Source organism: Mycobacterium sp. NGS58 (assembly GCF_059812385.1).
Genome location: NZ_JCALCO010000003.1, coordinates 283,631 through 339,588 on the forward strand (window position 1 = coordinate 283,631; position 55,958 = coordinate 339,588).

Consider the following 55,958-nt stretch of genomic DNA (forward strand, 5'->3'; position numbering starts at 1 on the left):
CTGCGCCCAGGCAAGCGGACCGTCGACAGCTCACCCACGAGCCCGCGAGAGCAGCTGCCTTGACCTGAAGGAGGAAACATTGGATCGCGAAACCTACCGGCGGGGGCTCCAAATCCGCTCCGAGGTGCTGGGCGAGGAATACGTCAACCGCGCATTGGCCAACGCGGATGACTTCACCGGGCCCCTGCAGGATCTCGTCACCGAGTACTGCTGGGGTGCGGTGTGGGGCCGTGAGGAATTGCCACGTAAGACCCGCAGCATGCTCAACTTGGCGATGATCTCGGTGCTCAACCGGCCCAACGAATTGCGCACACATGTCAAGGCGGCGCTGACCAACGGTGTCACCCGCGAGGAAATTCGCGAGGTCTTTCTCCAGGTCGCCATCTACGCAGGTGTGCCGGCCGCCGTCGACAGCTTTCGGATCGCGAATGATGCTTTCGCCGAACTGGATCGGGACCGTGGCGATCGCTAGCGCGGCGGAGCCGGGTGCAGCGAATCGCCACCATTCAGATAAGGAGGGCGCCGTGCAGGTCGGATTCATCGGGCTGGGAAACATGGGCTTTCCCATGGCGTGCCGCCTGATTCAGGGAAAGCACGATATCGTCGCCTTCGATACGCGCAGCGAGGCCATCGACCGCCTGGTCGCCCTCGGGGCACGCCCGGCGTCATCGCCCACAGAGGTCGCCGATCGCGCCGCAACGGTGCTGGCCAGCCTGCCCACCCCGGGCGCCTCCCTTGAGGTGGCGACCGGTGCGGCGGGTGTGATCGAAGGCGCGCGGGTGCAGCGCTATCTCGATTTGTCCACTGTCGGTAGCCAAATGACGGTGCAGATCCACGACCTGCTGGCCCAGCGCAACATCGTGGCGATGGACAGCCCAGTCAGCGGTGGTGTCAGCGGGGCCGAGAACGGGAAGCTGGCGATTATGGTGTCCGGTCCGCGCGGCGAATTCGAAGCCGTGCGAACGCTGCTCGAAGCTTTGGGCCGGCCGGTGTATGTCGGCGACAAGCCCGGTTCGGCGCAGACGATGAAGCTGGCGAACAACATCTTGGCGGCGAACGTTTTGACCGCGACCGCGGAAGTCGTCGTGATGGGCGTCAAGGCCGGCCTCGACCCGGCGGTGATGATCGAGGTGCTCAACGCGGGATCAGGTGCGACTAGTGCAAGCCGCGACAAATTCCCCCGGGCGATCCTGCCGCGCACCTTCGACTATGGCTTCACGACCGGGCTGATGCTCAAAGACGTGCGTCTATACCTCGACGAAGCGAGGGCGCTTGGCGTGCCTGCCGAAGTCGCCGAGACGATCGGCCGCCTGTGGGAGGTGCTCGCCGACGCTGAGGGGCCCGACTCCGATTTCACGACGGTGATCAAACCGTTCGAGCGGGCGGCCGGCGTCACGGTAGGCGACGATCCAGAGTACCCGTAGGAGTGCGGAGAATGGTATTATCCGGAAAGAAGAACCGGACTTGTCCAAAGGCTCGCAAAACGCTCGCTACCAGCGATTATGAGTAAACGAAATGCTTACCGGAAACCCATTGATGGACCGCTTAATAAAATGTTAGATTGGCTATCATATGACCTCGCACGGTGGGCTCCGGCCGCCGGCGCCGAAGGGTGGCCCTCGTGATCACACACGCTGACGGAACCAGTACACCGTTGATCGACGCGAGCGTGCACATCTTCTTCCCGTCCAATAAGGCGCTGCGGAAGACCCTGCGCGAGCCGTTCAAGAGCCGCGGCTTCCCCGACTACGAGATGGACTGGTACGGCGCCCCCGGCGGTGAGTACGCGCCCAACACCGAGGGCCCCGACCGCCAGTACCCCGGTTCGGATCCGGATTTCGTTGCCAATGAACTGTTTTCGAAGCGCGGGGTCGATGTCGCGGTCCTGCATCCGATGGCGCGCGGCATCATGCCGGACCGGCACCTGGGCAGCGCGCTGCACGCCGCGCACAACGAGATGATGGTGTCGAACTGGCTGGAGTCGAGCCAGTTCGGTGAACGGTTCCGCGGCACCATCCGGGTCAACCCCGACGACATCCCGGGCGCGCTGCGTGAGATCGAGAGATGGCGGGCGCATCCGCGGGTGGTCCAGATCGGCGTGCCACTGCAATCCCGCGAGCTCTACGGAAAACCGCAGTTCTGGCCCATTTGGGAGGCTGCCGTCGACGCCGGGCTTCCCGTCGCCGCGCACATCGAGGTCGGGTCTGGCATCGCGTTTCCGCCGACCCCGAACGGGAACACCCGTACCTACGAGCAGTACGTCAGCTTCATGGCGCTGAACTACCTGTATCACCAGATGAACATGATCGCCGAGGGAGTTTTCGAGCGGTTCGACGGCCTCAAGTTCGTATGGGGCGATGGCGCCGCCGACTTCATCACGCCGTTCATCTGGCGTATGGACACGTTCGGCCGGCCGCACCTCGAGCAGACACCATGGGCCCCGCGGATTCCCAGCGACTACCTGCCCGGTCACGTGTATTTCGTTCAGGGCAGTCTCGATGGGCCCGGCGATGTCGAATTCGCCGGCGAATGGTTCGGCTTCACCGGCAAAGACGACATGGTGATGTTCGGCTCGAGCTATCCACACTGGCAGTGCGGTGATGTCACGAAGTTGCCCAGCGCGTTATCCGCCGAGCAGCGCGAGAAGCTGTGCTGGCGCAACGCGGCGCAGCTCTACGGCATAGACATTCCCGCCGAGGTGGGCGCACAGTAGAAATATCGCGAAGACTGAGGAGAACCAGATGACGTTGACCCATTCGCAGGAGCGGGTTCCCGCTACCGAGCGCATAGCCGTCCGCTGCGTCGACTCGGATGTTCACCCGGCCCCGAAGCGCGGCGAGCTGCTCCCGTACATCCCCGAGCCGTGGCGCAGCAAGTACTTCCTCACTCGCTCCGTCGGCGAGCAGATCTACTACGACGCGCCGGACTACGCGCACTCCTACGCGATGCGCGTGGACTCCTTCCCTCCCAATGGCGAGTTCCCCTGCAGCGACCCGGATTTGGCGTTCCGGCAGCTGATCATGGAGGCAGGCTCCGATATCGCGATCCTGGAGCCGGCGGCCTACCCGGCGCGCCTAACCGAAGCGCAGCATGCGATGTCTGCCGCGTTGAACGACTGGCAGGCCAATCACTGGCTGGACAGCCACAACAACTGGCACGAGCGGTGGCGCGGTTCGATCTGCATCGCGATCGAGGAACCGGAAGAGTCGGTGCGCGAGATCGAACGCTGGGCGGGACACCCCTTTATGGCGCAGATTCTGATCAAGGCCGAGCCACGCCCGTCGTGGGGCCACCCGAAGTACGACCCGATCTGGGCGGCCGCAGCCAAGCACGACATCACCGTGAGCTGCCACCTGTCGCGCAGCCAGTTCGATGAGCTGCCGATCCCACCGGTGGGCTTACCCAGCTACAACCACGACTTCATGGTGACCTACTCCCTGCTGGCGGCCAACCAGGTGATGAGCCTGATCTTCGACGGTGTCTTCGATCGGTTCCCCACGCTGCGGATCGTGTTCGTCGAGCACGCGTTCAGCTGGATCCTTCCGCTGATGTGGCGCATGGACGCGATCTATGACGCACGCAAGTCGTGGCTCGACATCAAGCGCAAGCCGTCCGAGTACGTCAAGGACCACATCAAGTTCACCACCCAGCCGCTGGACTATCCGGAAGACAAGACCCAACTGACCCGCGCGCTGGAATGGATGGAGTGCGAGAAGATTCTGCTCTTCTCCTCGGATTACCCGCACTGGACGTTCGACGACCCGCGCTGGTTGGTCAAGCACCTGCCCAAGTACGCCCGCGACGCGGTCATGTACAAGAACGGCATCGCGACCTATCACCTGCCCGAGACCGTTCCGGTCCTCGAGGGTCAGACTCGGGTGCTTTGAGTTGACAGAAGAAACCAAACGGCCCGAGCCACGTCTCGCCCAGGGCCGTGAGCACGTCGTCGCCACCGTAGACGAAATCCCGCCGGGCACACACAAACTGGTACCGATCGGGCGGCACGGCGTCGGCGTCTATAACGTCAACGGCACCTTCTACGCCATCGCGAACTACTGCCCCCACCAAGGCGGACCGCTGTGCTCGGGACGAGCGCGGGGGCGCACGATCGTCGACGAGACCGCGCCGGGCGACTCCGTCATGGTGCGCGACCTGGAGTACATCTACTGTCCCTGGCACCAATGGGGTTTCGAACTGGCGACCGGCACCACCGCGGTCAAGCCCGAATGGAGTATCCGCACCTACCCGGTGCGCGTCGTCGGCAACGACGTTTTGGTTCAGGCCTAGCAACAGGAGAATCGAGTGCCTGCTATCGAGATCAACGGGGGAAATGTCGTCTACGAAATCCTCGGTGACTCCGGCGATCTCATTGCCCTGACGCCGGGCGGCCGATTCAGCAAGGAGATCCCCGGCCTGCGTCCGCTGGCCGACGCCCTGGCCGCGGGCGGCTATCGGGTGCTGCTGTGGGACCGGCCCAACTGCGGCGCCTCCGACGTGCAATTCTACGGGCAGAGCGAGTCCCATATGCGCGCCGAAACGCTGCACAAGCTGGTGACCGGCCTGGGCTTCGAGCGATGCATTCTGGCCGGAGGATCCGGCGGGGCAAGGGATTCCATGCTGACCACGATGCTCTACCCCGAGATGGTCACCAAGCTCGTGGTGTGGAACATCGTCGGCGGTACCTACGGCACCTTCGTGCTGGGCGCCTTCTACATCATTCCCAGCATCCTCGCGGTGCGTGGCACCGGCATGGACGGCGTGGTGAAGGTCCCCGAATGGCGTGAGCGCATCGAGGAGAACCCGAACAACAAGCAACGGTTCCTCGACTTCGACAAAGACGAGTTCCTCAAGTTGATGCTGCGCTGGCTCAACGCCTTCGTCTCCAAACCGGGACAGACCATTCCGGGCGTCGAGGACGAGATGTTCGACCGGATCAAGGTTCCTACGTTGATCATTCGCGGTGGCGAGAACGACATGGATCACCCGAAGCGGACGTCGCTGGAAGTCAGCTGCCTGATCAAGGGATCGAAGCTCATCGATCCGCCCTGGCCCGAGGATGCCTGGGAGCGGGCATCCGAAGACCGCGCGGCCGGCCGGGTGCAGCATTTCAACATGTTCGACACCTGGGTGCAGGCGGCGCCCGCGATTATCGAATTCCTGGGCACGTAATGGCGCGAAACGGTGATCACCGAGTGTGGATGTGGACCTCACAATTGAGCGAAGCCTCCAGAGCCGTGTGCACACGGCTTTCCGGAATCCGTTCGAGGTCGGACTCTCGCAGCGTGACGTGCACGATGTCGAATCCGTCATCGCCGGGCGTGCGCTCGATGTCACCGGTCAGCCCGAACGCGGACAGCACCCCGTGCGCGTCGTCGTCGGTGCCCCGGCTGACAAAGGTGATCACACCCGGGACAGGCCCAGCGCTGAACACTTTGGCGCACAACTCGATCGCTGTCCTCTTGGCCGTGTCGCCATCTTCGGCCGCGATGAGCAGCTCAACCTCGCGGCGACTTGCCGGCAGGGACGCGAGGTCGTTCTCGACTACGCCGGCGCCGGCCTCGGCCGCAACCTCGAGGAGAGCCGCCATGCCATCACGTAGTTGCGCAGGCGTGAGCACGCTGTCCGGGTCGACGTTGACACGCACCACCGCAGTTCGCATGCGGGCAAGCCTAACTAAGGCGATGGTGGGCAAGCTGTGAACACCACCGAATCCACCAACGTCACCACCGCCAGCGCACCCGGGTGCACGCCACGGCTGTTGAGTGAACGGACCGGTCGGGAAGATCTGGCGGCCTATCGGAAGCTCGGCGGCTACCGCCCGCTTGCCGACCCCGACGAATTCCTAACCGAAATCGATTCCAGTGGGCTGGTCGGGCGCGGCGGTGCGGCGTTTCCGTTGGCGGTGAAGCTGCGGGCGGTGCGCGACAACGGACCCTTGATGGGTGTCCCCGTCGTCGTCGCGAATGGCGAAGAGGGAGAACCGGCTTCGGTCAAGGACCGCTGGCTGCTACGAAATCGCCCTCACCTGGTCTTGGACGGACTGCGACTCGCTGCGACGATCGTTGCCGCCGACCGCGCCTACATCTACGTGTCCGACCAGGAGTCGGCGCACAGCGTCGAAACCGCGCTCGGCGAGTTAAATCCCGACGCGCTCGGCGTCACGATCGACATGCTGACTGTGCAGCCGGGCTACGTGGCCGGTGAGGAGACCGCCGCGGTTCGTGCCATCAACGGCGGCCCGGCCAAGCCGACGGATAAGCCGCCGCGCCCCTTCGAGGCGGGAGTAGATGACCGGCCCACATTGGTGAGCAACGTCGAGACCTTGGCGAACCTGCCCTACCTGCAAAGTCACGGCTCTTCCGAATATCGGTCGCAAGGCACGACGCTATCGCCGGGCACCTTCCTGGCCACCATCACCGGAGGTGGTAAACCGCCGGTCCTTTACGAACTACCACACGGCTTAGCGTTCACCGAATTGCTTGCCGTGCACGGTGTTGCGGCTGACAATGTGCGCGGGGCGTTGATGGGTGGCTACTTCGCCGGTCTGCTCAACCGCTCTGTGTTGGAGACGACCCTGGACCACGAGACGATGCGTCGTGTCGGCAGCGGGCTGGGCTGCGGCGCGATCTCGGTCATCACCGACGACTGTCCCGTTGCGGTGGCGGCTTCGGTGCTCGCGTACTTCGACCGTGAAAATGCCGGGCAGTGCGGATCGTGTTTCAACGGGACGGCGGCGATGGCCGCGGCCGCCGGGGCGCTGCGCGACGGCGCTGCGACGACAGAAGACGTTGAACGGTTGCGCCGTTGGTCGGTGCTGCTGCGTGGACGCGGCGCGTGCGCGACGCTGGATGCGGCTACCAACGTCGCCGCCAGCCTGCTCGATCAGTTCCCCGACGAAGTCAGTGCGCATCTCGACGGCACGTGTTCGGACTGCGCGCGCGGTGCGTTCCGCGCGGACCGTCCCTACGAAGCGGAACCTGTGAGGCAAGCATGAAAATCCGTCTGGACCGCACCGTTTGCGACGGCTTCGGCATCTGCGCCAAACACGCACCGGGGTACTTCTCGCTGGATGATTGGGGATACGCATCCCTGATCGGGGACGGCACGGTGGCGGAGTCGGACCGCGACGCCGTCATGCGGGCGCTGCTCGACTGCCCCGTGCACGCCATTACCGAAATCGGTCAGCGCACCAACCGTGCTTCCCAGCCCCCGCTTGCCGACACCGAGGATCCGGCCGAACACCTCAAAACCGAAGAGAACGAGGCGGAGTGGGGATTCACCCGCTGAGCCGTCTCACAAACTGGGACACAGGGACGACAGGAACTCCCGAGTTCGCCGCCGCGATTCGGTCCGCTCGCGGATGTCCTTGCCCAGCGGCACGATTCGCACCGCGAGGTCGGTGACGCCCGCGTCGCGATACCGATTCAGCCGATCCAGGACCGCCGCCTCGTCGCCAACCGCCATGGTGTCGCCGACGTCTTGGGCATCGCCGTGCTGCAGCAGCCGCATGTAGTTCGGCGAGAAGTCCGCGTGACCGAGCACCTCGCTGGCGTAGCCGCGAGCATCCTCCGTCTCGTCGTTCGAGCAGAGTGCGACGGGAACCCCGGCGACGATCCGTGGCGCGGGACGACCGGCCCGGTCGGCCGCCGCAGTGATGCGCGGGACGACGTGGTCTCCAATCGCCCGCTCGTCCGCCATCCAGAGAATGGTGCCGCCGGACCGCTCGCCGGCTAATTGCAGCATTGTCGGGCCGAGCGCCGCCATCAAGACCGGCATCTCGAACCCGTCCGTGACATCGACCGGGGAATGGACGCAATAGTTTTCGTTGTCGACGTCGACGTTCCCCGGTCCGGCGAAGGCCGCGACGAGCACGTCGAGGTAGTCAGCCATCAAGCGGGCCGGGCGATCGTAGGGCAATCCCAGTTGAGAGTTGACGATCCAATGATGCGAGGGCCCGATGCCGAGCGTGAACCGTCCGCCGCACACGACCTGGGTGGTCAAAGCCTGTTGCGCCATGATCATCGGATGGCGAGTCTGAATGGGAACGACGGCCGTTCCAATCTCTATACGATCGGTGGCCTGCCCGATCAGGGCTACGGCGGTCATCGCGTCGAGGTAGCCCGGGACCTGGGGCATCCAAAACGCCGCGAAGCCATCGCTTTCGGCGGTGACTCCATCGTCTATCAACCCGGCAAACCGTTCGGCGCGCGAGCGCTCCTTGTCGGAACCAACCATCAGGCCGATGCGCACGCGACCCCTTCCCTATGGCACATACCGATCCCACTCGTACGGAACGACGGCGAAAAAGGGTGCGGCGAAGAGGGGTTCAATGTCCGACTCGGCCCAGCGGGCCTTGAGCACCGAGCGCAGCCGCTGCGCGGTGGCGATCGGGTCGTCATCGAGGAAGCAGTAGGTGATCGTCTGATCCTCTGGTGCACTGGCCAAGCCGGCGTCGACCCGAAGCGATAAGGCGGACCAGGCACCAGCGACGCCGTCAACCTCCAACAGCGGGTTCGGCGATGCGGATCCGCGCTCGACCAACACGAACGCGCCCCGGACGGGCAGCCAGGGCAGGACGTCCGACCCAAGCTTGGCGCGTGGCGCGGCCGCCTTGCGTTGCACCTCATACACGCCGCGCTCCACCGGCGGCAGCAGCGGGAGTTTGCGGCCGGCATTCCCCAAAGCCGTTGACAGCTCGTTGAAATCCTGCAGTCCCGTGGGGTCGGTGAAGAAGTACGTCATCACGTGGTCGACGGTGTCCAGAGGCCCGTCGTTGATCGCGCGGGCGGAGCGACAGGCCGGCGTGGACGCCAGGCGCAAGGATGCTCGCACCGCGGCCAGCCGGTGTTGCTCGGGCCGGTGGTCCAGGCTGTGCCAGCGCAGGTACTCGGCATCCTTGCCGTCGGGGTGGCGGGTCGCCATCGAGACGAACAGCGTGGTGATCTCACCACTGCCGGTCGAAAGGATCTCGGTGACCTCATCCGACGGCGTGCCGGGAAGATGCATGGACTTGGTCCTCACGCTCTCGTCGGATCACGCTGGGGCAGCTGAATTTCGGGGTGGCGGGCCGCGATCATCCGGCGAAATCCCTCTCGCCACGGCACCTTCGTGCGCCCGAGGACGTCGTGCATGTGCGTGACGTCGGGCCATAGCGGGGTGTGCGCCTGGTCTGTGTAATCGAAGATCGGCTCGACACCGACCAACTCACCCATGAACGCGCAATACTCTTCGGCGCTGACCGTCTCGCTACCGGCCCAGTTCACCACTACGGGTGGTGTTGCCGCGACTTCCAAGGCGCGGATTCCTAACTCCACGTAGTCGTCTTCATAGATGGGGTTGTAATTGTTCGGCTTGTCCGGATGCAATCGAATGGGCCTGCGCGCCAATATCGCATCGAGCCGATCCGCGGGTGCACCGCCGTGGGGGCCATACGTCGAACAGATCCGGATGATCGTGAGGGGCACCTGGTATTGCTTGGCGATCCAGGTGCACACCGCCTCGGCGGCAACTTTGGAGAAGCTGTAGTTCGCCCGCAACGGCGCCCCCGGCGGATCACTCTCGGTCAGCGGTCGGTGACCCTGGTAGGCATAGATCGAGCCGGTCGAGCAGAATACGAAACCCTTTGCGACGCGACAGTGATACAACAATTCGCCGGACGCCTGTGCGTTTGTTTCCACGCAATGCTGCCAGTCGCCGGCACCGGGATCCACGGCCGCGTGGAAAACATAGGTGAAATCGTCCGGGATAGCTGAGAAGTCGCAGACGCCGACGTCCAGTGCCATGGGTCTGATCCCGGCGTCCACGAGTTTTTGCCGGGCCGCGGGATCTTTCAGGCGAGCGGCGCCCCACACCTCGTTTCCCGCTGCCGCCAGCGCACGCGCGATTGGAAACGCGATCTTGCCGGTGGCCCCGGTGATCAAGATCTTCTCTGCGTCGAGCAACCAGCCCTCCGAATGTTAAGTACTTGATACCGCGGTTGCGAGCATAACTCCCCGCCGAACGGAAATGCCACGCCCGACCGGAATCGGCGTTGTGCCGTGCCCGAATGATTTTTCTGTGGTCGTGGCGGTATCGACGGAATAAGCTGAGACCACCCGACGTGGGGATGGCGCCAAGGGGAGGCCCATCATGAGGTCGTGTTTTAGTCGTCTGACCGCTGTCGTTGCGGTCGCCTTCGTGCCGATGGCGGTCACGGTGATCGCCACGCCGGGAATCAGCTCGGCGGAGTGCGATCCCAACATGTCGTGGAACTTGGCGACGTGGGAGTGCAAGCCGCTGCCGGCGATGCCGGACTGGTACACCACTCCTCCGGCGTACGCGCCGCCGTTTGCGGCGCAGGATGTGCCACCACCCCCTCCGCCGCGGCCGTGGTGGTCACCGAACGAACCGATGTGGAATGCCGGTTTTCACCAATGGGGTACCTATTTCACCGGCACCTGGGTGCCGTACTGACGGCTGGCATCGCACTCACGCGACACGCAGCACCAGCACGCCCCATATGCCATCTGGATCGCGCCTGCCTACAGTGATAACGTAATTCTCCAATTTGCATAATGGCCCTACCGGGCCGGCCGTGCGATCCCGGAGGTGACGTGTCAGCAGCACCGGGCCGCCCGCTGCCCCTGATCACGCAGGACAACGAATTCTTCTGGACCTCGGGCGCCGACGGGAAACTGCGGTTGCAGGAATGCAAGGCCTGTAAATCACTGATCCATCCGCCGGCGCCGGTATGTCGCTACTGCCGCTCACTCGATGTGGGCGTCCAAGCGGTGTCCGGGAGGGCGACGATCGCCGGATTCACCATCAACGAACGCTTCAGCCTGCCGGGGCTTGCGGCGCCGTACGTGATCGCCCAGGTGGCGGTTGCCGAGGACCCCCGCGTGCGGCTGACCACCAACATCGTGGACTGCGACTTCGGCGAGCTCGAACTCGGTCAACAGGTCGAGGTCGTCTTCGAGCAGGTCGAGGACGTCTGGTTTCCGCTTTTTCGGCCCATCCCTGACGCCGAGCCCGGTCAACTGCCGGTCGACGAGGTCGCGCCCGAGCGGTTCGGCGAACACGTCAGGCCGATGCTCACGACGGAAAAGTTCGAAGACAAGGTCGCGTTGACGGGGATCGGCATGTCACCGATCGGACGCCGATTGATGCAGGTACCGCTGGCGCTGACGGTGCAGGCGTGCGAAGCGGCCATCGCCGACGCCGGCCTGACCTACGCCGACATCGACGGCCTGTCCACCTACCCCGGCGCGATCAATGTGGCGGGAATGGGCGAGGGGGGCACCACCGCCCTCGAGGCCGCGTTGGGCATCCGGCCGACATGGCACAACGGCGCGATGGAAACGTTCGGCCCGGGTGGTTCCGTGATCGCCGCGATGCTGGCGGTCGCGGGTGGGCTGGCGCGGCACGTGCTGTGCTTCCGGACGGTGTGGGAAGCCACCCATGGCGAGCTCATGAGGCAGGGCAAGAACGCCCCGGCCCATGGATCAGCGGGCCGAATGTCGGGCTGGCAGATGCCATTCGGCGCGACGTCGGCGGCACACACCCTGGCGATGAACGCGCAGCGGCACTTTCACCGCTACGGCACCACCAAGGAAACGCTGGGCTGGATCGCGCTGAACCAGCGTGCAAACGCCGAACTCAACCCGACCGCCATCTACCGGTCACCGATGACCATGGACGACTACCTCCACGCGCGGCCCATCACCACGCCCTTCGGGCTCTACGACTGCGACGTGCCCTGCGATGGCGCGATCGCCGTCATCGTCTCGGCCGTCGACGCCGCCCGTGACCTGGCCAAGCCGCCCGTGTTGGTGGAAGCAGTGGGAACGCAGATCATCGAGCGAATCGACTGGGATCAAAGCACTCTCACGCACGAGCCGCAGGTGCTGGGCCAGGCGGCGCACGTGTGGACGCGTACCTCGCTAAGGCCGGCGGACGTCGACGTCGCCGAGTTGTATGACGGGTTCACCATGAACTGCCTGTCTTGGATCGAAGCGCTGGGATTCTGCGGAATCGGTGAGGCCAGGGATTTCCTGGACGGCGGCAAGAACATCGCGCGTGACGGGCAGCTGCCGCTCAACACGCACGGTGGTCAGCTTTCGCACGGCCGCACCCACGGCATGGGCCTGTTGCATGAGGCCGTCACACAGCTGCGTGGCGAGGCCGGTGACCGCCAAGTCGCAGACGCCCGCGTCGGCGCCGTCAGCAGCGGCGGACTGACTCCCAGCGGCGTGATCCTGCTGCGGACCGACACATGAGGCGAGCATGAGTACCGCTCCCCGGGCTCGGCTCGTCATCGTGGACGGTGTGCCGATGTCAGCGATCGTCGCCGAAGCTGACGATCCTAAAGCAGTCATCGTGGCGATCCACGGCGGCGGCACCACCGCCGTCTATTTCGACTGCCCTGGCCACCCGTCGTATTCGCTGTTAAGGACCGGTGCGGCAGCGGGATTCACCGTGGTGGCGATCGACCGGCCGGGCTATGGCGGCTCGGCGCCCTATCCCGAAGCGATGGTCTCAGGGGAACAGCGCGTCAACCTGGCTTACGGTGCTGTCGATCGTATCCTTGGCGAACGACCGCGTGGCGCAGGCATATTCGTGTGGGGCCATTCGGGCGGTTGCGAACTGACGATGCGGATGGCGGCCGATGAGCGCGGCGACAATCTGATCGGCATCGAGCTGGCGGGCACCGGCAGGCACTATCACCCCGCGGCCAAGGAGATCCTCAAAATGGCAACCCGCGAACGACGCCCGTCGGGCATGCGCGGGTTGCTGTGGAGCCCGGAGGAGCTGTACCCACCCGAGGTCCTCGGCGGCGCGACAGTATCACCGTCGGCGCCGTCGTATGAGGATCAAATGGTTTCGGATTGGGCACGCAAGACCTTTCCGACGTTGGCGCCCGCCGTGCGGGTGCCGGTGCATTTCAGCATCGCTGAACACGAAAAGGTCTGGCAGGCTGATGATTCGGCGGTCGAGGAAATCACCGCGATGTTCTCCGCCGCGCCGCGTTTCACCCTGCACAGGCAAGTCGGTTCGGGGCACAACATCAGCGTCGGGCACGCCGCCGCGGACTATCACGCGCAGGTTCTCTCGTTCGTCGACGAGTGCGTTGGCGCGCGTCGGTCGGAGGAAGAGGCTGCCGGATGAGAGTCGGATTCATCGGGCTGGGCAGTCAGGGCGGGCCCATGGCGCGTCGGATCGTTGAAGGCGGCTACCCCACCACGTTGTGGGCGCGCAGGCCAGAGGTTCTCGAGGCATTCGCCGACACCCCGGCCGAGATCGCAGACACTCCGGCCGAACTCGCCGCGGCCACCGACCTGGTCTGCCTCTGCGTGGTCGGCGACTCCGACATCGACGAACTCGCCGGCGACAACGGATTGTTGTCGGCGATGAAGCCCGGCAGCGTGATCGCCGTGCACAGCACGGTGCACCCCAAAACATGCCGAGATCTCGCGGCGAAGGCTGCCGCTCGGGGGGTTTCGGTCATCGATGCGCCGGTGAGCGGAGGGGGTGGGGCGGCGGCCGAGGGCCGTCTGCTGGTGATGGCGGGCGGTGACACCGACGTCGTCGAGCGGTGCCGTCCGGTCTTCGAAACCTATGCCGATCCCGTCGTTCACCTCGGCGAGTTGGGCTCGGGACAGACCACAAAGCTACTCAACAACTTGTTGTTCACCGCCAACCTGGCGACGGCGGCCACCGCCCTGTCACTGGCCGAGGCGCTGGGCGTCGACCCGGCCCGCCTCACCGAGGTGGTGTCGCGCAGCAGTGGCAACAGCTTCGCGCTCAACGCCCTCGGCGGTATCGGTGGACTCGATCGGCTGGCCGGTGTGGCAGGAGGTCTGCTGCGGAAGGATGTCCGGCTGGTGGTCGACCTTGCCGACGGCGCCGGGGCAAACGGCGGTGCCGTACTCGATGCGGCCGATGCGGCGCTGGCCCTGATGGATCATCCCCGATGAGAGTTGAAGAGGGTTTGAAATGCCAGCGTTTTGGTCTTTCCGGTTCGTCACGAAGGTATTACCGTTAGCGTTACAGTCAGGGACTCCGCTGTAAAGGTTTCAGCCCGACCTCGCCGCTGAGGAGGATGCAGTGACAAAACCGAAGGTCGTCTTCGATCCGTACTCCGAGGACTACTTCAACAATCCGTTCGACACCTATCGGCGGATGCGTGAGGAAACGCCACTGTATTACGACGAGAAGGAGGACTTTTACGCCCTGACCCGCCATGAAGACGTGGCGGCCGCGTTCAAGGACTTCGAGACGTACTCGTCGGCGCGCGGCTGCGACCTGGCGATGGTGCGCCGGGGCATCTCTCCCGAGCAGAAGTCGATCATCTTCATGGATCCGCCGGAGCACCGCCATATGCGCAGCCTGCTCAATAAGGCGTTCACTCCGCGGGCGATTCAATCTCAACGCGAGACGATCATCGAGGTGATCGACAAGTACCTGGGCGCCGTCGATTCGGACAACTTCGACGTCGTACAGGACTTCTCCGGGCCATTTCCGGTGGAGGTCATCACCCGGATGGCCGGCGTGCCGGAGGAATACCGCCAACAGGTTCGCCACTGGATCGACACGAGCCTTTCGCACGAACCGGGCCAGATAGAAATCAGCGAAGCCGGCATGCAGGCCAACATCGACACCGCGATGTACTACTTCAGCCTGGTGCAGGAGCGGCGTCAGGAACCGCAAGAAGACATGATCAGCCGGCTGATCGCGGCCGAGATCCCGGGCGAAAACGGCGAGCTCCGCAAGCTCGACGACATCGAGATCTGCGGATTCGCAACCCTTCTGGGAGGCGCGGGCGCCGAGACCGTCACCAAGCTGATGGGCAACGCGGCGGTCATCTTCGCCAACCACCCCGACCAGTGGCAGAAGCTGCAGGAGGACCGGGACAAGATTCCCGGCGCCGTCGAGGAGCTGCTGCGCTACGAGGGACCGGTGCAGTACAACGTCCGCTACACCCTCAAGGAGGCCCACGTCAGCGGCGGCGTGATCCCGGCGGGCAAACCCGTATTCCTCTGCGGCGCGGCGGCCAACCGCGACCCGGAGGCCTTCACCGACGCCGACATATTCGACATCGAGCGTGACCAGACCGAGGCGCAGCACCTCGGCCTCGGGTATGGCATTCACAGCTGCCTCGGCGCAGCGCTGGCCCGCCTGGAAAGCAGGATCGCGCTGGAAAAACTGCTCGACTTCATGCCGCGCTACGAAGTGGACTGGGCGGGCTGCAAACGGGTAAACATGCAAAACGTGGCGGGCTGGAAGAACGTGCCCGTCAAGGTGCTTCGGTAAGGGGCCGCGGTGACGAAGAAAATCGAAGTCGATTGGGGACTTTGCGAGAGCAACGGCGTCTGTATGGGAATCAACCCCGACATATTCGAGCTCGGCGACGACGACATGCTTACGGTCCACCAAGAAGAAGTCACTCCGGAGAACGAGGCGGACGTGCGCGAGGCCGTCCGTCAATGCCCACGGCAGGCCATCTCCATCGTCGGAGAGTAGCGGTCAGAATCCGGAGAGGATGACCGCGTTGCATTCGGCCGCGGCCTGCCGCAGTTTCGCCGCTTTCTGGTAGCCCTCGGACTCGTACCAGGCCCGAGCGGCATCGACCGACTCGAATTCCAGTACGACGGTCTGGTCGCCGTGCCAGTCGCCTTCGATGACCTTGGGTGCTGTGTCCACCGCAAGGATGGTGGCACCGCTCATCGCCGATCCGGCAGCTTGGGCGTACGCCTTCATGCCCTCCGGGTCTTTGATGGCCTCGGTGAGGATGACATAGCCCTTCGCCATACGAATCTCCCTACTCGCCGGTGTGTTTCGTTACTTCTCGCTGATCGCCTGTTCGGGACAGCATTGGATTGCCTCCTGAGCCGCCGCTTCCAATTCCGTGGGAACGTCGGAATCGATGGCCTCGGCGTAGCCGTCGTCGGTCAGGCTGAACACGTCGGGGCACAAAGTGAGACACATGCCGTGTCCGCGGCACTTCTGGTCGTCTACCCACACTTTCATGCCAGCGTGAACTCCAGGTGCAATTCGGTCAGGCCGCGCAGGATGTAGGTCGGAACATATTGGTAGCGGCGGTCATTCGCCGGTCCGTGGACGCTCTCGTCGATCCTGATGTCCGTCGTGCGGTCGAGCAACCGCTCGATCGCCACCCGGGTCTCAGCGCGGGCCAGCGGCGCGCCGGGGCAGCTGTGGATGCCTCGCCCGAACGAGATGTGCTGGCGCGCATTCTTGCGGGCCGGATCGAAGGTGGACGGGTCTTCGAACCGGCGCGGATCCCGGTTGGCGGCCGCCTGCACGATCATCACGGTGCTGCCCGCGGGCAGGTCGACCCCGCCGACATTGGCCGGCCTGCGGTTCATCCGGAAGTCGCCCTTGACGGGACTTTCGTAGCGCAGCGACTCTTCGATGAAGTTCGGAATCAGGCTGCGGTCCTTGCGTAACTGCGCCTGGATGTCGGGGCGCTCCCCCAATGTCTGCAGGGACGCACCCAGCAGCCGCACCGTGGTCTCCTGGCCCGCGGAGAAGACGTTGCTGGCGACCCGGGCAACGTCCTCGACCTCGGGGGTGGAACCGTCGGGGTACGCGGCGGTCGCCAGGCCGGTGAGCACGTCGTCGCGGGGCGCGCCGCGGCGGTCCCGGACATAGTCGGAAAACAGGCCGTAGAGAAATTCCAGGGGGCTATGGGCCAGGGATCCCTTGGTGCCCCCGACGCCGCCACCCGCGTGCTCGGCGATGCCCTTGACGAACTTGTCGCGATCCTCCAGCGGCACGCCCAGCAGGTCGGCGATGACCAAGAGCGTGAACGGGCTCGCGAAGCCCTTGATGAATTCGCCGTGCCCTGGCGCGAGAAAGTCGTCGAGCGCCTGGTCGGCCAGCACCCACATGGCGTCCTCGTTCTCCTTGAGGCGCTTGGGAGTGATCAGCCGCATCATCAGGGAACGGTGGTTGGTGTGGGTCGGCGGATCGAGCGTGGGCAGCTGGTCGCTGAAGGGCAGCTCATCGCGATGTTCCTCGATCAGCTCGCTGATGTCACCGTCTTGCAGACCCTCGAGGCTTACCGGGAAACCCGGGAACGGGCCGGTTACCGAGATGCACGACGACCACGTCTCGGCGTCGTTGAGCACAGCGCACGCCTCGTCCCAACCAGTGATCATGGTGACGCCGTGATGGCTTTCCCGGGTGACCGGGCAGCGCTCGCGCAGCGCCTCGTAAAAGGGGTACGGGTCCTCGATGAGCTCGGTGCCGCGGAAGAAGTCCAACTCGGAGGATTCGTTCGCCATCTCCTGCTCCTTGAATCTCGGCTAGTGAGAACGTGCCTCTCGCGGATGAATATTACATTTTCACACGGCACGGTAGGCGTCAACGACGGGACCCCCTTGCCCGACGGCAAGGCGCGTGAGGAATCGCGGGGGCTGCGCCGTTCCTGCAGCTCCGGCTAGCTGGCGGGAACCAGATCGGCGGCGACCGAAGGCCAAGCCAGCAGCCCGCTCCGGAAGGTCTCCACGTGACCGATTGACGCATGCGGCGCAGCCGCTGCCGTCAGGGCTTGAGCCTTGAACGTCTGCGCGGCCGTGCTCAGCTGGTGTTGCACCAGGCCGACGCTGTCGTCGAGTTCGGGTGGCCAGTTCTCTCCCCAGAGCGTGACCTCGGTGACGCCGTGGTCGAGGGCCTGCAGCACGCCTTGGCGCACCCGTTCGTCGCAGCCGAAAAGGTCCGCCGCCGCCGCCAGGGCCTGCGGCCGGGGACGTGATTGCACCGTCGCCAGCGCGTCTTCGAGGTCGAGTACCTGCGCGCCGATGATCTGCAGCGGCCGGTCGTCGGGATGGTCGGCGACCAGCACGGTGACATCCCAACCCGCCATCGAACGGTCGAAAATCCAACCGCCGGCGAACCTCACCACGTCGATGACGGTGGCGGCGACGACGTCCAGCCGGTACCTCATATCGCCTCGGGCTTCTTCGAAGGCGCGAAATCCCGCGCCAGGGTCTCGGCGTACTCCTTGAACGCCTCGGCTAGCGGGATCGAAGGATCGAGTAACCATGTGGTTTCCATTCCGTGGACGAAGGCGAGGATTTCTACTGCCTTGACGGCGGGGTCTATGTCGTCGCGGTACCGGCCGTCGGCCTGACCGCAACGGATGAGATCGGCGACGATATCGGTCGCGGCCCGGTACCTGGACAGCATGCGGTCGTGCAGCGGGGCCTCGGGAAGGATGTTCTCGACCAGCAGCACCGTGAACGTGCCCACCAGTTCGGGCGCCCGATGAATGCGGTCCGCGACCGCGGCGATCTGGTCGAACAGGTCGCCGGTCCGGTCGGCGTGGGTGTCGTCGTCGAGGTCGCGGGCATCGAGCACGGCGTGCAACAGCTGCTCTTTCGATTCGAAGTGATGCAGCAGCCCCGCGGGGGTGACGCCGGCCTCGCCGGCGATCTGGGCAAGTGTCGTGCTGCGCCACCCATTGCGGGTGAGCAGGCGTTGCGCGACGTCGAGGATCCGTTGCTTGCGGTCCTCGCCCTTGGCGAGAAGCGTGTCGTATCGCCGTGCGACGGGCACCGCAACCCCCTCAAACCACGCTGTATCGACCCGGGGAAAACTAACCTAGTGAACAAACAGTAGGTTAGTTTGCGGGCTGTGACAAGGGTCACGCGGTGCACAGTTTTTGTGTGCGGCAGGCCGCCGCTAGCTCACCAGCTCCACCAGTGTGGCGTTGGCGGTCCCGCCGCCCTCGCACATGGTTTGCAACCCGTAGCGGATGCCCTGGTCGCGCATGTGATGGGCCATGCGTGTCATCAGCACCGCTCCGGAGGCGCCCAGCGGATGTCCCAGCGCGATGGCGCCACCCAGCGGATTCGTCCGTGTCGGGTCCGCCCCGGTCTCCGCCAGCCACGCCAGCGGCACGGGGGCAAAAGCCTCATTGACCTCGAAGACGCCCACCTCGGACAGCGCGACGCCGGCCTTGCTCAGCACCTTCTCGGTCGCCGAAATGGGGCCGGTGAGCATCAACACGGGATCCGCTCCGGTGACCGCGCCGGCCAGGTACCGCACGATCGGGGTCAGGCCCAGCTCGACGGCCATCTCGGCGGTCGTCACCAGCAGCGCCGCGGCGCCATCGGAGATCTGTGAGGAGTTACCCGCGTGAATCACGCCGTCCTCGGCAAAGGCCGGCTTGAGCGTGCCCAGCTTCTCGACGGTGCTGCCGCGCCGCACGCCCTCGTCGGCGGTGAGCACGTTGTGGTCGGCTCCGTCGACGAACACCGGCACGATCTGCTCGGTGAATGCGCCGCCATCCTGGGCCGCGGCGGCCCGCTCGTGGGATTCGACGGAGAACTCGTCGAGCCGGGTGCGCGAGAATCCCCACTTCTTGGCGATCATCTCCGCCGACAGTCCCTGGTTGAAGGAGAAATCGTCATAGCGGGCAAGGACTTTCGGGCCATAGGGCATTCCGATTGCCCGGGCCGAACCGAGCGGAACGCGGCTCATGACCTCGACTCCGCCGGCCACGACGACATCCTGCTGGCCTGACATCACCGCCTGCACGGCGAAATCCAGCGCCTGCTGGCTGGACCCGCAGGCGCGATTGACGGTGGTCCCGGGAATCGTCTCCGGCCAACCGGCGGCCAGGACCGCGTAACGGCCGATGTTGCTGGACTGGTCGCCCACCTGGGACACACAGCCCCAGATCACGTCATCGATGATGTCTGGACCGATGCCGGTGCGTTCGATGAGCTCGGTCAGCACGACTGCGGACAGGTCGGCGGCATGCATGCCGGACAGCGCGCCGTTGCGCTTCCCCACCGGCGTACGCACGGCCTCGACGATGACTGTTTCGCGCATATCTTTGCCCAACCTCTCAATCGCCGAGCGTGCACTGGTTGCGAAAAAACCGCAAAAATCTCGCCGTCAGTGCACGTTCGATGACAAACAACTACCTAGTAGCTTTTCGGCAACTTCAGGACGTTGGCTCCCAGGAAGTTCAAGATCATCTCCTGGCTGACCGGCGCGATCTTCATCAGCCGGGCCTCGCGGAAGTACCGCGTGATGTGGTACTCCTCGGCGTAACCCATGCCGCCGTGGGTTTGCAGCGCCCGGTCCGCAGCGGCAAAGCCGGCATCGGCGCAGAGGTACTTGGCCGTATTGGCCTCGCGCCCACAGGGTTTGCCGTTGTCGTACAGCCAGGTGGCCTTGCGCAGCATCAGTTCGGCGGCATCGAGCCGGGCCAGTGAATCGGCGAGCGGAAACTGCAACCCCTGGTTCATTCCGATGGGCCGGCCGAAGACCTCGCGCTCGTTGCCGTACTTCACCGCCTTATCCAGCGCCACCCGGCCGATGCCGAGAGCCTCTGCCGCGATGAGCATCCGCTCCGGGTTGAGGCCGTCGAGAATGTACTGAAAGCCCTTGCCCTCCTCGCCGATTCGATCCTCGACCGGCACCTCGAGATTGTCGATGAACAACTCGTTGGAGCTGACCGCGTTGCGGCCCATCTTGCGGATCGGGCGGACGTCGACCCGGCTGCGGTCGAGGTCGGTGATGAACAGCGTCATCCCGTCGGTCTTCTTGGTGACCTCGTCGTAGCTTTGCGTCCGGGTGAGCAACAGGATCTTGTCGGACTCCATCGCCTTGGAGATCCAGACCTTGCGACCGTTGACGATGTAGCGGTCGCCGTCACGCTTGGCGAACGTGGTGATCCGCGAAGTGTCAAGCCCGGCACCGGGTTCGGTGACGCCGAAGCAGACGTGGACCTCGCCGGTCGCCACGGCGGGCAACGTTCGGGCTTTGAGTTCCTCGGAACCGTGCACCACGACCGGCTGCATGCCGAAGATGGACAGGTGGATCGAGCTGGCGGCGTTCATGGCGCCACCCGATTTGGCGACCTCCTCGAGCAGGATCGTCGCTTCGGTGATGCCGAGACCGTGGCCGCCGTATTCGGTGGGGATCGTCATTCCCAACCAGCCGCCATCGGCTATGGCGCGGTAGAACTCGGTCGGGAATTCGTGGGCCTGGTCTTTTTCCATCCAGTACTGGTCGTCGAATTTCCCCGCCAGCTCCGCCACCGACCGACGGATCAGTTCCTGGTCATCGGTCAGCTCAAAGTTCATTCCAGCGCCGGGCACCGCTCAGTCTCCTTCGATCGAAAGGCACCGGCTTTCAGTGCTGGCCCGCGCCGCCCGGCTTCGCCGCGCTTGCGACCGCCACGGGCGCACTTGCATTCCGGCGTGTGGCTTCTAGTCCTTGTTGCCGCTAAGTGCTTTCGCGTTGGCCGCGAAATCGGCAAAGGACGAGCCGCCTCGGCTGTCCTTATCGTGGCCCGCCGCCTTGATGGACACGTCGTGCCCCTCGGCGGCCTTGCGAAGCGCACCGACGGTGGCCTGTTCGCGTGAAATGTGCGTGAAGGGGTCGAACGAGTACCACCGCATGGCGTTCTCGTAGGTCATCTTATTGATCTCGTCGTCGGGAACGTTGTTGATGGACAACACATCCCAGAGCTCTTCCGGTGCGCCCGGCCACATCGAGTCGCTGTGCGGGTAGTCGGCCTCCCAGCAGATGTTGTCGATGCCGATCATGTTGCGCAGCGCCACACCGACCTTGTCGCTGATGAAGCAGGTCAGGAAGTGGTCGCGGAACACGTCGGACGGCAACTTGTCGCCGAAGTTCTGATGCGTCCAGGTGGAGTGCATTTCGTAGGTGCGGTCGGCGCGCTCCAGGAAGTAGGGGATCCACCCCGTGCCGCCCTCGGACAGGGCGATCTTGAGGTCGGGGTACTTCTTGATCGGTGCCGACCACAGCAGGTCCGCCGCGGCCTGCACGATGTTCATCGGCTGCAGCGTGATCATCACGTCCATCGGCGCATCGGGCGCGGTGATCGCCAGCCGGCCCGAGGACCCGATGTGGACGTTCATCACGGTGTTGGTGTCGCACAACGCTTCCCACAACGGGTTCCAGTACTCGTTGTGGAAGCTCGGGTAGCCCATCGCGGCCGGGTTTTCGGTGAAGGTCAGTGCGTGCACGCCCTTCTTGGCTACCCGGCGCACCTCGGCGGCGCACGCCTCGGCGTCCCAGATCACCGGGATCGCCATCGGGATGAATCGCGCCGGGTACGCCCCGCACCACTCGTCGATGTGCCAGTCGTTGTAGGCCTGCACCAGCGCGATGGAGAAGTCGTGGTCGTCGGTGACGAACAGCCGCCCGGCAAAGCCCGGGAACGACGGGAAGCAGATCGAAGCGAGGATGCCACCGGCGTTCATGTCTTTGACGCGTTCGTCGACGTTGTAACAACCCGGCCGGATCTCGTCGAGCCCCGTCGGCTCGATGCCGTACTCCTCCTTGGGCCGGCCCGCGACCGCGTTCAACGCCACGTTCGGGATGACCGTGTCGCGGAACTTCCACATGTCCGAGCCGTCGTCGTTGTGCACCAGTCGAGGTGCGTCGTCCTGGTACTTCTTCGACAGGTGGTTCTTGAACATGTCGGGTGGCTCGACGGTGTGGTCGTCGACGCTGATCAGCATCATGTCTTCTTTGTTCATGAGCTTCCCTTCCATCGGATCCATCGGATCGATTACAGCCTCGGCGAATCGCTGTCCCGTGCCAAGATCACTAAAATGAAAACTATCTTCTCGCCAGACGAGAATCAACATTCATACGCTGCTGCCGCCGTCCATAGCAGCCTGACCAGCGACCCAGTGATCGGGCGAATGTCCCACCGCCAAGCGGCGACGCAGTGAGGTAGACCCCCGCGTGACATCCCAGTTCGGCGCGCCGGCTCACGTCTTGGCCGTCTGGCCGACCCGAGTGAGCCGTGTGGCTCTGACCGGCGTCCGCTCGGCACGTCGGCATTGACCGGGCGCACGTTTCGTGCCAGTCTGTTAGTTGCAAATGAGAATCTAATTCTCTTTCACCGAGAGGACATTGCCGATGCGGTTGCAGCCGCTCCCCGCTGATCAGTGGGACGAGGCCACCCAGCAGGCACTCTCGGCGATGCGTGGAGCGGACACCAACAATGCGCTGTCCACGCTGGCTCACCACCCGGCGCTCGCCAAGGCGTTTCTTCGATTCAATGTCCACCTGTTGACGACGTCGACGCTGCCGCCCCGCATCCGCGAGCTGGCCATCCTGCGGGTGGCCCATCGACGCCAGTGCGCGTACGAGTGGTCACACCACGTCAGGATGGCCAAGGACCAGGGGATCACCGACGAACAGATCGCGGCGGTGCGGCGATTCGGCGATGGCAGCGCGGAGGACCTCGACGCCTTCGACCGCGCGGTGATCACCGGCGTGGATGAACTCGAAGAGAAGTCGGAGCTGTCCGACAGGACTTGGGCGGCGCTGGGCGAGTGCCTCAACGACCAGCAGCGCATGGATTTCGTCTTCACGGTCGGCTGCTACGCCCTGCTGGCCATGGCCTTCAACACTTTTGGCATCCAGCTCGAACACGCCGAACAGCACTGAATAAGAGGAGTAAGAACGTTGCCGCACTTCCCCAAGCCAGCCGCCGGCAGCTGGACAGAAAACTACCCCGACCTCGGGACCGCGCCGGTTGACTACACCGACTCGATCGACCCGGCGTTCTTCGAAGCCGAACGCGACGCGGTCTTCCGGAAGACCTGGCTGAACGTCGGCCGGGTCGAACGTCTCCCCCGCACCGGCAGCTACTTCACCCGAGAACTGCCGGCGGCCGGCAAGGGCACGTCGGTGATCATCACCAAGACCAAGGAAGGGTCGGTCAAGGCGTACCACAACGTCTGCCGTCACCGCGGAAACAAGTTGGTGTGGAACGACTTTCCCCACGAGGAGACCTCCGGCACCTGCCGGCAATTCACCTGCAAGTACCACGCTTGGCGCTACAGCCTCGACGGTGACCTGACCTTCGTCCAACAGGAAGAGGAGTTCTTCGACCTGGACAAAAGCAACTTCGGCCTGGCACCCGTCCGGTGCGAGGTGTGGGAGGGTTTCATCTTCATCAACTTCGACGACAACGCCGCGCCGCTGATCGACTACCTCGGGCCGCTGGCCAAGAGCATCGAGGGCTACCCGTTCGGCGAGATGACGGAGACCTACTCCTACCGGGCCGAGGTGGGCAGCAACTGGAAGCTGTTCATCGACGCGTTCGTCGAGTTCTACCACGCGCCGATCCTGCACCAGGGGCAGTACACCAAGGAAGAAGCCGCCAAGATCCAGAAGTTCGGCTACGAGGCGCTGCACTACGAGTTGGCCGGACCGCACAACCTGCAGTCGACCTGGGGCGGTCAGGCACCGCCGCCGGACATGTCCATGGTCAAACCGATGGACCAGGTGTTGCGCAGCGGTTTGTTCGGCCCGTGGGACAAGCCGGAGATCATCGAAAAGCTCGAGCTGCCACCGGGAGTCAACGTGAAGAGGGTGCCGCAGTGGGGCATCGACTCGTGGCTCTTTTACCCGAACTTCATGTTGCTGATCTGGGAGCCGGGCTGGTTCCTGACCTATCACTACTGGCCTACCGCTGTCGACAAGCACATCTTCGAGTCGACGCTGTATTTCGTTCCGCCGCGCAACGCGCGGGAACGGCTGGCCCAGGAGTTGGCCGCGGTGACGTTCAAGGAGTACGCGCTGCAGGACGCCAACACGCTGGAAGCGACTCAGACCATGATCGGCACCCGTGCGGTCAAGGAGTTCCTGCTCTGCGACCAGGAAGTGTTGATCCGTCATCTGCACAAGACGACCGCTGACTATGTGAAGGAGCACCAGCGCAATGGCGTTACCGTCTGAATTCGCGGCCCTGGAGCCCTATTTGGATTGGGATCTGGCCACCGAACCCGAGCGCTACGCCAAACGGCTGGCCTCGACGATGCCCGAGATGCAGGCCTTCTACGACGTGGCGTTTCCGAAGCTCAACGCTGTCATCGAATACGTCGACAAGTTCCCGCTGGACGAGCTGCCCGACGACGCAAAGACTTTGATGCACATGATGCAGTCACTGGTCATGGTGTCGTTCCCCATCGAGGCGTGGAAACAACCGCGCGTCCCCGACAGCGGCGCGGCGTGGGTTGAAGTAATACGGGAACCGGTGATCTAAGCGGTGCTGACGCTCAAGGCCGCAGGGCTGCTCGACGTCGACGCGGGTGAGATCCTTCGCCCGGGCATTCTGACGATCGAGGACGATCGGATCGTGGGCGTCGGGGATTCGGGCCCGACGGGCCCAGAAGACACTGTCATCGACCTCGGCGACCAGATTCTGCTGCCGGGCCTGATGGACATGGAGGTCAACCTCCTGATGGGCGGACGCGGCGAGACGCCGGGACTGTCCCAGGTGCAGGACGACCCGCCGACTCGGGTGCTGCGCGCGGTCGGCAACGCCAGGCGCACGCTGCGCGCCGGTTTCACCACCGTGCGCAACCTGGGCCTGTTCGTAAAGACCGGCGGCTACCTGCTCGACGTCGCCCTTGGCAAGGCCATCGACGCGGGGTGGATCGACGGGCCCCGCATCGTCCCGGCCGGCCACGCCATCACGCCCACCGGTGGACACTTGGACCCGACGATGTTCGCCGCGTTCATGCCGGGTGCGCTCGAGCTCACGGTCGAAGAGGGCATCGCCAACGGGGTCGACGAGATCCGCAAGGCGGTGCGCTACCAGATCAAGCACGGCGCCGAGCTGATCAAGGTGTGCGTTTCCGGCGGCGTCATGTCGTTGACCGGCGAGGCTGGGGCGCAACATTATTCGGACGAGGAATTGCGCGCGATCGTCGATGAGGCGCACCGGCGCGGGCTGCGCGTCGCCGCGCACACCCACGGAGCCGAAGCGGTCAAGCACGCGGTGGCGTGCGGGATCGACTGCATCGAACACGGCTTCCTGATGGACGACGAGGCCATCCAGATGCTGGTCGACAACGACCGGTTCCTGGTGACCACCCGCAGGCTCGCCCAGGCGATGGACGTCTCCCGTGCTCCGAAGGCATTGCAGGACAAGGCCGCCGAGATGTTTCCGAAGGCGGAAACATCGATCAAAGCCGCCTACGAGGCCGGGGTGAAGATCGCGGTCGGCACCGACGCTCCGGCCATCCCACACGGCAAGAACGCCGACGAGCTCGTCACGCTGGTGGAGTGGGGCATGCCGCCGCTGGCGGTGCTGAGAGCGGCGACCATCACCGCGGCCGAGCTCATCAACTCGACCGACCGAGGCCGCCTCGCGCCGGGACAGCTCGCCGATATCATCGCAGTACCCGGAAACCCGTTGGAAGACATCACCGTTACCCGAAACGTCAGCTTCGTCATGAAAGGCGGCAAGGTCTATGTCGACGCCCGATCAGTCTAAGAGCGGCCCAACCCGAACTGACGATCTCGTCGAGATTCAGCAGCTGCTGGGCCGCTACGCGGTCACCATCACCCAGGAGGACATCGAGGGACTCGTCGCCGTCTTCACGCCCGACGGTACCTACAGCGCCTTCGGCGAGACCTACAGCCTGAGCCGATTCCCGGAACTGGTGGCCGCGGCCCCAAAGGGCTTGTTTCTCACCGGAACCGCGGTGGTGGACCTGGACGGGGATGCGGCCAGCGGCACCCAGCCACTGTGCTTCATCGATCACGCCACCCACGACATGCGGATCGGCTACTACCGCGACACCTATGTGCGAACCACCGACGGGTGGCGGCTGAAGACCCGCGCCATGACGTTCATCCGCCGCAGCGGCGTGCACGATTCGGGACGGCCGCACGCCGTCGGGCGGCCCGCCGGTGACTCTGCGGCGCAGGCAGCGACTTAAAGGAGCCGACCAATCGAAGTGAATGTCGAGGAGTTCCGGGCCGACCTGCGCGCGTGGCTCGACGACAACGATCTGACCCCCGAGCCCGATCACTCGCTGCAGGGGCACATGCGGCAGTTCGCCCGGGTCAGCCGTGCGCTCTACGACGCCGATTGGATGCGGTTCGGCTGGCCGGTTGAGGTGGGTGGATTGGGCGGTCCCGCGGTGCTGCGCGCGATTGTCGGTGAAGAGGTGGTCGGCCGCCGCCTGGCCGAACCCGGGCCCTATTCGATGCTCGAGGTGCTGGCGCCCACCATGATCGACTACGCACCGGCCGAACTCGCAAAGGAAATGGTTCCGCGTCTGCTGAGCGGCGAAGAGCAATGGTGCCAAGGGTTTTCCGAGCCGGGCTCGGGCAGCGATCTGGCATCGCTGACGACACGGGCGGTCCAGGACGGCGACAACTGGGTCGTCAACGGGCAGAAGGTGTGGACCAGCTTCGCGCAGTTCTCCACCCGATGCGTCCTGCTTGCCCGCACCGCGCCCGGGCACGACGGAATCACCGCCTTCTTCGTCGATCTCGACACCCCGGGCATCACCATCCGCCCGCTGCGGACGATGCACGGCGTCGACGAGTTCTGCGAGGTGTACTACGACGACGCGGTGATTCCCGCCGCCCGGATGCTGGGCGAGCCCGGGGACGGCTGGCGGCTGGCCATGGACCTACTGCCCTATGAGCGTTCCGCCTGCTTCTGGCAGCGGATCGCCTACCTCTATTCGCGATTCGACGATCTGATCGCGACGGCGGCCGAAGCCGGCGAGCCCGACGAATCCGCGCTCGGGGGCGCCTATCTGGCCCTTCACACGTTGCGCTGCCGATCGCGCGCGACCCAGCACCGGATGCGCGACGGGGCCCGGCTGGGACCCGACACCTCCATCGACAAGGTACTGCTGGCCTCCGCGGAGCAGCGGCTCTACGACACGGTCCGCGACGTGTTGCCGGGCACGCTCGAACTCAAGGACACGCCGTGGCGTTCGGAATACCTGTACTCGCGCGCGGCGACGATCTACGGAGGCACGGCCGAGATCCAGCGCAATATCATCGCTCGCCGGCTGCTCGATCTCGGGAAGGAGTGAACGTGGCCCCCCCGGTAGACACCGAGTCAGACCCCGAATCGCTGCGCCTGCTTACGGAGTCGCTGCGGACGACGATGAGCGCCGCCTCGGGAGCCAAGCTCGATGCGGCGCTGACCGATTTGGGCTGGCGCGACATGCTCGACGAAATGCCCGCTATCGCAATCCCTCTGGTGTTCAGGTTGCTCGGCGAGACGGGCGCGCACGCGCCCGTGCTCAACGACGTTGTGCTGTGTGCGGCCGGCGACGCGCCCGGGGGCACGCTGCCGCTGCCGTTCGCCGGCGGCTCCTGGGTGCTGTGGGAACGCCGCCATCACCCCGGCTCGGGGATCGACGAGTTGCTGCCGATACATCCTGTCCCGCAGGAGGATCCCTTGCCGTCAGCCGCGCTGCATGCGGGTTGGCGAGCCGTAGGGTGGTGGCTGGTCGGCACCAGCCGCGCCATGCTGTCGCTGGCTCGCCGGCATGCCGTGGACCGGGTTCAATTCGGCCGCCACATCAGCTCGTTCCAAGCGATCCGGCACCGGCTGGCCGAGACACTCGTGGCGATCGAGGGCGCCGAGGCCACACTGCAAGCCGCGACGGAATGCGATGATGCGCAAGGCCTGGCTTCCCTGCTGGCCAAGGCCGCGGCCGGTCAGGCCGCGCTGACCTCCGCGCGCCACTGCCAGCAGGTACTCGGCGGAATCGGCTTCACCGCCGAGCATCCGCTGCACCACCACATCAAGCGGTCGCTGATTCTCGACGGGCTGCTGGGCAGCTCTCGAGAACTGACGCGTGTGGCGGGAAAAGCGTTGGTGGCGGCCGGTTCTGCACCGCGGCTCGCGCAGCTGTAACGTTGCCGCGCACGGCAATGGGCCGGCACCGCCATGGTGCCCGCGTAGACTCATCCCGAGACCAAGAGGATGGGACGTGATGAACCAGCCGGACGTGCCACAGAACCAGTTCGGCGTCGCCTCGCTATTGCTGGGCCTGGTCGGACTCGTCACTTGTTGGTTGCTGCTTGGAGTGCCGTTTGGCATCGCAGCGGTGGTGACGGGTGACATCGCCCGGCGGAGGGTTGCCCGCGGGGAGGCGAACAATCCCCGAACCGCCGTGGCCGGCATCGTTTTAGGGGCGATCGCAATAGTGGCTGGTCTCGTCGCCATCGGCTATTACGCCCAGCTGGACGCCCGGAAGCACTGACGCTCAGATCAATTGCGCGGCAGCCCGAGTATGCGTTCGGCGATGATGTTGCGCTGAATTTCCGAGGTACCGCCGGCGATGGTCGCCGCGAAGGTGCGGGTGTACCGGTCGAACCAGCTGCCATAGTGGCTATCCAGGTTGAGCGGCGCGACGGGAGCAGTAACCGCACGCAATGCCAATCCGTCGCCGTCCTTGGCGTTGAGGGCGTCCTCGCTGGCGCGTTGCATCGCCTCCGAGCCGAGCAGCTTGAGCATCGACTGGGCGGGGACGTCCTCTTCGCCACGGGCGGCCTTGGCCAGCGTCGCCGACCCCAGCAGCCGCATGGCGTAGACGTCCATCACCAGCGTCGCGTAGCGATCCCGCTGCACCGGACCCGCGGGGCCGGACTCGACCGTCAACGCGTGCAGCATGTCCGCGTAATCCAGCCATAGCATCGCGCGTTCGTGGCCGAGCGAACCGGTGGCGACTCGCCAGCCGGCGTTGAGCTCGCCCACCAAGTTCTCGGCCGGCACCCGTACGTCGGTGAAGAAGACCTCGTTGAAGTCGACGTCGTCGATGTCGCCTACCGAGGCGAACGGGCGGCGGACCACACCGGGGGTGTCGGTCGGAATCAGTAAAGCGCTGATGCCCTTGTGTTTTGGCGCGTCCGGGTCGGTGCGCACAAATGTCAGCAACACATCGGCGTGATGGGCTCCAGATGTCCACACCTTCTGCCCGTTGACGACGAAGTGGTCGCCTTCTGAATCAGACGAGCACACCGCGCGCGTCTTCAGCGAGGCGAGATCCGACCCCGCGCCGGGTTCGCTCATCCCCAGTGACGCGGTGATCTCGGCGCGCAGGATGGGCACCGCCCAGCGCTGCTTCTGTTGGGGCGTGCCGAATGACAGCAATGACGCCGCGATGATGCCCACACCCTGAGGATTGAAGCTTTGATAGATGCGCCGCCGCGAGAGCTCTTCGTGGTACACGTATTGCTGCAACAACGTGGCGTTGCGGCCGCCGAACTCCGGCGGGTTGCCGGGCTGCAGCCATCCGTTGTCGAACAGCAATCGCTGCCACCGGCGGGCCCACTCCGGGATATCCGAACTCGATTGCGGCCGCACGAACACCTCGGCCTCGGAAGGCAGATGCGTTTCGAGGAAGGCCACGAACTCGGCGCGGAACGCCTCCACGTCGGCGTCAAAGGTCAGCTGCACAACACTTCCCGGGGTGGTCCTGAGCAGGCCGCTCCATCGGTAGATCCGGGTTTCCGCCGACGACGCGGTGCGCTCTTGCGATTAAGCTTCCATACACACGTCTGAGAGAATAGTATTCTCGTCGTAAGAAAGTTACAATCTCCGACACGTGATCCGTGAGGGGGTCGAGCGCAGCGATGTCACGGCGTTCTCCGGTAGAGTCCAACCATGTTCTCCCCTCGCGGCAATCAACTGAGTCGGCCGTGACCAATCCAAGCGAAGAGCCGGCCTGGAAGCAGCGTGCCGTCGAGCGGTCCATCAAGACGGCGAAACTGCGCGCCGCGCAACGTGTTCAGCGCTTCCTGGACGCGGCCCAGGCCATCATCATCGAAAAGGGCAGCACGGACTTCACCGTGCAGGAGGTCGTGGACCGCTCCCGCCAGTCATTGCGCAGCTTCTACCTGCAGTTCGACGGCAAACACGAGTTGCTGCTGGCGCTCTTCGAGGATGCCCTGAGCCGATCGGCCGACCAGATCCGCGCGGCGACCGAGAGCCAATCCGATCCGTTGGAGCGGCTGCAGGTCGCCGTTCAGCTCCTGTACGAGGCATCGCGCCCGGACCCGACGGCCAAGCGCCCACTGTTCACCGATTTTGCCCCACGGTTGCTGGTGACGCATCCCGCCGAGGTCAAGGTCGCCCATGCCCCGCTGCTCGCGTTGCTGACAGAACTGATGGACGCGGCGCACGACGCCGGGAAGTTGCGCAACACCATCAATCCCAAACGGGTGGCCGCCATGACCATGCAGACCGTCATGTTCATCGCGCAATCGAGCGGCGGGCCGGACGACGCGACGATGCACCCCATTACCGCCGATGAGGTGTGGGACTTCTGCTCGCGTGGATTCGTCGCGTAGCGCATTCCCCGCACCTCACGTTGAGCAAATAGCGAACGGCGTTTGCCGGTGAGAATGAGATTCTCTAATATCTAGAATCACAAGTAGCCAAAACGGATTCGTCATTGACACCCGCGACGACCAAATGACAGAGTTCAAGGGCGGCAAGACCCGTGGCCCGGGTGAGGCGTGCCGAGCAGATCAAGTGGGGAGTTGAGGAAGCCATGACCGGACGTGTTGAGGGCAAGGTCGCTTTCGTCACCGGAGCGGCACGCGGTCAGGGCCGTGCACATGCGGTGCGGTTAGCCCAGGAGGGCGCCGACATCATCGCCGTCGATATCTGCAAGAAGATCGACACCGTGGATCTGATCGCCGCCTCCACGCCGGAGGATCTGGCCGAGACCGCAGACCTGGTGAAGGCGCAAAACCGTCGGATCTACACCGCCGAGGTCGATGTCCGGGACTACGACGCGCTCAAGTCGGCTGTCGACACCGGCGTCGAGCAGCTCGGCAAGCTCGACATCATCGTCGCCAACGCCGGCATCGGCAACGGCGGCCAGACGCTGGACAAGACCAGCGAGACCGACTGGACGGCTATGATCGACATCAACCTTGCGGGAGTGTGGAAGACCGTGAAAGCCGGTGTGCCGCATATCCTTGCGGGCGGCAACGGCGGCTCGATCATCCTCACCAGTTCGGTCGGTGGCCTCAAGGCCTACCCGCACACCGGCCACTACGTCGCCGCCAAGCACGGTGTGGTGGGCTTGATGCGCACCTTCGCCGTCGAGCTCGGTGCGCAGAACATCCGCGTCAACTCCGTGCACCCGACCAACGTCAACACCCCGCTGTTCATGAACGAGGGCACGATGAAGCTGTTCCGTCCCGATCTGGAGAACCCGGGTCCCGAGGACATGAAGGTCGTCGGCCAGTTGATGCACACCCTGCCTATCGGCTGGGTCGAGCCCGAGGACATTGCCAATGCGGTGCTGTTCCTGGCGTCCGACGAGGCGCGTTACATCACCGGCGTCACGCTACCCGTCGACGGCGGCAGCTGCCTGAAGTAGAAGTTAGAACGGGCTGCTGTTGGACTGCCACTCCGCCGATTCGGGTCGCGGCCCGTAACGGCGGATGTAGTCCTCGTGCATCCGTGCCTGTTTGCGGCGGGCGATCACGTCGACCAGGTTCGGGTCGAGCCCATGCACTGCCAGCCGGTGCCGGCGCCAGACCTTATTGAGGGCGAGGGTTATCAGCAGCGCCCAGATATACAGCGGCGCGGTCATCTCCGTGTGCACGTAGAGTGACGCCGGCAGCAGCCAGAACGGAGCAAGGACCAGCAGGGGCGGTATCGCCCACCTGATCATGTGCCGCCGAATGGCTCCCTCCCCGGCCAGATCGCGGGCTACCCAGGTGCGCATCGAGTCGGGCAGACGCCGGCCGTAGGAATAGCCGATCCGTTGCCAGAGATTGGGTTTCGCGTCGGTCATGGTGGCTCCTCGGGGTGTCATGATTCCAATGCGCCGGCCGTCAGGGCGGCGGCATTGATACGGGTGAGGACCCGATGTAGGTTCTCGAGTTCGGACAGCTCGACCCCAAGCCGTGCCACGACGGCGGGTGGAATCTCAAGTGCTCGCTCCCGCAAGGCGATTCCACGCTGCGTCAACATCACGTCGGTGCTGCGCTCGTCACCCGCATTCCTGGCGCGGGTGATCAATCCCTGCCCCTCCAGGCGCTTGAGCATGGGAGACAGCGTGGCCGAATCCAATTGCAACGCGGTGGCGATCTGCTTGACCGACAACGGGAACTGATCCGCCATGGGGGTCTTTCGGTGATCCCACAGTGCCAGCATCACCAGATATTGCGGATGGGTCAGGCCGAGCGGCTCTAGCAGCGGCCGATACACCGCCAAGACCGCCCGGTTGGTCGTCGCCAGCGCGTAACACACCTGGTGCTCAAGGGCTAGCGGGTCGACGTCGCGCGCAGTGGGAGCGGCCATATATGTATGGTGCCCTAATAGTTAGGGTGCTATCTACATGACGTCTCTCACACCGCCCCCTGGGGTGGTAATACGCTCGGAATCCATGGACGGTTTCGAGGGTCGGGGGGCGGTCATCACCGGCGGTGCGAGCGGCATCGGTTTGGCCACCGCCACCGAATTCGCCCGCCGAGGGGCCCGCCTGGTGCTGGCCGACGTCGATCATGCTGCATTGGAAAGGGCCGTGTCGCACCTGAAGGGCGAGGGGTTCGACGCGCACGGGGTGACGTGCGACGTGCGGCACCTCGATCAGATGGTTCGCCTGGCGGAGGAATCCTTTCGGCTGCTGGGTCAGGTCGATGTGGTGTTCAGCAATGCGGGCATCGTCGTCGCGGGTCCGCTCGCGTCGATGACGCACGAGGACTGGCGCTGGGTGATCGACATCGATCTGTGGGGTTCGATCCATGCCGTCGAGGCGTTCGTGCCGAAGTTGATCGACCAGGGCAAGGGCGGCCACATCGCCTTCACCGCGTCCTTTGCCGGGCTGGTGCCCAACGCCGGCCTCGGAGCGTACGGCGTTGCCAAGTATGGGGTCGTCGGGTTGGCCGAGACGCTGGCCCGAGAAGTCAAGGAAAACGGCATTGGCGTTTCCGTACTGTGCCCGATGGTGATCGAGACCGGGTTGGTCGCGAACTCCGAACGAATTCGCAGCGCGGATGACGGGCTCGCGTCAGCGCCCGACCTGACGAGTGGGTTCGGGCAGCTTCCACCGACGCAGGATGACACTGTGTCGGTCGATGGCGTCGCGCGGCTCACCGCCGACGCGATTTTGGCCAACCGCTTGTACATCCTGCCGCACGAGGCGGCCCGGGCGTCGGTCAGGCGCAGGTTTGAGCGCATCGATCGCACCTTCGACGACCAGGCCGCCGAAGGGTGGAAACACTAGCCGGACGGGCCCAGCCGGTAGGCCCCGGTCTGCGGATCGTGGTACCAGCCGCCGGCGGCATGGGTGCCACCGTCGACGTGTAACGTTTGCCCGGTGAGATAGGCCGACATGTCGGAAGCCAGAAAGACAGCGGTGCAGGCGATTTCATCGACATGGCCGGGGCGTCCGAGCGGGACGATGTTCCCCATGGCACTGGCCGCGGCCTCGCTGTTGAGCGCGGTCAGGCCCTCGGTGAGGGTGATGTCGGGCGCTATCGCGTTGACCCGGATGCCATGAGAAGCCAGTTCCAGCGCCGCGGTTTTCGTGTAGTTAATGACGCCGGCCTTGGCCGCCGCGTAGGCCGCGTAGCCCGGCGCGGCACGCACGCCCTCGATCGACGTCACCGAAATGATGCTGCCGCCAAGGCCGGCGGTGACCAACTGCCGGGCCACTCGCTGGGTGCAGAGCAGCACGTGTCGCAGGTTCGCCTTATACAATGCGTCCCAGCCGTTTTCGCTGGTCTCGAGCAACGGTGAGGAGAACGCACCGCCGGCGTTGTTGACCAGGATCGTCGGCGTGCCGAGTTCGGCGGTGGTCCGCTGCAACGCGGCGTCGACCTGCTCGCCGTCCCGGACGTCGGTGACAATCCCAAGGCCGCCAACGGATTCGGCTGCCTGTACGCAGGTCTGCGGGTCGCGCTCCCAGACCGCCACTTTGGCGCCGAAGGCAGCCATCCCGGCGGCGATGCCGCGGCCGATGCCCGCTCCCCCACCGGTCACCACCGCCACGCGGCCGGTGAGCAAAATGTTCGACGGGTCGATTGCCACGGTCGATCAGCTCCTGGCGCGCATGCTCGGTGCGCGGCCGATCACGCCGTCGGCCTCCAGGCCGGCGATGTCCGAGTCGGACAAGCCCAGCCCGGACAGCACTTCGTAGTTGTGCTGCCCCAGCAGGGGTGCATGCTGGGTGTGGAACTTGTGGGGCCCGGCTGAGAACCTCATAGGCACGGTGCTGAGCCTAGCCGGACCGTTGACCGGATGGTCGACCTCTTCGAAGAAGTCCCGAAACGCCAACTGTTCCAGTTCGGTCTGACGGTGCGGTTGCATGACTTTGGCCACCGGCACGCCCGCGTCCCACAGGGTCTCGACGATCTCGTCGCGGCTACGCTGCCCGCACCATGCGGCGAGTCGCTCATCGATGGAGTCGTGGTGCGTGCGCCGCCCGGCTTCGGTCGACAGCCCGGGATCGGTTGCCCAGGAGGGTGATCCGAGCGCCCAACACAAACAGTTCCACTGGTCATCGGTGGCCACTGCGATGGCGACCCAGCAATCGAGGCGGCCGAACTCGTCGATATCGGCACTGAGGTAGAGGTTCTGCGGCGCCGCGGTCGGTCCCCTGTTGCCGGCGCGCTCCAGCAGCGTGCCGTAGGCCGAGTACTCGATGACTTGCTCGGCGGCGATGCTGAGTGCGGCATCGACCATCGCCGCCTCGACGAACACACCCTCGCCGGTGCGGCGCCGGTGCTCGATCGCGAGCAGTATCGCGTTGAGTGCGTGGACGCCGGCGTTGGGATCACCGATCGAATAGGGGTCGTAGGGCGTGCGATCGGGGTAGCCGGTGAGCCAACTCACGCCGGACGCCGATTCGATCACGTAGGCGAACGCCGGGTTGTCGCGCCATGGCCCTTCGAGGCCGAACCCGGGCATCCGCACCAACACCGCGTCCGGCCGAATCGATTGAACAGTGCTGAAATTCAGTCCGATCTGGTCAAGCACCCGCGGCGTGAAGTTCTCCACGATCACATCGCACGTCGCGATCAGCTCACGCAGCAATTCGCGACCGCGCGGACTCTGCAGGTCGAGGGTCAGCCCCTTCTTGTTGGTGTTGAGGGCCTCGAAGATGGGCGACTTCTCCCACCACTGGTCCTCGGTCAGCGGTATGCCGGCGATCATCCGTGTGCCATCGGGGCGTCGGGTGGATTCGACGTGGATGACCTCGGCACCGAGTAAGGCCAAAGCATGGGTGCAGCACGGCCCCGCCCAGAAGGTGGTCATGTCCACGACCCGAAGTCCACTCAGCGGCAACGCTTTCGCCTCACCTGTCGGCGCGGGCCGCGCCGGAAGTTCTGCGGCGCGGTAGCACTCGGTGTGTTCGCCCAGCCGCGGAGCCGGTTGCGGTGGCCGTAACCGCGCGGGCCGCATCCGATACGGGTGACTCGGCTGCTGGAATCCGTCGCGCGGATTACGCACGAATGAGTCGCGCTCCACGAACTGATCGAAGGTTGTGACGTTGGCACCGTTGGCGACCGGGGCGTTGGGAATACGGAATGCCGAGGCCAGTTCCCGGATTTCGTCGACGGGAGTGCCGGCGAGCCAGGAAAAGATCTCGTCGGCGTGGATGTTGGCCTGCTCGGTGATCGACAGCGGCGATTCCTCGTCGATCCATTCCGGATGACCCACCATGGCGCACAGGTCGAACCATTGTTGCGCCGTCCCGCAGCCGAGATCCACCAGACCATCCTTCGCCTGAGCCACTCCCGGAATCGTGGGCCGTCGCATGTCTCGCCATGGGCGGCCGAGCAACTCGAAGTAGGAGACCGGGTAATAGGTGAGGCAGAGGATCTGTGTTTCCAGCATCGAGAGATCCAGCAGTTCGCCTGCGCCGCCTTCGATTCGGCGCCACCGTGAGGCCAGGGTTGCCACGCTGGCGTGGACGCCGGCCAGGTATTCGCCGGCCTGACCGCCGACGAAGACGGGCGGACGCCGCTGCTCGCCCCGGCCCAGCCCGACGATCCCTCCCGACCAGGCCTGCAGCGTGAACTCGGTCGCCGGGCGGTCTCGCCAGGGACCTTCCAGCCCGAATGGTGTGATCGAGGTGACGGTGAGGTGCGGGTGGCGGCGGTGGACGGCGAACGGTGTGAAGTCCGGGTGCCCGGCCAGTGTCGAGCCGGCCGACCACACCACCGAGTCGGCGGAAGCCAGCAGCCGGTTCACCAGCTCGGTGTCGTCATCGCTGGTGGGATCGGCCACCACGCTGTGTTTTGCTCCGGCCAGGAAGCTGAACAAAGCGCCGTCACCACCGGCCGCGATCGCGGCGCCCGAGGCCGACCACCTGCGCAGCGGATCACCCTCTGGCGACTCGACTTTCACGACATCGGCGCCGCCGTCCGCAAGCAGTTTGGTGCAGTAGGCCCCGGCTATCCCGGTGGACAGGTCGATCACCGTGTAACCGGTCAGGGGCGGTTCGACGCGGTGCGGCGTCACGATTTCTTTTTCTTCGCTTTGGCGTCCTTGCCGGGACGCGCCTTCTTGCGCGCCTTCTTGCTGAGCCGCCATTCGGCGGGGAACTTGTCGTCGTTGTCCCTGACCGCGTCGCCCAGACCACGCCTCATCGCGTCGTCAAGCATCAGCTCGTCACCAACGTCCGGGCGGACGCTGCCGCCCATCGACTCGAAGACACCGCTCAGCACGCTGCCCAGGTATTCGCCTTGGAACTGCTTCATGATCTCGAAGAAGACCTTCTGCATGAAAACCGTGTCAGTGGGCCGGTTTCTCGCGCAGGCCAAGGCATATCTCTCCACCTCTGCCTGGAGTTCGTCCCGTGGCACCACGCTGTTGAGGAAGTTGCAGTCATACATCTCGGCGGCGGTGAAAGCCCTTCCGGTGAACACCATTTCCTGGAACTTACGAATGCCCATGGTCTGCGCCCACCACCACATGCGGGGACCCCAGCCGTAGTACCGAAACGACGGATGCCCGAACAGTGCGTCGTCGCTGGAGATGACCAGATCGGCATCGGCGGCCTGGTAGAAGTGCCAGCCGTAGCAGTAGCCCTTGGCCTCCAGGATGCTGATCTTCTTAAAGTCCTGCAGGCCGCGGATGCCCGAATTCGGGTTGGCGTACCACTGGCCGAGGGTGGCGCCGTTGCGAAACGAGCCCCGCGGCGGATGTCGGACTTCGTCAGCTCCGATCCGATATTCCGCAAGCCGCTGAGCCTGGTCCGCCGCGTCGCGTATCCGCATGACCTCGGTCAGGTCCGCACCGGAGCCAAGGTCGTCGCCGGCTCCCCGGATCACCACAACTTTGACGTCGTCGTCGACGTTGGCCCGGTGCAACAAGTCCGCATAGCGCAGCCGCGCGGCGATCGTCGGCGCGTTGAGATAGTCCGGCCGGTCGAACGTGATCGTGGCGATCCGCGTCGCGGCGTCTTTGTGATACCGGATGATCTCTTCGGCCGCCGGTTCCGAGGGCTCGGGCATGGCTAGGGCTGCCAGAACGGGCTCGCAGTAAGCACTTCGGGGCCATCCGCGGTGATCAGGACCGCTTCCCGTCCGAATACCGCGCCGACTCCTTCTTGCCACACGTAGCCCGTCACGGCCAGCACCATCCCGGGCTCCAGACTGTCGTCGGCCGCGGTGGTAGGCAGATGTTTGGAGACGACGGGTGGGTCGAAGCCCATACCCAGCCCGCGGGCCACCGGCATCGGCGGCTCGGGCTCGCCCGCGGCCTGATAGGCGCCGAGCAATTCGTCCGCTCCCGTGCCGGGCCGGCAGGCGGCAATTAGCTTGTCCCACAGTCGTTCCCAACGCACACGTAGTGCGGCGCCACCGCTGGGCACACGCCGGTTGTCGGCGGGCCAGGTCCGGCCCACTTCGCCGACGTAGCCTCCCGCCAGAACTCCGGCGGAGAACGCCACCAGATCGCCATCCTGGATACGATCATCGCCGTGGGCACGCCGCCAGGGGTGCTCGCGCGATGTCACCCATGCGACGTCTTGATTCGACGGCGTGCAAACACCGCCGGCCGCCGAAGCTTCCAACAAAACACCGGCCAGCGCCTGTTCGGTAACCCCTGGCCGCAATTCGGAGACCGCCACTGCCAGCGCCGACTCGGCCACCGCAACGGACTCGCGCAGCGCGCCGATCTCCTCGTCCGTCTTGATGCGCCGCGCGGCCCGCATGGCCAGCTCGCCGTCGACCAGCTGCGCATTGGGGAACGCGGTGGGCAGGAGCTGAGCGAAAACCGGTGAGAGCGCGTCGGTTCCGACGCGCCGTGCGGTTGCCGCACCGTCGATGCGGCCCAGCGTCGCCATCGTGTTCATCGCGTTCCACGAGATGCCGTAGAGGTTCTCGTGGGGGATGTCCTCGGGAATTCCCTCATCCCAGGTGCTGAGGAGGTGCACGGCGCCGGTCTCACGCACCAGCACGCAGGTCGGGCCGAACGGCCGGGTGCCGGCGACCCACAGCTGCGGAGCCCCGGTGACGTAACGGACATTGGCCTGCCGGCCGAGGACCAGCACGTCGAGATCGTGTGCCGCCATCTGGTCCAACGCCCGCTGGCGGCGCCCCAAGCGGAGCGTGCGCTCGTCAGGACAAACTTCAACCGACATGGGAGCCATAGGGGTCATAGGGGTAGTTGGTCAAGCGAATCCAGCCTTCCTCGGTGATCACCAGGACCTCTTCGCTGCGGTAGCCGCCGGTACCGTCCTCCCACACGACGGGCTCCAGCACCAGCACCATCCCGGATTGCAGGACGAAATTCTCGTCGAAGTCCTGGCCGAGATCGGTTCCGATCATGGGCATTTCGGCGGCGTTGACGCCGATGCCGTGTCCCAGGTAAAAGTGCGGCAGCCATGGTTTGGCGCCGCCGTTGGCCCTAATCGCGGCCCGTCCCAGGTCCGCCGCCGTGGCACCGGCCTTCGCGACACCGAGCACCGCGCTCATGATCTCGAACCACTTGTCGAACTGCGCACGCTGACGCGGCGACGGATCCTGGCCGACGATCCAGGTGCGCCCGAAGTCGGAGCAGTAGCCCTGATAGGTGATGCTGACGTCGGTCCACAACACGTCACCTTCGGCCAGCTCGCGTTCGGTGGTCAGCAGCGGCAGCGCCAAATCGCCGTGCGTGGTCCAGACTCCCTCCGCCTTGCTCGGCGGCATCACCTGCCAGATCGGCTCCAGCATGCTGGCCGTGGCGCCCAGCTCGAAGGCGCGGCGCAAAAAGCTTGCCGACAAATCGATCTGGCGGATGCCGGGGGCCAGGCTCTTCTGGACCTCGACCATCGCTTCGTCGGTGATCCGGATGGCAGTGCGCATGCAGGACAATTCGTCCGGCGTTTTGACCGACTTGGCGGCGCTGACGATGGCCGCGGCGTCAACGGGTGCGCCACCGGGAAACAGGAGCTTCGTGGCGCGCGACATGGCGCCGGTGAACTCGTCGACCGCGATGACCGCTTTGGCCGGAATGAGGTCGGCCAGCTGCCGCGCGAAATGCTCTACGCCCTCGTCGAATTCGAGGTAGACCGGCCCGTGCAGGTGGTCGGCAGGCAAGTCCGACTCCTGCGAGGCTCCCTCGCGGAAGGGCAGGAACAGGTGCGGCCGTTCGTCTTCGGCGAGCACCACGGCAACCGGCCGCTCGACGTAGGACAATCCGGCGTCGCCGAGTGGCCAGCTGGCACCGGTGGCGTAGACCACCGCATTGTTGCCCAGCAGTATCATCGCGTCGACGCCGCGCTCGGCCATTGCCGAACGCAGCCGGGCCCCGGTCTCGCGGCGCAGGCGGGCCAGGTCCGCTGTTTCGGGTATCACCAGCCCATCAACGGTATTGGTGTCCAGTTGCGCGAACGTCGTCACTACAGGCCCAGGAACTTCGTGACGTTGCCGCTGACGATCTTCACCGCGTCCTCCGGGCCCACCGCATCGACGACGGCTTTCAGCGATTTTTCGGAATAGCCGTAAGTGCTTTCGTTGTGCGGATAGTCGCTCGACCACATCACCTTGTCCACCCCGATCTGGTCGATCAGCTGTAGCCCAAGCGGGTCGACCATGAACGACGCGCTCATGTGGGTGTCCCAGTAGTAGCGCGGCTCGTGCTCCAGGTTCCGGTTGAACATGTGTTGGTACGACCCCATCAGGTGGTCAGCATCCTGCAAGGCCCAAGGCACCCAGGCGATCCCGCCCTCGAACCAGCCGATGCGCAACCCAGGATGATCATCGAGAATGCCGGTGAAGAGGTACTTGGCGAACTGCTCGCGGAAGCCGTCGATGTTGATCATCATGCCGACCACGACACTGTTGAACTGACAAGGGGTTTTCGGAGGGGTCTCACCGATGTGGTGGGTCACTGGGAGGCCCGCGGCTTCGATCTCGTCCCAGACCGGTTTCATCGCGGTGCTGCCGTAGTCGATCACGTTGCCGTCGTCATCCTTGCCCGGGTTGAGTGGCAATAGGAAAGTCTTGAGGCCCAATGCCTTCAGCTCTTCCAGAGTCTTGCGTGTACCCTGCGGGTCCCACCAGTTGATCAGGCCGGCGCCGTAGAAGTGGCCATTCGAGCGCTCCTGCAGCTCGGCCATGTATTCGTTGTAGATGCGGAAGGCGAGCTCGCGAAGTTGCTTGTCGGGGTAGTGAAACAGCGCCAGCACCGCGTTGGGGAACGCCAGTTCCTTTTCGACGCCGTCGTCGTGCAACTCCTGGATCCGGGCCTCGATGTTGGTGCTCGCGGCGCCGGGCAGGTCGTCGTACTGCATCAGCACGGCGCTGAAGTCGCCCGGTAGGAAGGACTGCCCCTTGCGGCCGACCTGGTAGGCACCGTCCTCGTACCAGATCCGCGGCGCCTTCTCCTTCAGGTCGTCCGGAAAGCGTCGATAGAAGATGTCATCCGCCAGCGAAATGTGGTTATCGGCCGAGAAGACCACCGTCCCCTGCGGCAGACCGACGTCGCTGCCCGCGGCGTGGCCGTGCCGATCCTTGGGAGCGCCATAACCTCCGGGCGGGTAGAGCGTGCTTGTGTGAGTCGTCATCGTTGACCCTCCATTCGGATCCGCAGTTTTGATGAGTAGCTAGCTGGGTTACCAGGTCACCGGCAGTTCGTAGACGCCGTAGGCGAGTCGGTCGTCCTTGAACGGAACCTCCTCGATCGGAATGGCAAGTTGCAGAGAGGGAATGCGGCGGGCCAGCGTGTGGAAGACGATCTGCAGTTCGGCGCGGGCCAGCTGCTGTCCCACGCACTGATGCCGGCCGTAGCCGAAGGCGACATTGCGGTCGGCGCCCGAGCGGTGCAGGTACAGACGGTCCGGTTCGGCGAACGCGTCCGCATCCCAATTGGCCGGGGCCAGATCGATGATGATGCCTTCGCCGGCACGGATCGTCTCGCCGGCTATGTGGATGTCTTCGAGCGCGACACGGCGCTGGCCGTTCTGAATGATGCTGAGGTAGCGCAAGAGTTCTTCCACCGCGCTGGCGACCACCTTCGGATCTTTGGCATCGCGGATGACGGCCAGCTGGTCCGGATTTTCCAGCAGCGCGAGCACGCCCAGCCCGATCATGTTGGAGGTGGTCTCATGCCCGGCGATCAGGAGGCCGGTGCCAAGCTGGGCGGCCTCTTTCACGCTGAGCTCGCCGGCCTTGACCCGCTCGGCGAGGTCGGAAACCGCGTCCTCGGCCGGATTGTCCATCTTCGCTTCGACCAGCTGGGCGAGGTATTTGTTCAGATTCATCGCGCCTTTGACCGTGTCCGCACCCGTGGCGTAACGCGCGAGGCCGATGTTGGCGTGGTGCTGGAACATGTCGGCGTCTTCGTAAGGGACACCCAGCAGCTGGCTGATCACCAGCGAGGGCACCGGCAGCGCCAGTGCGGTGACGATGTCGGCGGGCTGCGGTCCGGCGAGTATCGCGTCGATATGGTCGTCGGTGATCCGCTGAATGGTCGGGCGCAGGTTCTCGACTCGCTTGAACGTGAAGGGCTTCGACAACATGCGCCGGAACCGGGTGTGCTCCTCGCCGTCGGCGGTGAAGACCGACCGCGGGCGCTTGTGCACCGTCGAGAGCATGCCTTCGTTCCAGTGCGGAAATCCCGGCTGGCGGTCGTCGACGCTGACCCGCGAATCCGAAAACAGTTCGCGCACTTGCTCGTAGCCGGTGATGAGCCACGGTGTGCTGCCGTCCCAGATGCGGACCCTGGACAGCGGCCTGGCTTCCGCCAGTGCCATGACGTCCGGCGGGGGCGCGAACGGGCAGCGCGGCTGCCTGGCCATCGGGTAGTCCGGGATGTCGGAGGTCTGCGCTGTCGCGGTGCTCGCCAATGTGTCTGACATGTCATTCCTCGATGTGGATGGCGAGTGCGGGGCAGGCGGCCGCCGCCCGCCGCGCGCCTTCGCCCTGTTCGGCCGTCGGGTTGGGGTTGAGGAGGACGACGACGCCGTCGTCATCGCGCTGGTCGAACACTTCGGGCGCATTCATCACGCAGTTCCCCGAGGAGGCGCAAACGTCTTGGTCGACAGTCACTTTCATCCGCGGGTCCTTACTCGTACGCCGTCACAGGCGCCAACCACAGGCCCACGATCGCGTCGATGATCCCGGATGCCGCAGCCCGCCATGACCGATGGGACGTCAATGCGCCTGTGGCAAAGGCGCGTTCACGATCGGCGCAGGTGTGCATCAACAGATTTCGAGCCATGATGTTGCGTTCGAAGTGGACGTCGGCAGGCAGGTTGGGCAGGCACCGGTTGAAGCCGTCGACGACCTGGACCAGCGACGGCGAGCTGAGCGCGCCCTTGACGATGATGTTGTAGTAAGCGGGATCAGTCATGGCCTGGGCGGCGAAGCGCGCGTACCAGGTCGGGTTTCCGAGCTGCTCCAGGTGATCGGTGAGTGGGCGCACCAAACAGGCCACCCAGGATCGCAACTCGCCGGATCCGCCCGATGCCATCAGGTCGGACACCATGTGCTCGCGGAGTGCCTCGACGGGTCCGCGGTGCTTGTGCTCGATCGCGCGTACCAGGTCGGCCTTGGTGCCGAAGTGGTAACCGACGGCGGCATTGTTGCCCTGGCCGGCGGCCTCGCTGACCTGCCGGTTGGACACCGCGAACATGCCGTGCTCCGCGTACAGGCGCTCGGCCGCCACCAGGATGGCCTCCTGGGTGGAAGTGGCCCGATCGGTGCGAACGGTCCGGCCGGCGGTGGTCATTGGAACAGTCAACCTCGCGCCGGAGTTTAAGTCAAGCGATTGATTTAAATTGGCCGGCCCGTGCGCGCTGCGGTGGGTGTGCAACACGGCGGGGCTGCAGCGCGCACTCCCGGGCCTTCGGCGCTGTCATCCGTGCTTCTTGGATCGGATCACCTTGCCCGCCACCGTCCCGCCGTCGACCGGCAGCACGGTACCGGTGACATAGCGCGAGCGCTCGGTGGCGAAGTACAGCGCCGCTTCGGCGACGTCATCAGGAGTGCCCTCGCGCTTCAGCGGGCGGTCATCGCGCATGCCCTGGCGAATCCGCGCCTCGAATTGCTTCAGCTGTTCGGGGTCCATGCCGGCCGCCGACTTTCCCAGAATCGGCGTGGGGATGCTGCCCGGTGCGATGGCGTTGACACGAATATCGTGGTAGGCCAACTCGATCGCCGCGGCCTTGGTGAATTGGATGACGGCCGCTTTGGACGCGCGATAGGTCATCACGCCGCCGCCGGCCTGGATGCCGCCGATCGAGGAGATGTTGATGATCGACCCGCCCCCGTGTTCGGCCATGTGCCGCGCGGCATCTCGGGTGCCCGCCATCACCCCCAGCACGTTGACCCCCATCACGCGGTGGAAATCGCTGAGGTCGTCATCCAGCAACTTGCGCAGCGGGCTGGAAATCCCGGCATTGTTCACCATGATGTGCAGGCCGCCGAACTTTTCGACGGCGCCGGATACCAGCGCTCCCACCTGGCCGGGGTCGGAAACGTCGGTCCGCAGGAACACTGCGTTGATACCGAGCGAATTCGCCAGCGCCTCGCCGCGATCGGTCTCGACGTCGGCGATGACGACCCGCGCGCCCTCGGCCACAAACCGCTCCGCGAGCCCGCGGCCGATACCGGACGCCGCGCCGGTGACGATGGCGACCTTGCCGTCCAATTCGTTAGCCACACGACGAGTTAATCGGCGGACACGGCGTTAAGTCAAGCAATTGATTTAACGACCGGCGGGCGGCGCTGCTCTGAAATCGGCCTGCCGAGCGCTCGCCGGGGTTCCGGCCCGCCGACGTGTAGGCCATGCTGGGGAAGGCCGGTTCATCGGGAAACTGAAAGGCATGATCATGAAGGTGTTGGTAATCGGTGGCAGCGGGCTGATCGGATCACAGGTCGTCGCCAGGCTCACCGAGCTGGGACACAATGCGGTCCCGGCGTCGCCAAGGACGGGCGTCAATACCGTGACCGGCGAAGGTCTTGCCGAAGCGGTCGCCGGAGTCCACACAGTCGTGGACGTGTCCAATTCCCCGTCCTGGGCCGACGACGACGTCCTGAATTTCTTCACCACATCCACGCGCAACCTGGTCGACGCGGAGCGGGCCGCGGGCGTGCAGCATCACGTCGCGTTGTCGATCGTGGGCGCCGACCGGGCCGCCGAAAGTGGCTACATGCGGGCGAAGGTTGCACAGGAGAAGGTGATCGTGGACTCGGGGGCACCCTATTCGGTCGTGCGGGCGACTCAGTTCTTCGAATTCGTTGACGGCATTGCCGATTCGTTCACCGAGGGCGACACCGTTCGCGCGCCGCATGGGGCATTCCAGCCGATTGCCGCCGCGGACGTGGCCCTTGCGGTCACTCGTGCGGCGACGGGTGATCCCGTCAACGGGGTGATCAATATCGCTGGTCCCGAAAAGGACGGTATGGACGACTTCATCCGGGCCCGGTTTGCGGCGACGGGTGATGCGCGCACCGTGGTGACGGATAATAGTGCCCGGTATTACGGTGCCGTGCTGGATGACCGCAGCATCGTTCCGACCGACGACGAGGATGCGATCATCTACCCGACCACCTTCAGCGAGTGGATGGCAGCGCAGACCCCGAGCACCACCCAATAAGCGAGTGGATGGCAGCGCAGACCCCGAGCACCACCCAATAAGCGAGTGGATGGCAGCGCAGACCCCGAGCACCACCCAATAAAGCGAGTGGATGGCAGCGCAGACCCCGAGCACCACCGGATAAAGTCTGAAGGACGGCTCCGACGGGGTACGGCTCGGTCCACATACGTTTGGGCACAACGGCACTGACGTCATCCAGGCGCCATTCCGGGCGCGCGCGATACTGGAGAGGTCTAGCGCGGGCGGTTGCGCTCCGCCTAGCATCCAAGCGAGAACGTTGGCGCGAGCCGATGACAAGGAGCACCAGTTGTCCGCGCAATCCACGAGTGGCGTCCCCTTCGACGGAACTCGGTTCACCAGGCGTGGTTTCATGGCCGCGGGCATCATCGGAGGGTTGGCGCTGACAGGCTGCAGCCAATCCAAGCCGCAGCCGCCGGGGAGTTCCCGGATGGCCGCGGTCATCGCCGAAGCCGAGGCTGCCCGGCCGCACAGTGGCCGCACCGTCAGCGCCAAGCTGACACCCCAGCAGGCCCAGGTCGACCTGGGCGGGCCGATCGTTCGCACGCTGGCCTACGGCAACAGCATCCCGGGTCCCGTGATCCGTGCCAGCATCGGTGATGAGGTCGTGGTCACGGTGTCGAACGGACTCGATCATCCGACGTCGGTGCATTGGCACGGCATCTCCCTGCGCAACGACATGGACGGTGCCGAGCCGGCGACACCCGACATCGCACCCGGCCACGACTTCACTTACCGGTTCTCCGTATCGAATTCGGGTACCTATTGGGCACATCCACACACCGGTCTGGACGCCGACACCGGTCTCTATCTGCCGGTCATCGTCGACGACCCGACCGAGGGCAACTACGACGCCGAATGGATCGTCGTCCTTGACGACTGGACCGATGGCGTGGGTAAGAGTCCTCAGCAGCTCTACAGTGAACTGAGCAACCCGAACAAGCCCCCGCCGAACGCGCCCGGAACGACGACGTCGACGACCCCGACGACCTCGACGACGACGGAGACATCCCCCACCACGTCGACGTCGAACGAGACGACCGCCTCGACGAGCCCCGCACCGCCGTCCTCGCAGGCGACCGTCGGTACCAGCGACCTCCTCGGTGGCGACGCCGGAGACATCGCCTACCCGTCCTATCTGATCAATGGCCGAATTCCTGCTTCTCCCACGATGTTTGATGCCAAACCCGGCCAGCGCATCCGCATCCGCATCATCAACACCGCCGCCGACACCACCTTCCGGGTCGCACTCGCCGGCCACGCGATGACCGTGACTCACACCGACGGCTATCCCGTGGTCCCGACGCAAGTCGATGCGCTGCTCATCGGGATGGCGGAACGCTACGACGTCACCGTGACCGCCGCGGACGGCCTCTTTCCACTGGTCGCGGCCGCTGAAGGCAAGAACGGCCTGGCGCGCGCATTGCTCTCCACGGGTTCGGGCAGCGCGCCAGACCCGCAATTCAAACCTGACGAGCTGACAAAGCGCGTGGGTACCATCGAGATGTTCACGGCCACAACGCCGGTCAACCTAGGACGTACCGACCCCAACCTCAACCTCCCCGTGGTGCTGGGCGGCAACATGATGCAGTACAATTGGACGATCAACGGGGAGCCTTACGGCCAGACCGATCCTCTGCACGTCCAGCAGGGCCAACGGCCCACCCTCACGTTCGACAACACCACGATGATGTATCACCCAATTCACCTGCACGGGCACACGTTCCAGGTGATCGGGACCGACGGCGGCCCGGGCGCACGCAAGGACACCGTCATGGTGCTGCCGAAGCAGAAGCTTCGCGCCGTGCTTGTTGCCGACAATCCGGGCACCTGGGTGATGCACTGCCACAACATCTATCACCAGCTAGCGGGAATGATGACCCGCGTGGACTACGTCTTCTGAATTCAGGCCGCGTCCAAAAAGTCCATCAGCAGCTGGTTGACCACCGAGGGCTGTTCAATCTGGGGGCAGTGCCCGGCCCTATCGACCACGACCGAACGGGCCCCGTCGATCTGCTTGGCGATCTCGGCGGCCCAACCGGTCGGCAGGAGCTTGTCTCCCGCCCCTTCGACCACAAGCGTTGGCACATCGATGCGTTCGTAGGCTCGTGTGGTCGACGGGGTCGCGGACGGCGTGGCACCGGGGCGACGAAACCTGGCGGCAGCGATGGCCTCCCATGCCCCCGGCGCGATGCTCGACTCGTGTCGGCGGGCCACGTAATCGTCGTCGGCGGGATAGCCGGAATCGAAGAACAGTGCTGCGACGATGCGGCGCATCGCCGGCAGCGTCGCGTCATAGTTCTGCAGCGCCTCGAAATGCTCGTTCTGTTGTATCGCCCCGCCGCCGCAGATGATCACCAGGCTGCGCACGGGTAGCGAAGGCGTGCCCGATGTGGCGTCGGTGAGCAGATTGATGGCTCCCATCGAATTGCCGACGAAGTGCGCCGAGTCGACGCCTAGCAGTTCGCAAAACCGCGCCACATGCCGAATCCGCATGCCACGGCCGTCGACGAAGTCGATGACCTTGGCGGACTCCCCGAACCCCAGCTGGTCCGGCGCCAGCACCCGGTGCCGCGCGGCAAGCGCTTCGATATTGCGCTCCCAGCCGAGCTCGGCACCGGCGCCGAACTCACCTCCGTGCAGCAACACCACCGGGTCGCCTTCGCCGGCTTCCAGATAGCTGGTGGTCAGCCCGTCAACCGAGATGGCCTTTCGCCGCATCATTTGATCGCGATCGGGTTCACCGGTGAGCCGACTGCCCCAACGAATCTCAGCGGTGGTGCGATGAGCTGGAACTCGTACACGCCGTCGGCGGCACAGTCGGCCGCCAGCGCGGTCAGGTCCCAGTACTCGCCGAGCATCAGACCCATGTCGCGCAGCGTCAGCAGGTGGAATGGCAAAAACACGCCGTCGACCCCGGACACGGGGTCCTCGACTTGGAGGTTGTCGGACGCGACCGCGGCGATCTCGTGGTCGTGCAGCCACTGCGCGCATCGCCAGTCCAGGCCGGAATACCGTTCGGTCTTGTTTCCGGTCTGCAGATACCGTGTCCACCAGCCGGTTTTGATGAGCACGATGTCGCCGCGCCCGATCGTCACTGCCTGGGCGCGGACGACATCGTCCAATTCTTCGGGGGTGATCGGATTTCCGTGCTCCAGGAAGACCTCCGCGCCGCGATGGCGGACCAGATCCAGCAGCACGCCGCGCGACGTGATGCCCTTAACGTCCACCTTTTCGATGCCGAGGCGGCGGGCGCCGAGGCTGGTCACCGAACCGGCGGGGATCCCGTTGTAGAGCTGGTCGTCGTAGTAGACGTGTGACAACGCATCCCATTGGGTGGCCGCCTGCAACGGCATGATGATCATGTCGTCGTTGAACCGGAACAGGTTGTCGACGAAGTACGGGCCCATCTGCGCCGCCGTCGGGTTCCGGTCCCAATCGGGGCCATACTGCGCCAGCGTGCTGGCGTCGCCGCCGTCCACCGTCATCACGTGGATCGGGTTGTGCCGAAAACCGAAGGCGCCCTGCGGCCCCGACGAGCCGAAGTCCACGCCGAGTGCAAACACCTTGCCGTGCCGGACCAGACTTGCGGCCTGGGCGATCTTTTCCTCGGTGATGAAGTTCAGCGTGCCGAGTTCGTCGCTATCGCCCCAGCGGCCCCAGTTGCTGACATCGCTTGCGGTCCGGCGAAAGTCGGTTACACTGGCCACGGGGCACGCCCTTCCTCGAGTTCACGCGCGATTGCGGCGCCCACGTTTCCGCCGTCGACCCACAACACTTGGCCCGAAATATAGCTGGCGGCAGCGCTATTCAGAAAGAGCAGGACCGAGGCCTGCTCGCCGGGGCTGGACACGCGGCCCAGCGGCTTGGGAATGTCGTCGAGGAAGCCCTGTCCGTATGCCGTGCGCAGCTGGTCGAGGATCGGAGTTTCGGTCACCCCGGGACCGGTGCAGTTGATGCGGATTCCCCGCGCGCCCAGTGGCGTTGCGCTGCGCATGGTGTACAGGATGATCGCTTCCTTGGACAACTGATAGCCAGTGCCCAGGGCATCGGGATGCTCGGCGCACCAGCAAATGCCCTCCTGCATCGTCGCAGTGGAAAGCAACGGCGCCACCTCTCCCAGGTGCTCCCGGTACGCGGCCGCCGCGAGCGACGACACGCTCACGATGGACGACCCTTCGACCATCTTCGGAATCAGTGCCTCGGTGGCGTGGCGCATCCCCAAGAAGTTGATCGTCACGACGAGTGGCGGGTCGCCAACGCCGGACGACACGCCCGCGACGTTGAACAGTGCGTCGATTTGTCCGGCTACCGCCGCCACCGCCGAGTCGATCGATGTCTGGTCGGACAGATCAACCTCATGGAACTCGTCGACCGCGAAGTCCGGTTGCCGTTTGTCCAGCCCGATGACTTCGGCACCAAGCTCGGTGAGCTGACGCACCACGTGTTCGCCGATGCCGGAGGCACATCCGGTCACCACCGCCCGACGGCCGTCGTAGCGCCACAGCGCGTCGATCTCTGCCAAGGCTCGCCTCGAAATTCTCCCGACTCAGATGCCGTCCGAAACTACTTCTGCTGTTCCTTTGCGCGCTGCGCCGCCTGCACGCGGCCCTCGTTGATCTCCGCCATGGCCTCGGGGATCTCGCTGGCGGTGAACTTACCGCCGCGACCGGTCGGGAGTCCACCAAACGAGTAATCCTCGTCGAATTGCGGTGCGGTCGATTTCGGCCGGCGCGCCTCCACCTTTTCGATGACGGGCTCCAGGCGCTTCGCCTTTTCCGCCACGGCCTTTGCGTCCCGCTCGATGAATTCCGGCAACACCTCCTTGCCCATCAACTCGATGGATTCCATGGTGCCTTCGTGGCTCCGGGGGTTGAGCAGCAAGATGATCTCGTCGACTCCGCTCTCCTCGTAGCCGCGCAGGAACTCGCGCACCGTGGCCGGAGAGCCGATGGCACCCCGGCCGGGTCCGTACGCCAGCGTCGGATCCTTCTCCACCTCTTCGAGATAGCGCTTCCAGACTCCGGTGCGCCCGGGCGTGTGCACCCCCGTCATGTAGTAGTGCATGATCCCGAATGAGAAAAAGCCACCGCCCTGCCCGAGCCGCTGCAGCGCCTGCTCGTCGGTTTTCGCCACCATCATGGACAGGTCCCCGCCGATGGCCAAGATGTTCGGGTTGATCCGGGGAGTGACCGGCACGCCGTTCTCCTCGAACTCCTTGTAGTAGCCGTTGACCCGCTCGGTCAGGGGCCCTGGGCCGGTGTAGGCGAAACTCAAGGCGCCGATTGCCTTTTGGGCGGCCATCTGCACGCTGGCCGGCCGCGTGCAGGCGACCCAGACCGGCGGGTGCGGCTTTTGCAGCGGCTTGGGAACGACATTGCGAGCGGGCATTTGGAGGTGTTCGCCGTTGAACCCGGTGAACGGCTCCTCGATCATGCAGCGGATCGAGACCTCGAGGGCCTCTTCCCACTGTGCCCGCTTGTCGGCGGGGTCGATGTTGAACCCGCCGAGTTCACCGACCGACGACGACTCGCCGGTACCGAATTCGACGCGGCCGTTGGAGAGCAGGTCGAGGGTGGCGATGCGCTCTGCCACCCGGGCCGGGTGGTTGACCATCGGCGGCAGGTGCATGATGCCGAATCCCAGTCGAATGTTCTTGGTCCGCTGGCTGGCCGCGGCCAAGAAGATCTCCGGTGCCGTCGAGTGGCAGTACTCCTCGAGGAAGTGGTGCTCGGTCAGCCACACGGTGGAGAAGCCAGCTTTGTCGGCGGCCTCGACCTCGTTGAGACAGTCCTGCAGCATGACGTGTTCGTCGTCGGGCGCCCAGGGCCGCGGCAGGGCGAATTCGTAGAACAGCGAGATTTTCATCATTACCTCCTATGAGTATTAAGGGCTCGGTTGGCTGTTTGGGACGCGACGTGTTTCGCCGCGACATAGCCGAAGGTCATGGCTGGGCCGATGGTCGCGCCGGCACCGGCGTAGCTGCGACCCATCACCGGTGCGGAGGTGTTACCCACCGCGTACAGGCCGGGAATCACGCTGCCGTCGGTCCGCAGCACGCGTGCGTGTTCGTCGGTCAGTAGGCCGCCCGAGGTCCCGAGGTCCCCGAGAACTATCCGGAAGGCGTAGTACGGCGGGTCACCGAGCGGATACAGGTTCGGGTTGGGCAAGGTGTGGTCGCCATAGTAGTTGTCGTACACGCTGTCGCCGCGGTTGAAATCGTCGTCGTGACCCCTGTGGGCGAGTTCGTTGAAGCGGCGGGCGGTTTCGGCGAGCTGGTCGCCGGGCACGCCGATCTTGGCCGCCATTTCCTCCCATGTCATGGCCGCTTTGACGACGCCCGATTCCAGCCAGGCCGGGGGGATCTTTCGGCCGGTAGGTACCGGCGCTCCCGGAATCTTGGGTATCGGCAGGTGTCCCCCGACGACGTAGCGGGTGAACGATCGGTGGTCGGTGATCAGCCAGCACGGAATGTGCGTGACGCCGGATCGCTGGCCCTCGATCATGGCGTGACCGAAGTCCATGTAGGGAGCCGCCTCGTTGATGAAGCGCTTGCCCGCTCCGTTGACGATGAACTGTGCCGGCATCATCCGTTCGTTGAGCATGAACTGCATACGGCCGTCCGGCCACTGGATTGCCGGGAACCACCAGGCCTCATCGAGCAGTTCCGTTGCGGCGCCGACCTTTTGGCCAGCACGGATCCCGTCGCCCATCGCCGCGGGATTCCCGAAGCTCCAGTCCTGGTCCACCTCGGGCAGATGTTCCTTCCGCCAGGCGAGGTCGTGGTCGAATCCGCCGGACGCCAGGATGACGCCCAGCCGCGCACCGATTCGCTGAGCCTTGCCCGCGCGCTCGACTACCGCGCCGGTGACCGATCCGTCTGCGCCGGTGAGGAGCTGCACCATCGGCGAGTCCAGCCAGAGCGGGATGCCGCGGTCCCGCAGCGCCAGCCGGAGCCGGGCCGCCAGCGACTGGCCGATGGCCGCCATCCGCTCGCCGAACACTCTGGCCCTGACCATTCGCCCAATCAGCTTCAGCAGCACGCCTTTGCCCGCCCACGACTGCCTGATCCGATAGAACGTGCGCAGGTCTTTAGGCCCCAACCAGATTCCCCTCGGGGCAAGGGCCAGGGGCTGCAACAGCTTCTGTTCGTCGGCGCCCAACTTCCGCAGGTCGATGGCGGGCACGTTGATCGTGCTGCCCAGTTCGGAGCCACCGGGCAACTCGGGGTAGTAGTCGGCATAGCCTGGCTTCCAGACGAATTCGAACCATCCGGACAGCTGCTCCAAGAACTGCAGCATCTGCGGCGCGGTCTCGACGTACTGCCGCAGCCGTGCCTCGCTGACCAGTCCGTCGGTGATCTGTTTGAGGTAGCCGACGACGGCCTCGGGCGAGGGCACATAACCCTCCCGCCGCTGGGCGGGTGCCCCTGGCACCCAGATGCCGCCACCGGACAATGCGGTGGAACCACCGAAGTGGGAGGACTTTTCGATGACCAGCGCGTCGAGCCCGGCGGCCTGCGCCGTCAGTGCCGCCGTCATGCCGCCGCCGCCGGACCCGACGATGAGCACGTCGACAACGTAATCGAAACCGTCCAGTGCGGCCGTCATTTCGGAATTGCCGTTCTGATGGCGAACCCGGCGATCAGCTCGGGCGCGGGTTTGTAAAAACGCCCGGTGATGTCATAGGGCCCCGCGGATTCCAGCGCCCCGAATGCCGCCACCCAGGTGCGGATCTCCTGCGCGGAGCTGCCCCCCTCATGGGCGACAAACGAATTCGACCATCCATCCAATTCGCCCAGCCACCCTTTGTCGATGATCTCCAGGAATCGCTGGTCCCACGTCGGGTTGAGCGCCTGCAGATCGCTTTCGCCCGTGGCGAAGTTTCTGGCCGCGTCGATGACGGCGGCTTGCCGGGCCAGGCGCTGTTCGGATGTCATCGGCCGGCCGTGCACGATCCGCTCCAGCACCGGCGCGGACGCGGTCGCCAGGGTCGGCACCGGCGGGCTGTGCGAGAGCCCGCCGGATCCCAGGATGAGGACTCGCTTGTCCAGGGTGGCAAGGTAATTCCCGACGGCGGCGCCGAGCGCGCGGCAGCGATGCATCGGGCCCAGCGGCACACCGATGGCGTTGACGAAGATCGGTATCAGGGGAAGAGCGGCGGCGTCGCCGAAGAGCTTTTCGAGCGGCTGAACCGTGCCGTGGTCCACGTCCATGCTGGCCGATACAGCGATGTCGACCCCCGCGTCGAGGACCGCCTTCGCGCAGTCGGTCGCAAGCGCTTCCGGCACGTTCAGCGGGCCGGCGTGGGTGCCATAGTCGCCCACCCCGGACGCGCTGGTGCCGATGCAGAAGGGCGGCATCACCTTGTAGAAGAAGCCGTTGTAGTGATCCGGGGAGAAGCTGACGACGAGTTCGGGGTCGTAATATTCGACGAAGCTTCGGGCTTCGGCGATTGCGCCTTCGATGTCGTCAAGCAGGTCCCGCGACGGCCCCGGAAGATTCAGGAGAGGGCTGTGCGACATACAGCACAGAGCCAGTGCCACTTTGCAAATCACCCCCTCGCGGCGTGAGCGTGAGTGCGTCAAGGAGCGCGGCACTCAGGTCGGGCGCGCGCTGAGCGATGCAGGCGCCCGCGATGCATCGGTCCGGGCGCAAAAACAGCACCGAGTCCGAGTGGGTGTCGAACCAGGACTTGAGGTCACCGTGGCGGTCACCCACCACCACCACATCGGCGTCGTCATGTCCGGTCCAGTGCAGCTGGCTCGCCGGACGCAGCGCAAAGAATCGGGCGCCCAGGGCTTTCCAGTCCGCGAACGCCACATCGCCGAGGATCTTGCGCGGATTGTTGTTCCAGCACAGCACCGCGAACCACGAACCGAGCACGTCGTCGAGCAACACGTCCTGCCGGTCGCGGGTGTCGACCCGCGGCTGGACGAACAGCGTCCCCACCGGCGAATCGGTACGCCCGGGTGCGGCGTGCACGACGGCCCCGTGCTCGTAGCGGGGCATCGGCTTGAACCGCATTTCCAGCACATAACGCTTGAGCGACGGGACAATTGACGCCGACCGCACCAGGAGATCGCGCGCGGTGGCTACGCGGCGGTTGGTCGGCGAGATCACGCGGCCCACCATGGTGGACAGGTCGATCATCGCGCGGGCATGCTTGCGGCGTTCCACGTCATAGGTGTCGAGCAGCTTGTCGTCGGCGCGGCCGCTCACCACCGCCGCGAGCTTCCAGCCCAGGTTCGCCGCATCGCGGATCCCGCTGTTGTACCCCTGCCCCTGCCACACCGGCATCAGGTGGGCGGCGTCGCCGGCGAGCAGCAGCCGGCCCTTGCGGAACGCACCGGCGATCCGCGAGTGGTGGGTGTAGACCCGGCGCCGGATCACGTCGACCCGGTCGGGATGCGGCACCATCCGCGCCAGCATCTGCCTCAAAAACGCTGGGTCTTCGGCCTGCTCATCGGTTTCGTCGGCGTGGATCATGAACTCGAAGCGGCGAATTCCGTGCGCGATCGAGATCGAGGCGTACGGGCGCTCGGGGTCGGCACCGACCTCACTGTTCGGGTGCCCGAGCGGATCGTTGGCGATATCGACCACCAGCCACCGGGTCGACGACGTCGTTCCATCGAACGACACACCCATCACCCGGCGCGTCATGCTGCGGCCGCCGTCGCACCCGACCACATAGCGCGCCCGCACCCGTGCGGCGCCCCCGTCGTTGTCGACGCCGCCACCGAGCTCGACGGTCACCCCGTCGGCGCTTTCCCGGCATGCCGTCATCGGGTGCCCCCACCACACCTGGACGTGGTCGAATCGGTCCAGGCCGGCCAGCAATTCAGCGTCGACGAGGGGTTGCACGAAGCCGTTTCGCTTCGGCCAGCCGAAACGCGCGTCCGGCGGGGCCATTTCGGCGAGCACACGGCGCTTGGCGTCGACGAACCGCAGAATCTGGTTGGGCACGGTGTGCGGCAACACCCGGTCGGCGAGCCCGATCGACTGGAAGGTCCGCAGCGCCTCGTCATCCAGGCCCACCCCGCGGGGGTAGTCGATGAGGGTGTCCCGCTCGTCGACCACCACCGTGCGGATGCCTTGCAGGCCAAGGATG

59 protein-coding genes (1 of these 59 cut by a window edge) are annotated in these 55,958 nt (G+C 65.1%); 27 read left to right on the top strand and 32 right to left on the bottom strand.

The window, feature by feature from the left end; all coding sequences use genetic code 11:
• Positions 1 to 79: 79 nt before the first annotated feature.
• The 6 genes from AC5Y4H_RS04980 (at position 80) to AC5Y4H_RS05005 (ending at position 5,169) form a co-directional block, all read left to right on the top strand.
• The gene (locus AC5Y4H_RS04980) at positions 80 to 472 is read left to right on the top strand and encodes a carboxymuconolactone decarboxylase family protein (RefSeq protein WP_499979052.1); all 393 of its coding nucleotides are present in this window, start codon (positions 80 to 82) and stop codon (positions 470 to 472) included.
• 52 nt (positions 473 to 524) lie between these two features.
• On the top strand, positions 525 to 1,424 hold the full coding sequence (locus AC5Y4H_RS04985; protein ID WP_499979055.1) for an NAD(P)-dependent oxidoreductase: 900 nt from the start codon (positions 525 to 527) through the stop codon (positions 1,422 to 1,424).
• A 197-nt stretch (positions 1,425 to 1,621) separates the two neighbouring features.
• Positions 1,622 to 2,713 (top strand): amidohydrolase family protein, encoded by a 1,092-nt coding sequence (locus AC5Y4H_RS04990; protein WP_499979059.1) that lies wholly within the window; start codon positions 1,622 to 1,624, stop codon positions 2,711 to 2,713.
• 28 nt (positions 2,714 to 2,741) lie between these two features.
• Positions 2,742 to 3,887, top strand: coding sequence for an amidohydrolase family protein (locus tag AC5Y4H_RS04995; protein WP_499979063.1), 1,146 nt, complete (start codon positions 2,742 to 2,744; stop codon positions 3,885 to 3,887).
• A 1-nt stretch (position 3,888) separates the two neighbouring features.
• A complete protein-coding gene (locus AC5Y4H_RS05000) occupies positions 3,889 to 4,287 on the top strand; it encodes a Rieske (2Fe-2S) protein (RefSeq protein ID WP_064882584.1) in 399 nt (132 codons plus the stop codon).
• A gap of 15 nt (positions 4,288 to 4,302) precedes the next feature.
• Positions 4,303 to 5,169 carry an alpha/beta fold hydrolase gene (locus AC5Y4H_RS05005; protein ID WP_499979064.1) on the top strand — a complete coding sequence of 289 codons (867 nt, stop codon included), beginning with the start codon at positions 4,303 to 4,305 and terminating at the stop codon, positions 5,167 to 5,169.
• A 16-nt stretch (positions 5,170 to 5,185) separates the two neighbouring features.
• On the opposite strand, the gene AC5Y4H_RS05010 is transcribed toward AC5Y4H_RS05005, so the two are convergent.
• Positions 5,186 to 5,659 (bottom strand): hypothetical protein, encoded by a 474-nt coding sequence (locus tag AC5Y4H_RS05010; RefSeq protein ID WP_499979066.1) that lies wholly within the window; start codon positions 5,657 to 5,659, stop codon positions 5,186 to 5,188.
• 36 nt (positions 5,660 to 5,695) lie between these two features.
• Between AC5Y4H_RS05010 and AC5Y4H_RS05015 the strand changes: the two genes are divergently transcribed.
• The gene (locus AC5Y4H_RS05015; protein ID WP_499979068.1) at positions 5,696 to 6,994 is read left to right on the top strand and encodes an NADH-ubiquinone oxidoreductase-F iron-sulfur binding region domain-containing protein; all 1,299 of its coding nucleotides are present in this window, start codon (positions 5,696 to 5,698) and stop codon (positions 6,992 to 6,994) included.
• Positions 6,991 to 7,287, top strand: coding sequence for a ferredoxin (locus AC5Y4H_RS05020; RefSeq protein WP_499979069.1), 297 nt, complete (start codon positions 6,991 to 6,993; stop codon positions 7,285 to 7,287). The genes AC5Y4H_RS05015 and AC5Y4H_RS05020 overlap by 4 nt, the downstream gene beginning before the upstream one ends.
• A 6-nt stretch (positions 7,288 to 7,293) precedes the next feature.
• Here AC5Y4H_RS05020 and AC5Y4H_RS05025 read toward each other — a convergent pair whose 3' ends face one another.
• Genes AC5Y4H_RS05025 through AC5Y4H_RS05035 form a run of 3 tightly spaced genes read right to left on the bottom strand, consistent with a single transcriptional unit; the run spans position 7,294 to position 9,941 of the window.
• The gene (locus tag AC5Y4H_RS05025) at positions 7,294 to 8,250 is read right to left on the bottom strand and encodes an LLM class F420-dependent oxidoreductase (protein WP_499979070.1); all 957 of its coding nucleotides are present in this window, start codon (positions 8,248 to 8,250) and stop codon (positions 7,294 to 7,296) included.
• A gap of 12 nt (positions 8,251 to 8,262) precedes the next feature.
• Positions 8,263 to 9,006, bottom strand: coding sequence for a hypothetical protein (locus AC5Y4H_RS05030; RefSeq protein WP_499979071.1), 744 nt, complete (start codon positions 9,004 to 9,006; stop codon positions 8,263 to 8,265).
• 11 nt (positions 9,007 to 9,017) lie between these two features.
• Positions 9,018 to 9,941: an NAD-dependent epimerase/dehydratase family protein gene (locus AC5Y4H_RS05035; RefSeq protein WP_499979073.1), complete on the bottom strand. Its 924-nt coding sequence runs from the start codon at positions 9,939 to 9,941 to the stop codon at positions 9,018 to 9,020.
• A gap of 187 nt (positions 9,942 to 10,128) precedes the next feature.
• On the opposite strand from AC5Y4H_RS05035, the gene AC5Y4H_RS05040 reads away from it, so the two are divergent.
• The 6 genes from AC5Y4H_RS05040 to AC5Y4H_RS05065 all read left to right on the top strand — a co-directional run bounded on the left by AC5Y4H_RS05040 (position 10,129) and on the right by AC5Y4H_RS05065 (position 15,501).
• Positions 10,129 to 10,452: a hypothetical protein gene (locus AC5Y4H_RS05040; RefSeq protein ID WP_499979075.1), complete on the top strand. Its 324-nt coding sequence runs from the start codon at positions 10,129 to 10,131 to the stop codon at positions 10,450 to 10,452.
• Between the two features lie 101 nt (positions 10,453 to 10,553).
• The gene (locus AC5Y4H_RS05045; RefSeq protein WP_499979077.1) at positions 10,554 to 12,257 is read left to right on the top strand and encodes a thiolase C-terminal domain-containing protein; all 1,704 of its coding nucleotides are present in this window, start codon (positions 10,554 to 10,556) and stop codon (positions 12,255 to 12,257) included.
• A 7-nt stretch (positions 12,258 to 12,264) separates the two neighbouring features.
• The gene (locus tag AC5Y4H_RS05050) at positions 12,265 to 13,146 is read left to right on the top strand and encodes an alpha/beta hydrolase (protein ID WP_499979079.1); all 882 of its coding nucleotides are present in this window, start codon (positions 12,265 to 12,267) and stop codon (positions 13,144 to 13,146) included.
• Positions 13,143 to 13,955 carry an NAD(P)-dependent oxidoreductase gene (locus AC5Y4H_RS05055; protein ID WP_499979080.1) on the top strand — a complete coding sequence of 271 codons (813 nt, stop codon included), beginning with the start codon at positions 13,143 to 13,145 and terminating at the stop codon, positions 13,953 to 13,955. The genes AC5Y4H_RS05050 and AC5Y4H_RS05055 overlap by 4 nt, the downstream gene beginning before the upstream one ends.
• 130 nt (positions 13,956 to 14,085) lie before the next feature.
• Entirely contained in the window at positions 14,086 to 15,291 is a 1,206-nt protein-coding gene (locus AC5Y4H_RS05060) for a cytochrome P450 (protein ID WP_499979081.1), read from the top strand.
• A 9-nt stretch (positions 15,292 to 15,300) separates the two neighbouring features.
• Positions 15,301 to 15,501, top strand: coding sequence for a ferredoxin (locus AC5Y4H_RS05065; protein WP_007777398.1), 201 nt, complete (start codon positions 15,301 to 15,303; stop codon positions 15,499 to 15,501).
• Positions 15,502 to 15,504: 3 nt separating this feature from the next.
• On the opposite strand, the gene AC5Y4H_RS05070 is transcribed toward AC5Y4H_RS05065, so the two are convergent.
• The 8 genes from AC5Y4H_RS05070 to AC5Y4H_RS05105 form a co-directional block, all read right to left on the bottom strand.
• Positions 15,505 to 15,789: a DUF1330 domain-containing protein gene (locus AC5Y4H_RS05070; protein ID WP_499979084.1), complete on the bottom strand. Its 285-nt coding sequence runs from the start codon at positions 15,787 to 15,789 to the stop codon at positions 15,505 to 15,507.
• Between the two features lie 30 nt (positions 15,790 to 15,819).
• Entirely contained in the window at positions 15,820 to 16,008 is a 189-nt protein-coding gene (locus AC5Y4H_RS05075; protein WP_065053291.1) for a ferredoxin, read from the bottom strand.
• Positions 16,005 to 17,285, bottom strand: coding sequence for a cytochrome P450 (locus tag AC5Y4H_RS05080; protein ID WP_499979086.1), 1,281 nt, complete (start codon positions 17,283 to 17,285; stop codon positions 16,005 to 16,007). Before AC5Y4H_RS05080 ends, AC5Y4H_RS05075 begins: the two co-directional genes overlap by 4 nt.
• 155 nt (positions 17,286 to 17,440) lie before the next feature.
• Entirely contained in the window at positions 17,441 to 17,947 is a 507-nt protein-coding gene (locus AC5Y4H_RS05085) for a hypothetical protein (protein WP_499979087.1), read from the bottom strand.
• A complete protein-coding gene (locus AC5Y4H_RS05090; protein ID WP_499979088.1) occupies positions 17,944 to 18,558 on the bottom strand; it encodes a TetR/AcrR family transcriptional regulator in 615 nt (204 codons plus the stop codon). Before AC5Y4H_RS05090 ends, AC5Y4H_RS05085 begins: the two co-directional genes overlap by 4 nt.
• 126 nt (positions 18,559 to 18,684) lie before the next feature.
• Positions 18,685 to 19,839 (bottom strand): thiolase family protein, encoded by a 1,155-nt coding sequence (locus AC5Y4H_RS05095; protein WP_499979090.1) that lies wholly within the window; start codon positions 19,837 to 19,839, stop codon positions 18,685 to 18,687.
• Positions 19,840 to 19,934: 95 nt separating this feature from the next.
• Positions 19,935 to 21,101 (bottom strand): acyl-CoA dehydrogenase family protein, encoded by a 1,167-nt coding sequence (locus tag AC5Y4H_RS05100; RefSeq protein ID WP_499979189.1) that lies wholly within the window; start codon positions 21,099 to 21,101, stop codon positions 19,935 to 19,937.
• Between the two features lie 126 nt (positions 21,102 to 21,227).
• On the bottom strand, positions 21,228 to 22,526 hold the full coding sequence (locus AC5Y4H_RS05105) for an amidohydrolase family protein (RefSeq protein ID WP_499979191.1): 1,299 nt from the start codon (positions 22,524 to 22,526) through the stop codon (positions 21,228 to 21,230).
• Positions 22,527 to 22,914: 388 nt separating this feature from the next.
• Between AC5Y4H_RS05105 and AC5Y4H_RS05110 the strand changes: the two genes are divergently transcribed.
• The 8 genes from AC5Y4H_RS05110 (at position 22,915) to AC5Y4H_RS05145 (ending at position 29,033) form a co-directional block, all read left to right on the top strand.
• On the top strand, positions 22,915 to 23,448 hold the full coding sequence (locus AC5Y4H_RS05110) for a carboxymuconolactone decarboxylase family protein (protein WP_499979092.1): 534 nt from the start codon (positions 22,915 to 22,917) through the stop codon (positions 23,446 to 23,448).
• 18 nt (positions 23,449 to 23,466) lie between these two features.
• Positions 23,467 to 24,744: an aromatic ring-hydroxylating oxygenase subunit alpha gene (locus AC5Y4H_RS05115; RefSeq protein ID WP_499979094.1), complete on the top strand. Its 1,278-nt coding sequence runs from the start codon at positions 23,467 to 23,469 to the stop codon at positions 24,742 to 24,744.
• The gene (locus AC5Y4H_RS05120; RefSeq protein WP_499979096.1) at positions 24,728 to 25,051 is read left to right on the top strand and encodes a hypothetical protein; all 324 of its coding nucleotides are present in this window, start codon (positions 24,728 to 24,730) and stop codon (positions 25,049 to 25,051) included. The genes AC5Y4H_RS05115 and AC5Y4H_RS05120 overlap by 17 nt, the downstream gene beginning before the upstream one ends.
• 3 nt (positions 25,052 to 25,054) lie before the next feature.
• Entirely contained in the window at positions 25,055 to 26,287 is a 1,233-nt protein-coding gene (locus AC5Y4H_RS05125; protein WP_499979097.1) for a metal-dependent hydrolase family protein, read from the top strand.
• On the top strand, positions 26,265 to 26,735 hold the full coding sequence (locus tag AC5Y4H_RS05130; RefSeq protein WP_499979099.1) for a nuclear transport factor 2 family protein: 471 nt from the start codon (positions 26,265 to 26,267) through the stop codon (positions 26,733 to 26,735). Before AC5Y4H_RS05125 ends, AC5Y4H_RS05130 begins: the two co-directional genes overlap by 23 nt.
• An 18-nt stretch (positions 26,736 to 26,753) precedes the next feature.
• Positions 26,754 to 27,851, top strand: a complete 1,098-nt coding sequence (locus AC5Y4H_RS05135; RefSeq protein WP_499979101.1) for an acyl-CoA dehydrogenase family protein — start codon at positions 26,754 to 26,756, stop codon at positions 27,849 to 27,851.
• Between the two features lie 74 nt (positions 27,852 to 27,925).
• Positions 27,926 to 28,684, top strand: a complete 759-nt coding sequence (locus tag AC5Y4H_RS05140) for an acyl-CoA dehydrogenase family protein (RefSeq protein ID WP_499979193.1) — start codon at positions 27,926 to 27,928, stop codon at positions 28,682 to 28,684.
• Positions 28,685 to 28,763: 79 nt separating this feature from the next.
• Positions 28,764 to 29,033, top strand: a complete 270-nt coding sequence (locus AC5Y4H_RS05145) for a DUF4190 domain-containing protein (protein WP_499979102.1) — start codon at positions 28,764 to 28,766, stop codon at positions 29,031 to 29,033.
• Between the two features lie 8 nt (positions 29,034 to 29,041).
• Here AC5Y4H_RS05145 and AC5Y4H_RS05150 read toward each other — a convergent pair whose 3' ends face one another.
• Entirely contained in the window at positions 29,042 to 30,229 is a 1,188-nt protein-coding gene (locus AC5Y4H_RS05150; RefSeq protein WP_499979103.1) for an acyl-CoA dehydrogenase family protein, read from the bottom strand.
• Positions 30,230 to 30,471: 242 nt separating this feature from the next.
• Here AC5Y4H_RS05150 and AC5Y4H_RS05155 point away from each other — a divergent pair, with 242 nt between their 5' ends.
• Positions 30,472 to 31,122: a TetR/AcrR family transcriptional regulator gene (locus AC5Y4H_RS05155; protein WP_499979104.1), complete on the top strand. Its 651-nt coding sequence runs from the start codon at positions 30,472 to 30,474 to the stop codon at positions 31,120 to 31,122.
• Positions 31,123 to 31,325: 203 nt separating this feature from the next.
• Positions 31,326 to 32,165: a mycofactocin-coupled SDR family oxidoreductase gene (locus AC5Y4H_RS05160; protein ID WP_036471526.1), complete on the top strand. Its 840-nt coding sequence runs from the start codon at positions 31,326 to 31,328 to the stop codon at positions 32,163 to 32,165.
• Positions 32,166 to 32,168: 3 nt separating this feature from the next.
• Here AC5Y4H_RS05160 and AC5Y4H_RS05165 read toward each other — a convergent pair whose 3' ends face one another.
• Positions 32,169 to 32,585: a DUF5313 domain-containing protein gene (locus tag AC5Y4H_RS05165; protein ID WP_499979105.1), complete on the bottom strand. Its 417-nt coding sequence runs from the start codon at positions 32,583 to 32,585 to the stop codon at positions 32,169 to 32,171.
• A 17-nt stretch (positions 32,586 to 32,602) separates the two neighbouring features.
• Positions 32,603 to 33,094 (bottom strand): MarR family winged helix-turn-helix transcriptional regulator, encoded by a 492-nt coding sequence (locus AC5Y4H_RS05170; RefSeq protein WP_499979106.1) that lies wholly within the window; start codon positions 33,092 to 33,094, stop codon positions 32,603 to 32,605.
• An 85-nt stretch (positions 33,095 to 33,179) separates the two neighbouring features.
• Between AC5Y4H_RS05170 and AC5Y4H_RS05175 the strand changes: the two genes are divergently transcribed.
• On the top strand, positions 33,180 to 34,019 hold the full coding sequence (locus tag AC5Y4H_RS05175; RefSeq protein ID WP_499979107.1) for an SDR family NAD(P)-dependent oxidoreductase: 840 nt from the start codon (positions 33,180 to 33,182) through the stop codon (positions 34,017 to 34,019).
• On the opposite strand, the gene AC5Y4H_RS05180 is transcribed toward AC5Y4H_RS05175, so the two are convergent.
• The 10 genes from AC5Y4H_RS05180 to AC5Y4H_RS05225 all read right to left on the bottom strand — a co-directional run bounded on the left by AC5Y4H_RS05180 (position 34,016) and on the right by AC5Y4H_RS05225 (position 44,893).
• On the bottom strand, positions 34,016 to 34,825 hold the full coding sequence (locus AC5Y4H_RS05180; protein ID WP_499979108.1) for an SDR family NAD(P)-dependent oxidoreductase: 810 nt from the start codon (positions 34,823 to 34,825) through the stop codon (positions 34,016 to 34,018). The genes AC5Y4H_RS05175 and AC5Y4H_RS05180 overlap by 4 nt on opposite strands.
• 6 nt (positions 34,826 to 34,831) lie before the next feature.
• The gene (locus AC5Y4H_RS05185; protein ID WP_499979109.1) at positions 34,832 to 37,261 is read right to left on the bottom strand and encodes a CaiB/BaiF CoA-transferase family protein; all 2,430 of its coding nucleotides are present in this window, start codon (positions 37,259 to 37,261) and stop codon (positions 34,832 to 34,834) included.
• Positions 37,258 to 38,256 carry an enoyl-CoA hydratase/isomerase family protein gene (locus AC5Y4H_RS05190; protein ID WP_499979110.1) on the bottom strand — a complete coding sequence of 333 codons (999 nt, stop codon included), beginning with the start codon at positions 38,254 to 38,256 and terminating at the stop codon, positions 37,258 to 37,260. The genes AC5Y4H_RS05185 and AC5Y4H_RS05190 overlap by 4 nt, the downstream gene beginning before the upstream one ends.
• Positions 38,257 to 38,258: 2 nt before the next feature.
• Positions 38,259 to 39,386: a M24 family metallopeptidase gene (locus AC5Y4H_RS05195; RefSeq protein ID WP_499979112.1), complete on the bottom strand. Its 1,128-nt coding sequence runs from the start codon at positions 39,384 to 39,386 to the stop codon at positions 38,259 to 38,261.
• A complete protein-coding gene (locus AC5Y4H_RS05200) occupies positions 39,376 to 40,629 on the bottom strand; it encodes a M24 family metallopeptidase (protein WP_499979113.1) in 1,254 nt (417 codons plus the stop codon). Before AC5Y4H_RS05200 ends, AC5Y4H_RS05195 begins: the two co-directional genes overlap by 11 nt.
• The gene (locus tag AC5Y4H_RS05205) at positions 40,629 to 41,690 is read right to left on the bottom strand and encodes an amidohydrolase family protein (protein ID WP_499979196.1); all 1,062 of its coding nucleotides are present in this window, start codon (positions 41,688 to 41,690) and stop codon (positions 40,629 to 40,631) included. Before AC5Y4H_RS05205 ends, AC5Y4H_RS05200 begins: the two co-directional genes overlap by 1 nt.
• Before the next feature lie 153 nt (positions 41,691 to 41,843).
• Positions 41,844 to 43,088: a cytochrome P450 gene (locus AC5Y4H_RS05210; protein ID WP_499979114.1), complete on the bottom strand. Its 1,245-nt coding sequence runs from the start codon at positions 43,086 to 43,088 to the stop codon at positions 41,844 to 41,846.
• 1 nt (position 43,089) lies between these two features.
• On the bottom strand, positions 43,090 to 43,284 hold the full coding sequence (locus tag AC5Y4H_RS05215) for a ferredoxin (RefSeq protein WP_499979116.1): 195 nt from the start codon (positions 43,282 to 43,284) through the stop codon (positions 43,090 to 43,092).
• Positions 43,285 to 43,294: 10 nt separating this feature from the next.
• Positions 43,295 to 43,960: a TetR/AcrR family transcriptional regulator gene (locus AC5Y4H_RS05220; RefSeq protein WP_499979117.1), complete on the bottom strand. Its 666-nt coding sequence runs from the start codon at positions 43,958 to 43,960 to the stop codon at positions 43,295 to 43,297.
• A 126-nt stretch (positions 43,961 to 44,086) separates the two neighbouring features.
• Positions 44,087 to 44,893: an SDR family NAD(P)-dependent oxidoreductase gene (locus AC5Y4H_RS05225; RefSeq protein WP_499979118.1), complete on the bottom strand. Its 807-nt coding sequence runs from the start codon at positions 44,891 to 44,893 to the stop codon at positions 44,087 to 44,089.
• Positions 44,894 to 45,062: 169 nt separating this feature from the next.
• Here AC5Y4H_RS05225 and AC5Y4H_RS05230 point away from each other — a divergent pair, with 169 nt between their 5' ends.
• Both AC5Y4H_RS05230 and AC5Y4H_RS05235 read left to right on the top strand, forming a co-directional pair.
• Entirely contained in the window at positions 45,063 to 45,830 is a 768-nt protein-coding gene (locus tag AC5Y4H_RS05230) for an SDR family oxidoreductase (RefSeq protein ID WP_499979120.1), read from the top strand.
• Positions 45,831 to 46,200: 370 nt separating this feature from the next.
• Positions 46,201 to 47,751 carry a multicopper oxidase family protein gene (locus AC5Y4H_RS05235; RefSeq protein WP_499979200.1) on the top strand — a complete coding sequence of 517 codons (1,551 nt, stop codon included), beginning with the start codon at positions 46,201 to 46,203 and terminating at the stop codon, positions 47,749 to 47,751.
• A 2-nt stretch (positions 47,752 to 47,753) separates the two neighbouring features.
• On the opposite strand, the gene AC5Y4H_RS05240 is transcribed toward AC5Y4H_RS05235, so the two are convergent.
• The 7 genes in view from AC5Y4H_RS05240 to AC5Y4H_RS05270 are tightly spaced (at most 41 nt apart) and all read right to left on the bottom strand, a layout consistent with a single transcriptional unit that may run on beyond the window.
• Positions 47,754 to 48,572, bottom strand: coding sequence for an alpha/beta fold hydrolase (locus tag AC5Y4H_RS05240; RefSeq protein WP_499979122.1), 819 nt, complete (start codon positions 48,570 to 48,572; stop codon positions 47,754 to 47,756).
• Positions 48,569 to 49,558, bottom strand: a complete 990-nt coding sequence (locus AC5Y4H_RS05245; protein ID WP_499979124.1) for a cyclase family protein — start codon at positions 49,556 to 49,558, stop codon at positions 48,569 to 48,571. Before AC5Y4H_RS05245 ends, AC5Y4H_RS05240 begins: the two co-directional genes overlap by 4 nt.
• Positions 49,546 to 50,373 carry a coniferyl-alcohol dehydrogenase gene (locus tag AC5Y4H_RS05250; RefSeq protein WP_499979127.1) on the bottom strand — a complete coding sequence of 276 codons (828 nt, stop codon included), beginning with the start codon at positions 50,371 to 50,373 and terminating at the stop codon, positions 49,546 to 49,548. Before AC5Y4H_RS05250 ends, AC5Y4H_RS05245 begins: the two co-directional genes overlap by 13 nt.
• Positions 50,374 to 50,414: 41 nt before the next feature.
• Positions 50,415 to 51,716, bottom strand: coding sequence for an LLM class flavin-dependent oxidoreductase (locus AC5Y4H_RS05255; RefSeq protein ID WP_499979130.1), 1,302 nt, complete (start codon positions 51,714 to 51,716; stop codon positions 50,415 to 50,417).
• Positions 51,717 to 51,718: 2 nt separating this feature from the next.
• Entirely contained in the window at positions 51,719 to 53,446 is a 1,728-nt protein-coding gene (locus AC5Y4H_RS05260; protein WP_499979202.1) for an FAD-binding protein, read from the bottom strand.
• Positions 53,447 to 53,454: 8 nt separating this feature from the next.
• Entirely contained in the window at positions 53,455 to 54,372 is a 918-nt protein-coding gene (locus tag AC5Y4H_RS05265) for a 3-carboxyethylcatechol 2,3-dioxygenase (RefSeq protein WP_499979131.1), read from the bottom strand.
• Positions 54,320 to 55,958, bottom strand: the 3' portion of a protein-coding gene (locus AC5Y4H_RS05270) for a bifunctional 3-(3-hydroxy-phenyl)propionate/3-hydroxycinnamic acid hydroxylase (RefSeq protein WP_499979204.1). 86 nt of this gene lie beyond the right edge of the window; 1,639 of the gene's 1,725 nt are visible here — the last part of the coding sequence; its start codon lies off the right edge, out of view — the gene reads right to left on this strand; it ends in the stop codon at positions 54,320 to 54,322. Before AC5Y4H_RS05270 ends, AC5Y4H_RS05265 begins: the two co-directional genes overlap by 53 nt.

Bases quoted from the DNA above. Each gene is read 5' to 3' on its own strand.
- AC5Y4H_RS05230 (WP_499979120.1), top strand. From the start codon at position 45,063: ATGAAGGTGTTGGTAATCGGTGGCAGCGGGCTGATCGGATCACAGGTC.
- AC5Y4H_RS05220 (WP_499979117.1), bottom strand. From the start codon at position 43,960: ATGACCACCGCCGGCCGGACCGTTCGCACCGATCGGGCCACTTCCACC.
- AC5Y4H_RS05105 (WP_499979191.1), bottom strand. From the start codon at position 22,526: ATGAACAAAGAAGACATGATGCTGATCAGCGTCGACGACCACACCGTC.
- AC5Y4H_RS05255 (WP_499979130.1), bottom strand. From the start codon at position 51,716: ATGAAAATCTCGCTGTTCTACGAATTCGCCCTGCCGCGGCCCTGGGCG.
- AC5Y4H_RS05075 (WP_065053291.1), bottom strand. From the start codon at position 16,008: ATGAAAGTGTGGGTAGACGACCAGAAGTGCCGCGGACACGGCATGTGT.
- AC5Y4H_RS05085 (WP_499979087.1), bottom strand. From the start codon at position 17,947: ATGAGGTACCGGCTGGACGTCGTCGCCGCCACCGTCATCGACGTGGTG.
- AC5Y4H_RS05190 (WP_499979110.1), bottom strand. From the start codon at position 38,256: ATGCCCGAGCCCTCGGAACCGGCGGCCGAAGAGATCATCCGGTATCAC.
- AC5Y4H_RS05010 (WP_499979066.1), bottom strand. From the start codon at position 5,659: ATGCGAACTGCGGTGGTGCGTGTCAACGTCGACCCGGACAGCGTGCTC.
- AC5Y4H_RS05070 (WP_499979084.1), bottom strand. From the start codon at position 15,789: ATGGCGAAGGGCTATGTCATCCTCACCGAGGCCATCAAAGACCCGGAG.
- AC5Y4H_RS05145 (WP_499979102.1), top strand. From the start codon at position 28,764: ATGAACCAGCCGGACGTGCCACAGAACCAGTTCGGCGTCGCCTCGCTA.
- AC5Y4H_RS05110 (WP_499979092.1), top strand. From the start codon at position 22,915: ATGCGGTTGCAGCCGCTCCCCGCTGATCAGTGGGACGAGGCCACCCAG.
- AC5Y4H_RS05100 (WP_499979189.1), bottom strand. From the start codon at position 21,101: ATGAACTTTGAGCTGACCGATGACCAGGAACTGATCCGTCGGTCGGTG.
- AC5Y4H_RS05095 (WP_499979090.1), bottom strand. From the start codon at position 19,839: ATGCGCGAAACAGTCATCGTCGAGGCCGTGCGTACGCCGGTGGGGAAG.
- AC5Y4H_RS05050 (WP_499979079.1), top strand. From the start codon at position 12,265: ATGAGTACCGCTCCCCGGGCTCGGCTCGTCATCGTGGACGGTGTGCCG.
- AC5Y4H_RS05215 (WP_499979116.1), bottom strand. From the start codon at position 43,284: ATGAAAGTGACTGTCGACCAAGACGTTTGCGCCTCCTCGGGGAACTGC.
- AC5Y4H_RS05040 (WP_499979075.1), top strand. From the start codon at position 10,129: ATGAGGTCGTGTTTTAGTCGTCTGACCGCTGTCGTTGCGGTCGCCTTC.
- AC5Y4H_RS05045 (WP_499979077.1), top strand. From the start codon at position 10,554: ATGGCCCTACCGGGCCGGCCGTGCGATCCCGGAGGTGACGTGTCAGCA.
- AC5Y4H_RS04995 (WP_499979063.1), top strand. From the start codon at position 2,742: ATGACGTTGACCCATTCGCAGGAGCGGGTTCCCGCTACCGAGCGCATA.
- AC5Y4H_RS05210 (WP_499979114.1), bottom strand. From the start codon at position 43,088: ATGTCAGACACATTGGCGAGCACCGCGACAGCGCAGACCTCCGACATC.
- AC5Y4H_RS05175 (WP_499979107.1), top strand. From the start codon at position 33,180: ATGGACGGTTTCGAGGGTCGGGGGGCGGTCATCACCGGCGGTGCGAGC.
- AC5Y4H_RS05120 (WP_499979096.1), top strand. From the start codon at position 24,728: ATGGCGTTACCGTCTGAATTCGCGGCCCTGGAGCCCTATTTGGATTGG.
- AC5Y4H_RS05080 (WP_499979086.1), bottom strand. From the start codon at position 17,285: ATGGCGAACGAATCCTCCGAGTTGGACTTCTTCCGCGGCACCGAGCTC.
- AC5Y4H_RS05055 (WP_499979080.1), top strand. From the start codon at position 13,143: ATGAGAGTCGGATTCATCGGGCTGGGCAGTCAGGGCGGGCCCATGGCG.
- AC5Y4H_RS05235 (WP_499979200.1), top strand. From the start codon at position 46,201: ATGGCCGCGGGCATCATCGGAGGGTTGGCGCTGACAGGCTGCAGCCAA.
- AC5Y4H_RS05030 (WP_499979071.1), bottom strand. From the start codon at position 9,006: ATGCATCTTCCCGGCACGCCGTCGGATGAGGTCACCGAGATCCTTTCG.
- AC5Y4H_RS05020 (WP_499979069.1), top strand. From the start codon at position 6,991: ATGAAAATCCGTCTGGACCGCACCGTTTGCGACGGCTTCGGCATCTGC.
- AC5Y4H_RS05140 (WP_499979193.1), top strand. From the start codon at position 27,926: ATGAGCGCCGCCTCGGGAGCCAAGCTCGATGCGGCGCTGACCGATTTG.
- AC5Y4H_RS05160 (WP_036471526.1), top strand. From the start codon at position 31,326: ATGACCGGACGTGTTGAGGGCAAGGTCGCTTTCGTCACCGGAGCGGCA.
- AC5Y4H_RS05165 (WP_499979105.1), bottom strand. From the start codon at position 32,585: ATGACCGACGCGAAACCCAATCTCTGGCAACGGATCGGCTATTCCTAC.
- AC5Y4H_RS05170 (WP_499979106.1), bottom strand. From the start codon at position 33,094: ATGGCCGCTCCCACTGCGCGCGACGTCGACCCGCTAGCCCTTGAGCAC.
- AC5Y4H_RS05130 (WP_499979099.1), top strand. From the start codon at position 26,265: ATGTCGACGCCCGATCAGTCTAAGAGCGGCCCAACCCGAACTGACGAT.
- AC5Y4H_RS05265 (WP_499979131.1), bottom strand. From the start codon at position 54,372: ATGTCGCACAGCCCTCTCCTGAATCTTCCGGGGCCGTCGCGGGACCTG.
- AC5Y4H_RS05240 (WP_499979122.1), bottom strand. From the start codon at position 48,572: ATGATGCGGCGAAAGGCCATCTCGGTTGACGGGCTGACCACCAGCTAT.
- AC5Y4H_RS05195 (WP_499979112.1), bottom strand. From the start codon at position 39,386: ATGTCGGTTGAAGTTTGTCCTGACGAGCGCACGCTCCGCTTGGGGCGC.